Raw genomic sequence first — 57,671 nt, forward strand, 5'->3', positions numbered from 1 at the left:
TGAAAGAAGTTGTTATTGAGACTGGCACTGGAGCCAAACGATAAGCCTACTGAACTCGTTACTGGATAAAAAAGCAGCCAGTGAATTTTATGGCTGCTTTGGTTAGTACTAGGCAAGATGCACAACTGTATCTGTATCCTGCCACTTATTCAGGTATGACTCTTCTATTTCCTGACCTGTAATTAAATCATTAATCTGTTTAGGCTCCGCTATTTTGTGCAATGAAATGCCCCCGATTTTAGTATGATCGGCTACCACAATAATTTCCTTTGCTGCCCGTATCATACCACGCTTTGCGGGAACTAATTGTTCATCGAAATGTGTAAGACCTTTTCCATGGTGTAAGGCAGGGGTGGCAATAAATGCTTTATGAACATGGAGTGTGCTTAACACTTCATCCGTTATCATTCCATTTAACATAAAACTGTCCGGAAATAACTGTCCACCCGTTACAATAACTTTTATAGAATTCGCAGACTTTAATTTTGCTGCAATGTTGATATCGTTCGTAATGACAGTAAGGTTCTCCTTATCTATGATTGACTCTGCAACATGTAATGTTGTCGTACCTGAATCAAGTATGATATTGTCACCATTTTCCACCATTTCAGAAGCAGCGGCACCAATACGCTGTTTCTCTTGATATTGAGCGGTTTCCCGTTCATGAAAGGAGGGTTCAGATGAGACATCTTCGTTAAGTACGACACCACCATGTGTACGATGCACTAAGCCACCCCGCTCCAACGCTGATAAATCTCGTCTTATTGTCGCTTCATGAACATCGAATTTAGAAGCCAGTTCTGAGACAGTGGCGACATGTGTTTTTTTAACTATTTTTACGATTTGCTTTTGCCGATTTAATGCAAGCATTAATAAAACCCCATATTATAAATCGATAACCTTATAGTACTTATTTTTTGTTTATAATTCAAGATTGCCAGCCAATTTCAAGTTCATCACCCATCATAAAGATGAGGACATTTAAGGATCCCTATGCAATTTATGGTGGAATGCCTAAGCGTTCTGTCCAGTTTAATCCTCTATTTACACGCTCTTGTCTACCATTTAAGGTCTAAGACTGTTTTTTGCCAGCCCTTGTGCTCAGCTGTTCGATCCATTGCATCTTTTAAATCATGTACACTTTCAATTGTGTCACGTTCATCGGGTAATAATTTTGACAGAGTTTTTTGGTAATCGGCATCACGAAAAAATGACATTAATTGTTTGAAATCATCAGATGTGCTTCGTGAACTTCCTGAGATTTTTAAGCCTTTTTCCAGTACATCGCGGGTATTAATAGGGACATGTTCCTCTGATACCCCCATTAACACGAGTCTTCCTTGTGGTTCAATCAAATCAATAGCTTGATTGATTGCGCTTTCGCTAAATTTTCCGCCAGTACACTCAACAACAGTTGTTACTCCTCGGAGACTGCTGAAATCAAATGATTTCACATTAAATGTTGTTGCAAAATCAAAGTGAGCTAACTTTTCTTCTATGGCCCCAAAGACGATGAGATTGGACCGATCAATTTTATACACATGTGATAACATTGCTGCTGTCAAGTAACCGACTGGACCATCACCAAATACAGCCACTTTCCCATCATTTAACTGTTCGCTAACATGTTTAAGAGCTTGATAAGAAACGGAATTCAACTCTGTTAATACTGCAATATCATCAGAAATATCATCAGGAATGGGGATTGCATTTTCGCCAGGTAATACTAAATATTCTTGGCTGATTCCATCATGTCCGCTACCTAAGAAGACGCTATTTTCAGAATAGTTATCTGAAACTTTGCGTTCTTGTGTAATGTCTTTACCCGAATCTATTAATCTTCCTGGGATATTTGGCACAATTACAACGCGCTGTCCAGATTGAACATTATCATTTTTTGAAGTGACGACTTTACCGATTCCTTCATGAAAAAGGGCCATAGGTAATTTGCGTTGTAACGCCTCTTTTCGACGCTGTCCAGTATAATAACGCAAATCAGCATGACAAATACTTACCTTTGACGGCTTAACAACGACTTGCCTCTTCTTAACAATGTGTTTTAAAATAGTTTCTTTAAATTCCCATGGTTCCGTTAATTGATAGGCCTTAGATTTAATGGTGTCTTCTATGCTCACTTGAAAATCCTCCATGTCTACTAGTGATTATTTATGTTTCTTTATGTTCATTATTATACCTATATAGTTTAAATGTCAATATAAATAAACAATAATATGTTTGTTCGTGCTTGTAATTGCTCTTGATTGTTTATTTGTTTTTTATTATGATAGAGTAAAACCGCTTACATCGGAGGCCTTTATATGCCCTACTCAATTGGTATAGATTATGGAACAGAGTCAGGAAGAGTATTAATCATAAATAATAATAATGGCACCATTCAGGGATCCAGCGTTATTCCATATTCACACGGTGTCATAACAGAAGCATTACCAACAAAGGATAAGGTAATATTACAACCTGATTATGCTTTACAGCACCCTGGCGACTATCTGGAAGTTTTATATAAAGGAATTCCTCAAGCAATGGGGAAGGCTAATATATCGAAAAGTGAATTGTCTGGAATTGGCGTTGATTTTACATCATCAACGATGGTAACGACAAATGCTGAATTAGAACCGCTTTGTTTTCAGTCTGAGTATGTAAATCGACCACATGCCTGGGTTAAATTATGGAAACACCACGGTCCAACAAAAGAGGCAAAGGAATTATTAGATCGGGCTCTCCAGGAAAAACACGATTGGTTGAGAAGATACGGCTTTAATATATCTCCTGAATGGCTTATACCAAAATGCCTGGAAACGATATATGAGGATGAACGTTTGTACGACGAAGCCGATTTATTCCTTGAAGCCGGGGATTGGATTGTGAGCTGGCTAACAAATGAAATTGTCAGAAGTAATTGCTCTCTCGGGTTTAAAGCTTTTTGGAATGAAACAGATGGCTTTCCGGAGGACTTTTTAACCAATATTCATCCTAAGCTCGGAGAAATGCTTCATTCAAAACTAAGGGGACGCATTGGAAAAATAGGAGAGTGTGCCGGTGGTTTATCATTAAAAATAGCCGAGGAATTAGGGTTACCGCAGGGATTACCTGTTGGCGTTGCTATGATTGATGCTCACTCGGCAATTCTGGGGATTGGAGCTTCTCAATCAAACCAACTTTCGATGGTAATGGGAACATCGACTTGTCATATGATGCTTAATGATAAGGAAATGCAGGTTCCAGGTATATCGGGTGTCGTTAAAGATGGCATAATTCCTGGCTTGTACGCATATGAAGCTGGCCAAACCGCTGTCGGGGATCTTTTCGGCTGGTATACTCAACAAGTTCCTCAAACATTTATCGGCGAGGCCAAACAAATGCAAATGTCAGTGTTTGAGCTTTTAGAAAAACGAGCAAGCAAAAAATCACCAGGAGATTCGGGTTTAATTGCCCTTGATTGGCATAACGGAAACCGCTCTGTATTGTCAAATGCTGACTTGACAGGGCTGTTGGTTGGCCTGACCTTTCAGACAAAGCCTGAGGATATATACCGTGCTTACTTAGAAGCCACTGCTTTTGGCGCAAAAATCATTGTAGACAACTACCAAAAATGGGGACTTCCTATCGATGAGATATTTGCTTGCGGCGGACTTCCACAAAAAAATGAACTGCTGATGCAAATCTATGCTGATGTTTTGAATACTGATATCCATGTCTCATCGACTGATTATGCTCCGGCGGTCGGGGCTGCGATATTGGGTGCAGTTGCTGCAGGCCACAGTGGAGGAGGTTATGACCGTATTGTAGATGCTGTGTATAATATGAAACAACCTTTTCTAAAAACCTATCATTCTATTGAAGAAAATGTGCAAAAATACGAAAAGCTGTATAGCATGTATAAAGAGCTCCATGACCATTTCGGATATAAACACAATAACTTTATGAAAAACTTAAAAATTCCTTCCATGAGTTGAACAAATAGTAGGTAAAAAGTTTGCGGGGGATTTGAATCAGATGCTTCCTTAGGCTGACAAATAAAAATTGGTTTGTTTAAGGGGAAGCATTCTATTGTTTTTGGTAGCTCACGATTTGTTATGGTATACCAACTTAATTCGCTGACAATATTCACCTTGAGTCGTGTGGGTGTGGATGTGGATGGCACTTCCCGACGGTTGTCAGATTTTGTTAGTAAGCGATACTGATGAAAGGGAGGGAAACAAAAGTTTGTATGTTAGATTTTCAAGAAATAATTCTTTTTTTCCATATGTCAAATGCTGTTAAATTAGACCGATTGGTGTGGGCGCGCCATTCGGTCTTTTTTAGTATATGACCAATTATTATATCTTAATTTATTTTTATCAGACATTGTTAAGGATGAAATAGCCATTCGTTTTAAGTGTTAGTACCGTATTCAATTCCAATAAAGGTATTGATGTACTCTTAAGCAGGATCAACTATCCGGGGTAATGTGCTGATTTTGAATATGGGAAAATAAAGAAAACATTCTACATAAAATGCTTTTATGGGAAATAATAAAAAGAATCTATTTTTATTATTGCCATTTTTACTTTATAATTTTGATTAATAAAAATTTGAACATATCGACTGTTCAAATTTATTAGCAAATTATTGCAAACGCATACAAAAAAGGGGAGGATTATTATGAAAAAGTTATTAAAAAAGTCATATCTAATGACAGGAATTGTATTGATGCTCATTACAGCTATTGTGTTGACTGGCTGTTCCTCTAATAGTGCATCTGGATCAAGCAGTACTTTTTATGAAGGGAAGTCATTGGAGTTATTAGTACCATTTGGAACAGGTGGTGGAACGGATACATTTGCCCGATTTGTAGCCCCATATCTAAATGAAAATGTTAAAGGAAGTCCAACTATACAAACAGTAAACGTTCCTGGCGGTGGTAGTATTAATGGTTCAAATGAATTTGTGCTCTCCAGAAAACCCAACGGACAGAATGCTCTGGTAACAAGCGGTTCAACGCATATGCCTTACTTCCTGGGGGATCCGGCTGTTAAATATGAGCTGAAAGATATGAAACCGGTTATGGGTCTTCCAACTGGGGGCGTCGTATATGTGAATCCAGAAACAGGAATTAAAGGACCAAAGGATCTTACAAAATCCAATGAAAAGCTGACCTATGCAGGGATTAGCGCAACAGGCCTGGATTTGGTAACTTTATTAGCGTTCGAGGTACTGCAAATGGATGTTGAAACCATATTAGGTTATGACGGCCGAGGCCCTTCGCGTGTGGCATTTGAATCAGGTGAATCAAATATAGACTATCAAACAACAATGGCATATCTTTCAAATGTAAAACCACTGGTTAAAGAAGGACAAGCTAACCCGCTATTTTCTTTCGGACAGCTAAATGAAAAAGGGGAGGTTGTACGTGATCCGGCATTCCCGGATATGCCGACATTAAAGGAATTTTATGTTAAAGCTTACGGCGAAGAACCTTCAGGCACGGCATGGGAAGCTTATAAAGCATTTTTAGGATCTTCCTTCACAGTACAAAAAGTGATTTGGCTGCACAAGGACGCTCCAAAAGAAGCAGTAGAAGCCCTATCACAGGGTGCGAAGAAAGCTGTTGAAGATCCAGAGTTTACGAAAAAAGGTGAGGAAGTGTTGGGCGGTTACAAACCTTATGTTGGAGATCAGCTAGATAAAGTGGTTAAGAATATGCTGAATACGGACGAGGAAGTAACCAATTGGGTAAAAGAATTTCTTGAAAAAGAATACGACATTACAAGATACCAATAAAAAATTCATTGGAAGGGGACTAGCCTTATTCCCTTTCCAATTCAATACTAGGAGGCATAACGACTATGTTTGATGCAGCGCTTGAAGCACTATCAATTGTATTGGATCCAAACAGAATACCATTTATGTTCCTAGGGATTTCCGTGGGTCTTTTAATAGGTATTTTACCAGGTTTAAGTGGAACAGTGGGTATGGCGATATTACTGCCGTTTGTATATGGAATGGATCCTTATACAGGGATGGCAATGCTAATTGGTATGGCGGCAGTACTTCATACCGGTGATACTTTTCCGTCCATATTAATTGGTATGCCCGGATCATCAGGGTCACAGGCCACTATTATGGATGGATACCCATTAGCCAGGAAAGGGCAAGCAGGCAGAGCGTTAGGGGCAGCCTTCTTTTCCTCGATGATTGGAGGTGTTCTCGGGGGACTCGTTCTTCTCGTTTCCATACCAATTGCTAAACCATTGGTATTGTCGTTCGGGTCTCCAGAATTATTTATGTTGTCTGTATTAGGGTTAAGTATGGTCGGCATCTTATCAGGTAATACGCCTATTCGTGGTGTATTAGTGGGGATGATTGGGCTAATGCTGGGTGCTGTCGGGGCTGCTCCAGCAGTTGCCGAATATCGCTATACATTTGAATGGATATATTTGTTTAACGGACTTCCGTTAGCCGTAGTAGCTTTGGGACTCTTTGCATTTCCTGAAATGATTGAATTGCTGGCAAAGAAGCAAAGTATTTCCAAGAGTGAAAAGCTTGAGGGCGGCTGGCTGGAAGGGATCAAGGACACCATAAAGCATAAGTGGCTGGTACTCAAGGGAGCCACTATAGGATCTCTTATCGGATTTGTTCCTGGTCTCGGAGGCAGTGTTGTTGACTGGATTACTTACGGTATAACAAAACAGACCGCTAAAGCTAATAATAACTTTGGTAAAGGCGATATCAGAGGAGTCATTGGACCTGAAGGCGCCAACAATGCGAAAGAGGGTGGTGCACTTATACCGACTTTACTATTCAGTATACCTGGAAGTGGAACGACTGCTATTTTGCTTGGTGGTCTTTCACTACTGGGGTTACAAGCCGGTCCACGAATGGTTAACGAGGATGTATCTGTCACATTGTCAATTGTATGGACATTGGTATTGGCAAATATTTTTGGAGCAGCAGCGTGTATTTTTTTGAGTAAATATATTTCCAGGTTGAGTTTAATTCCTGCAACTATTTTAGTCCCTTTTTTGTTAGTTGTCTTGACAGTGGCTTCATATCAGAGCTCAAGGCAATTTGGTGACTTACTTTTATTTATTGGGATTGGACTTCTGGGGTTAGTCATGAAAAGACTTGATTGGCCAAGAGCTCCGTTACTGATTGGTTTTGTTTTATCTCAAGCATCTGAGAGGTATTTATGGATATCGATGGAGAGATATGGATTTACATGGTTATTACATCCAGGCGTCATTATTCTTGGGGTTATTATTGTAGCCTTGATAGCTGGTGGTTATGTTTTAAAACGCTCCACAGAAAAAAAGGATACCACAGAAACAGCGAATACGGCATGATTGAAGAGAATTGCTTTTACGAGGGGTGAATTTATGTCAAAAGAAGTAAAATCAATTTTATTTACATTCTTTTTATTTATCATTTTTTGTTATATGGGTTGGGAGGCAAACAGTTTCTCCGATAAAGCAAAGTTTTTCCCGTTTTTTGTAGCCATTGGTGCAGCAGTGTTATCGTTCGTTTCACTTGTACTGCAGTCTATCGATTTGTTTTTGAGAAAACAGAAGAATGAACACACAGAAGATATTGGTGAAATTAAGAGGGTTCTACAGTATGTATTGTGGGTTGTTGGCTATATTGCTTTGATTTATGTTGTTGGTTTAATTTTGGCTACTATTCTATTTCTACTGGTATTTCTATTGGTTGAGTCGAAATTCCGCTTCGTAACAACTGTTTTTTCAACTGTACTTGTAATCGGTGGACTTTTTTTAATCAGCAATATATTAAATTTGTATTGGCCATCTGGCTTATTAGGGATTACCATTTTTTAATCTAAAGGAGTTACGTATGACAATTACAGAAAAAATGGCAGAAAATCTGGTTGACTTGCAATTTGAAACGTTGCCCTATCCGGTAATTCACGAAGCAAAGCTATGTTTGCTGGATACATTAAGTTGTATCTTTGCAGGTGCTCAAACAAAGGAAATAAAGACATTATCGAAAGAGTTTTCATTATCTACAGGTGACCAAATAGCACCTTTGATAGGTATGGAAAACAGAAGTTCCCTTTTATATGCCGCCATTTTAAACGGCTCAATGGCTCATGCAGTCGAAATGGATGATGTACACAAAGAAGCGAAGTCACATGCAGGTGCGGTTGTTATTCCGGCTGCACTTACATACGGTGCAGTTGTGAATTGTTCGGGGAAGGACCTTCTTACTTCAATTGTCGTTGGGTATGAGGCAATGCTAAGAATCGGTAAAGGGATAAATGCAAGCAAGCACAGAAAGAAAGGGTGGCATGCTACGGGAACATGTGGAACCTTTGGTGCTGCAGCTGCTGTTGGATCACTTTCTAATTTTGATGTGCAACAAATGGTAAACGCCCTTGGGTTGGCAGGTACTCAATCATCCGGTTTGTGGGCCTTTACAGCAAATGGTGCAAATTCAAAAATGTTTCACGCAGGATCTGCATCTGCTAGTGGAATATTGTCTGCCATTATGGTTAATGGTGGATTGACCGGTTCTAATCAAATATTGGAGGCTGAAGACGGAGGACTGTACAAAGGCAGTTCCAGTGATTATTCGTATGATGTTGTCACAGAGAAATTAAATGGGCGTTTTTATATCGAAAACATCACAAGAAAGCCATACGCATGCTGCAGGAGTATGCATCCGTCAATAGAAGCTGCATTAAAAATAAAAGAATCAAAAATTAATCCGGATGAAATTGTATCAATTAAAGTTAAAACGTATGAAGTTGCAAAAATTCAATGCGGATATACCAATAACCCCCAGAATTCCACAGATGCCAAATTCAGTATTCCGTATGGTGTTGCAGTAGCTCTAATTGATGGGAAGGCATTAATTAATCAATTCACTGAAGAAAGAATTCAGGATATAAGAATTTTGAGACTTGCACAGAAAGTAGACGTTATTATTGATGAAAAGTTTGAAAGAAGCTATCCAAAAAACTGGGGATGTTCATTAGAAGTTAAAACAAATGATAAGACGTATATTAAGGAAATAATAAATGCTAAAGGTGATCCAACGAATCCTTTAACATTAAATGAACTTGAAGAAAAGTTCCTGTACCTTTCTAAGAATTTACTGGGAATACCACAGGCTTCAAGTATTGTTGCTGCAATACGCAATTTAGAAACTGTAGAAGACATAACAGAGCTTTTGGCTCTTTGTAAACCGTTAAGGAGTTCTCATTATACGAAGGGGAGGGGAGCAAATGACATTTACTAAAATTCCATGCGTATTAATGAGGGGAGGAACAAGCAAGGGTCTTATAATTAACAAACAACATCTCCCAACTGATCCTAGTAATCGAAATAAAGCAATACTCAGGATATATGGGAGTCCTGATAAAAGACAAATTGATGGGGTAGGAGGCGGTACTCCTCTTACTAGCAAAGTTGCCTTAATTAAAAAATCAGATGATGAAAATATTGATATTATTTATACATTTGGTCAGGTCAGCCTTTTTAATGAAGAAATAGATTATAAACCAACATGTGGCAACATGGCAGCTGCAGTCGGTCTGTATGCTGTGGAAGAAGGATTTTGTCAGCCGGCAGATGGTGTTACCACTGTCAGAATATATAATACAAATACTAAAAAAGTTATTGAAACAGATGTACCGACTACAAGGAATGGACCTGTCTTTAACGGCGATTATTCAATTGACGGTGTACCTGGAAAGGCCCCTCGGATTAATGTGAGTTTTATAGATTCGGGTGGCGCGATCACTGGGAATGTACTTCCAACCGGTCATGTCAGGGATATTGTTAAAGCGAAGTCAGGGTTAGAATATGAAGTTTCTGTAATTGACTCCGCAAATACGCTTGTATTTGTGACAGCAGATCAATTAAATATAGCGGGAACTGAAATAGGCAATGCATTTAATGAAAAATCTATACTTGCGACGTTAGAAGAAATCAGAATAAGCGTAGGTGTTCAGATTGGCCTGATTGAAAAGGATGAAATAGTTGAACCCACTTCACACGCTCTGCCAAAGATTGCCGTCATATCTGAACCGGCTAATTACAAAAGCAGTACTGGAATCGATATTAATCGTATGGATATTGATATAACTGGCAGATACATTTCCATGGGTACACTGCATCAAGCGTTTGCCGTAAGTGGAGGGATAGCAATTGCAACAGCGGGGTTAATCCCAGGAACAAATGTGGCAGATATATTGTCTGACGTTAACGGACCAGTTAATATTGGTCATCCTTCAGGTTTTATCGAAGTTGAAGCAGATGTTGATAATATGAATGGTCAATATGTTGTGAACCGTGCGACCATCGGGAGAACAGCAAGGTATTTAATGAAGGGATATTGCGGTGTCCCTTCCGAGTTATTCCAGGAAAAGTGTTACAACTAATTAAAAGATATGTGCATAAACAAAGCTGTGTAACTATAAGTTGTTACACAGCTTTTTTACGGCCTATACATCATAATGGTTTCTGATGAATCTCACAAAAGAATTGACAACGTTCAACTCTAAAAGTTCCTGCCGGTGGAGAAGCCAGGTTTTTCTAAGTATTTTTTTATTATCTTCCTCTAGGTCAACAGTATAAAAGTTGTCTTCTTCATTCAGTGAAATACTTGGGAAGATGCCAAATCCGAGTCCTTTTCTAACCAGCTCTTTGCAGGTTTCTATTCGGTCTACTTCCATGGAAACCTGCGGAGGCATCGTAAATTTGTTCTTCCACCAGTTTTCAATCGTATTTTTTAAATGAAAATCTGTGTGATACCGTATTAAATTGAGCTTTGGGAGGTTCTCTATATTTACTTTATCTGTGGAGGTTACACATAATGTCTCCTCATTTAATATGAGCTGCTCTCCGGTCCAATTATGTTCTCCCCGAAGTATGGCAACATGAACTTCTTCACTCTGCAATTTTGATAAAATTCTTGAACTCCACCCGGTTGTAAGACTTACTTCCACTTTAGGGTACTGTGAAAGAAATCCTTCAAGCAATAATGGAAGCTTGTAGAGAGCGAAATTACTGGAAACCCCCAGTCTAAGGGTACCTTGGACTTCACCTTCTATATTTTTGATTTCATCTATAGTTTTTCGCAATTCTTTTATCATTTTATTTGCGTAGTCTACCAGATACAACCCCTGGTTAGTGAATGTCACGCCTTTATTTCCACGGGATATGATTTTAGCCTGAAATGTTTTTTCCATCTGTTTAATACGATAGGTTAATGCAGGTTGAGATATATACAGTTTTTCTGCTGTATTTGTGATTGTCCCTTCTTCGTATAAAGTAATCAGCAACTCCCAGTCTTTTTCATTCATGAATAAAAACCCCTTTAATTTTATGGCTTTATTATACCTAATTCTAGTGTTTATATAAAATTTTTTTATGGTATGGAATAAATTATAAGTATTTTACTTATGAAAAACGATAAATTATATTGATACTAAATCGATTTTGATAAAAATTCAAAACTTTAACTGGAGTGATGGAATTGGTACATGAAAATCATTCATATGATGTTGTTGTTGTCGGAGCTGGTAATGCTGCTTTATGTGCTGCTATAGCATCAAAGGAAAAGCATGCCAGAGTGTTGGTGTTAGAAAAAGGGCCAAGACATAAACGTGGAGGAAATTCATTTTTTACTGACGGAGCTATTCGTTTTGCGTTTAGTGGATTAGATGAACTAAGGGAAGTTATTCCGAAAATTTCAGATGAGGAAGCATCAAAAATTAATATGCCACCATATACAGAAGAGCAATATTACCGTGATCTCATGAATGCTACCAATAATAGGTCGGAAGAAGAATTAGCAACACATCTCGTTTCAAAATCCTATGAAACAATCAAATGGATGCATGAAAATAAAATCGACTTTGATCTTATATATGATAATCAGTCTTTTGTTAAAGATGGAATTAATCATTTTTGGGGGGGACTACCAGTAAAGACAAGTAACAGAGGTGTGGGCTTGATTAATCAGCTTAATTCCAGGGCCGAAGAATTAGGGATAGATGTATGGTATGAGTCACCGGCTACTCAAATTAACAAGCATGATAACGAAATAGCTTCAATTGAAGTAAATAAAAATGGAGAAGAAGTCACAGTACAAACAAAAAGTGTTGTTTTAGCATGCGGAAGCTTCGAGGCCAACAAAAAACTCCGCTCAAAAAACCTTGGTGACATCTGGGATAATGCAATTATAAGGGGAACTGAATTTAATACAGGCGATGGCTTATCAATGGCTTTTGAAATTGGGGCCCAGCCTTTTGGAGAGTGGAATGGGTGCCATTCAATAGGAACAGATGCCAACGCACCCAAAACTGGTGATTTTACAAAGCCGGGCGACATATTTAAAAAACACTCTTATCCATTGGGGATCATGATTAATAAGGAAGGAAACCGTTTTGTTGATGAGGGAGCGGACTTCAGAAACTTTACCTATGCCAAATATGGACGAGAAATATTAAAACAGCCTGGCCATGTGGCATACCAAATTTACGATTCACAAGTTAGAGATATGCTGCGTGACGAGTATGGTAAAGCGGAGGCGACCTGTTATAAGGCAGACACTCTTGAGGAACTGGTTAATCAGCTTGATGTTGATAAAGACCAATTTTTGAAGACATTTCAAGCATATAATGCCGCTGTCCAGGACGGAGACTTTAATCCGGCTGAAAAAGACAACAAAGCGACAAAAGGTATCACGCCACCTAAATCAAACTGGGCTTTGAAAATGGAAAAAGGTCCTTTTTATGCTTTTCCGGTTACATGTGGCATTACGTTTTGCTTTGGCGGTTTAAAAGCAAATAATAAAGGAGAAGTTCTTGATCCCAACAACCAACCAATCCAAGGACTTTATGCTGCTGGAGAAATGATTGGTGGAATCTTTTATGGTAACTATCCTGGTGGCTCAGGTTTGATGTCGGGGGCAGTATTTGGAAAAACGGCAGGTACGTCAGCAGGGAGATATGCAGCGGCCCAAAAACAGGCTGAATTTTAATATTTCATCGTAAAGCCCGTGAAATAATAATGGAATAGGTAGCATGATGTATTTGTCCGTGAGCCCTTGTAGAAGTGGAGCGGCTTGAACCATTCTTCGATAAGGCATAAAAGCGGATAGATGACAGAAGCTTCAAGAATATTCATTTCAAGCATGGAAAAGGAAGTATGATGGGGGCATTTCCATCGTTTAAGTGTCACGCATTATGCCATAACGAAAGGGCGTGCCGTCTGCGTCTGTTTTCGCAATATCAAAAACGGTTTTGTCGGCTTTGAGGCAATTGCCGAGGTGACCCCAAAATGGTAGGTTTATTAGCAGTTAATTGGCAGGTATGAATACGGTAGTAAGCCGGATTCATACCTGCCATTTTTTTTTATCAGCCTTATTATAATCATAGTCGGTGTATTCTTCAACTCTCTTTTTTCAATTTCCTGCTTCATGAAGAACTGCTCTTGTTTATCATTATCGGTTTTGTTTTATCTCAAATACATTCTTTGAAAATAGGAATTTTAATTCCTTTTTAAATGAAAACGGTTTATTTATTCCTTGTTATTTGTTATACTTTAAAAAATGGAAATGGGGTGAAGATATGAAATCATCAGAAAATAAAAATGAAAAAGCTATGGAGGAGAAAATGGATGAGGTGCCGGCTCCTGCACTTAAAATGATTTTTGTTTTGCTGTTAGTTTCTGGGGTCGGGATTCTTTACCTTCTGTTTTGGGAATTAATTTTAACACTTTGATAGGAGGTGGATGAATGTTTGAGTTAATTTTTATAATCGTCTATTTTGGTATTATGATGGCCATCGGTCCTTTGGCTGGACGGCAAATGAAAAAAGGAACATCATCCGACTTTATTCTTGCTGGGAAAAAAGCCCCTACATTATTGGTTACCGGTGGAATTGTAGCAACGATGATTAATTCAGCCACTTTGCTTGGTTTCACAGGTTCGGGATTTTCGCTTGGCATTTCCGCTTATTTTTCTGCAGTAGGCTACATGATTATCATAACCTGGATGGGGTTTTGGTTTATTCCCCGGATAAGACGAGCCAATATTGCGACAATACCTGAACTTTTTGGAAGATATTTAGGCGTTCCCCATCGTTTAGTCAGCATGGTATTGGTTATGTTTCGTGACGTTGGTGTCACGGCAGGAGCTATCATCGGTATGGCAACAATTTTCCAATTATTGTTTGATATACCGTTGGACTTGGCATTGGTGATTACGTTGGGTGTGACACTTTTCTTTACTGTCACTGGTGGCATGTGGGCCGTTATGGTGACCGATTCAATACAAACGGCGTTGTTATTAATAGGAACCATACTGTTAATCCCGTTGGGTATTGCGTATATCGGCGGATGGGAGTCCTTTACTAGCTTAATCCCTTCGACGCACGTAAATATTTGGAACGCAGGGGGATCTCAGGCATTCGCTTGGGTATTAATGGGAGCGTTTACAGCGATAGGGTATCAGACGTTAGTTCAAAGAGGATTGTCAGCTAAAAGTGAGGAAGTAGCGAAAAAAGGATTTTTGTATGGGGGAATTATAACGCTTGTTTGGTATATAGTTCCGTTTCTGATAGGAACTATAGCTGTTGTGATTTTTCCTGATATTAGTCCTGACAGTGCGTATGTCAGTATGGCAGAGCTTTTTGGCGAGTTTGGCAGTATATTTTTTATCACCCTTGTTATTGCATCATGTATATCCACATTAAGTTCAACGATTTTGACTACCAGTTCGAATTTGTCAATTGATGTGTATAAGGAATTAATAAATCCCAATGCAACTGAGAAACAAGTTGTGTTTGTTACGAGAATATCAATTTTTATAGTTGCAATTGTAGGGACGTTAATCGCCCGCGCTCTGCCGTATATTCTGGAACTCTTACTGATTGGTGGACGTATTATGGGTGCCTCACTTTCCCCAGTATTAATTTCTCTGGTTTTCTGGAAAGCATCCCGCCGAGCGCCGAAATCAACAATCAGTGCGATGGTTGTAGGTGCAATGGTAACGATTGTCAGTTTGTTAATTGGTCAAAGTGTTTCTCCCGAGGAAGAGGGCGGAGTGGTCATGCTGTGGGCTATAGATCCTGTATTACTTGGATTGCCCGTAACTATAGGAATTTTAGTGATCGGCGTATTGTTCGAGACGCGAAACAAAAATATGAATATCCCTGTAGCTGATAATGTGAAATCCAACTAACTTGAGGAGGAATTTTATATGAAATATCGTTTGGGTGTAGATACAGGAGGCACTTTTACAGACATTGCTTTATTAAACGAAGAAACGGGGGAAATTTCCGTTTCAAAAGTTCCCTCAACGCCTGATAACCCTTCACAGGCTGTCCTGAAGGGATCTAATCAGCTGTTAAAATCGGAAGGCAAATCCGCAGAGGATATTTCTTTCTTTATCCATGGAACGACCGTTGCAACAAATACACTTCTTGAACGTAAAGGAGCAAAAACAGCGCTTATAACTACGGAAGGCTTTAAAGATGTGTTAGAAATTGGCAGGCAGGCCAGGCCTGATCTTTATGATTTTCGAGCCAGGAAATCTGAAGTATTGATCCCACGGAATCTCAGGTATGAGGTATCGGAAAGAATTTTGCATACAGGTGACGTAATTAGTGATTTGGATATAGAGGAAACAAGATCGGTTATTCAACAATTAAAGAAACTAGGTGTGCAATCAATTGCTGTTAGTCTGATCAATTCATATGTCAATAATGAACATGAAAAAAGAATAAAAGGTATCATTGAAGAAGAATATGATCAGGCCTATGTCACTATTTCCAGTGAGATCTTGTCGGAATATAAAGAATATGAAAGGACCAGTTCCGTCGTTGCCAACTCTTATGTACTGCCTAAAATGAATCGATATATTCATCATTTATCAGATAACCTGAAAGCTAACGACGTTAAATCAGATTTATATATTATGCAATCCAACGGCGGGGTTATTGATGCTGAAACAGCAAGGGATGTACCTGCTCGTACAGTTTTATCGGGACCGGCTGGAGGTACGTTGGCCGGCCAGCAAATCTCACAGACGACAGATTTCAGTAACTTAATCACAATTGACATGGGCGGGACAAGTTTAGATACGAGTCTCATTAAAAATGGAGAACCACAATTTACGACTTTAAGTGAAATTAACGGAAACCCCATAAAATTCCCAATGGTTGAAATGCATACAATTGGCTCAGGCGGCGGAAGTATTGCATGGATTGATTCCGGCGGTGCTTTGCGTGTCGGGCCGCATAGTGCAGGATCAGAACCCGGACCTGTCTGTTACGACAAAGGAGGTTATGAACCGACTGTTACCGATGCAGATGTAATTCTGGGAAAAATCAATCCAGACTATATTTTAGGCGGTGACATGCAGATAAATATAGCCAAAGCCAAAGCGGCAGTCGAAGAAAAAATTGCTAAACCATTGAATTTATCTATTGAAGAGGCTGCTGAGGGAATTTTAAGAGTTGTGAATGCCAATATGGTCAGAGGCATTCGCGTAGTATCACTGGAAAAAGGGCACGACCCCCGTGATTTTGCATTAGTTGCGTTTGGAGGAGCAGGACCGCTTCATGCTGTTGATCTTGCCAGGGAACTTCTATGTGAAACAGTTATCGTCCCATCTAACCCCGGAATCACAAGTGCTATTGGCATGTTAACAGCTGATGTTCGGCATGACTATGTTCAAACAGTGGCTCAGGAAGCACACACATTGAATATTGAAGACGTTCATGACACTTTATCTGAAATGCAGCGGGAGGCTTTGGAACAATTAAACAAAGAAGGATTTGCGGAGAAAGATAAAGCGTTAGTGGTTGAATTGGATTTGCGGTATGCTAAACAGGCACATGAAATTTCTGTGCCATTAGATGTCGATTATTTGGATGATAAGCAAATAGACAAGGCTATCAATAAATTTCATGATGCTCATAAGGAAGTTTATGGTTTCAGCAGAGAGGGCGAAATTATTGAACTAGTAAATATTCGACTAATCGCGTTTGGCAATTTATCGAGAACCCGATTAAATAAAGGATACTTTAACCACAATAAAGAGGTCACACCAATCGAACACCGTAACGTATTCTTTGATGGGAACTTTTATGAAACTCCTGTTTTCAATCGCACAGATTTAAGCAATGCATTTAAATTGACAGGCCCCGCGGTTGTCGAGCAGCTTGATTCAACAATTGTTATCGGACCAAACCAAGAAGCTCAAACGGACGTTTCAGGGAATCTTATCATTAATTTAAGTTATAGGAGGGAGTCTCATAATGAGTAAGCAAACCGTTGATGCTATAACAATCGAAGTCATGAAAAATGCTTTCCAGTCCATAGCAGAAGAAATGGGAGCAACATTGATTCGTACAGCCCTTTCACCAAATATTAAAGATAGAATGGATTGTTCTACAGCCATTTACACAAATGAAGGAAAATTAATTGCTCAGGCTGAACATATACCACTGCATTTAGGATTAATGCCATCTGTTGTTGAAGAGGTTTTGAAAATATATCCGCCTAAAGACTTGAAGCCCGGAGACGCCATTCTAATCAATGATCCATATATCAGCGGTTCGCATCTGCCTGATGTGTTTTTGGTCAGCCCTGTTTTTTATGCAAATGAGCTGGTAGCTATCACGGCAAACATTGCACATCATGTTGATGTGGGCGGAATGACCCCCGGCAGTATGTCAGTAAAAGCAACTGAGATATTTCAGGAAGGACTCAGATTGCCAGCGGTACGAATTTCCAAAGAGGGTTCCATAGATGATGAAGTGTTTCGTTTGATTAAAACGAATGTACGCACGGATGTAGAGGTTGAAGGTGACTTATATGCTCAAATGGCTGCAAATAATGTCGGGGCCAATCGTTTAAGCGATTTATTTGATCGTTATGGTGTGCCGTATTTGCAGATGTGCATGGAAGAGATTATGAATTATTCTGATAGAAGAATTCGTTCGGCTATATCTCAGGTTCCCGATGGTTCGTACACATTTGAAGACTATTTAGAAGGGGATGGGGTTAATGAAGCGTTTATTAAAATCAGTACACAAGTTGATGTGATAGAAGATTCGGTGGTCGTTGATTTCACAGGCAGTGCGCCCCAGGCTGAAGGGCCGGTCAATTCTACTATTGGTGTCACAAAAGCTTGTGTATACTATGCTATTAAGTCACTAGTCGATCCGGAAGTGCCGCCGAATGATGGAACGTATCGATCCATTGACGTTAAGGCACCTAAAGGAACAATCGTAAACCCTGGTTTTCCGGCATCAGTTTCAAACGCAAATTTAAATACATCTCAACGCATCACGGATACAATCTTAGGTGCGCTTGCTTCGGTTCTGCCTGAAAGGTCTGCGGCTGCTTCTTCGGGAACAATGAATGGATTGGCAATAGGCGGGTTAACTAAAAATGGAAATGGCGAAAATGCTTATTTTTCATATGTTGAAACATATGGCGGCGGGCAAGGTGCTACCGATGGACTTGATGGTATGGATGGGGTTCATACGAACATGACAAACACTCTAAACACACCTGTTGAGGTGATTGAAACATCATACCCGTTATTAGTGCGAGCATATGGACTAGTTGATGGCAGCGGCGGAAGCGGAGAGTACCGTGGAGGCATGGGACTTATGAGAGAGATAGAAATTAACTGCGAACGTGCCACACTTACATTAATGTCGGAACGTCAAAAAATCCGACCATGGGGATTATTTGGCGGTAAAGAAGGAGCTCCTTCCAGTTGCTTTATTACGTATCCGAATGGTGAATCGAAAGAAGTATCTTCAAAGGTCACATTAACACTGGAAAAAGGGACAGTGATTTCATTCCGTTCCGCAGGCGGTGGCGGCTATGGGTATGCATCAAAAAGGGATAAAGACATGATTAAGAAAGATGTAGAGATTGAGAAGATTACGGCTGAGGAAGCGCTGAATGATTATGGAATTGCTGTTGACATATGAATGTCTGTCACTTCCCGTTTTTTATCGAATTTCACCCCATTTGTGGAAGTTTACTTTATCCTATCAATTACCGGAAGAAAAGTGTCATGTACTTTTGCTGCATGACACTTTTTCCGTATGGAGGAAGGGGATAGCGACTGCGCAATTCGCGCAAATAGTTAGACCTACAGCCCCCGCCTTCCCACAATAGAATACTTTCAGTGTAAGCCATTGTTATTCAGAGAGCCGACCCTTAGTTAATTTCATAATGTTGTAATGTCATTCTCACGATGGATGTCGTCCAATCGTGATATCTTGTCCACTGAATCGGGCTGATTCTTTCCCAAATCTATGATCAGTGACTCTATCAAGGTGATAGTAGGAACAATGCTGTATCTGTTCTTGCTTTGGGCGGCTATCAGATGGGCGTTGCTGTCCTGTATAATTGGACATGTTTCAAGGTCAGTGATCACAACAATATTTATATCCAAATTTTTGCTGCAATACTTTACAAAATCAATCGCCTGTTTTGCATAGGGGGATAAAGCAATGACTACCAGAGCATCCCCTTCTTTGAATTTCAATGATTCATCATAAATGAAGTCAGAATTCAAACTTAACTGATTCATGTGATCAAGTATACCTCTCAGCATCATTTCAAAATAAAGCGCCAGTGATTTGGAGGTTCTCATTCCGAGGAAATGTACGTTATCTGCGTCGAGGAGTATTTTTAAAAACGTTTCATATTCTTTCATATCAGTTTCCCTCAACACAGTCTCTATATCGTCTATGCTGCTTTGTCCCACTTTGACAAGGGAATTTTCAGCATCATCCATTTCTTCCAATGACTTTTTCAAGTGCCACCATGTATTTTGCTTGTTGCTGAAGTTATATTTAATGATATCGTTTTTGAAGTTCGGGTATTTTTTATAACCTGCCTTCTCGATGAATCGCAATATAGTGGTCGTCCCAACGCCACTCTTTTCCGATAATTCTTTAATCGTCATGGTTGAAACCTCATCGATGTGGTTAATAATGAATTTACAGATTTTCCGTTGTTTCTTCGGAAGACCATCCTGTATTTCCACTAGTTTTTCTTTCAGGTTATTGTGCATATTAATTCCCCCTAACCTTTATTATATAAATATTTCATTAAATGTATATAGGAAAAATTATTCCTTATTATAATTTAACGGTTTATTTTTTCCTTTTATAATGGTATAGTGTTATTAAAATAATGAAAGGGGTTGCAGATATGGGATTCAACGTTTGGAATATCCTGACTGATGTCGGTCTGATATCTTTGCTGTTGTTGATAGGCATGTTGCTAAGAGCAAAAATTGGTTTGCTCCAGCGTTCTTTTATGCCGGCAAGTATCATTGCAGGAATTCTTGGGTTGGCTTTCGGCCCCAATGGGTTTGGTATTATCCCATTTTCAAATTTCATAAGCGATTATCCGGGAATTTTGATTGCTGTTGTATTTGCAGCTCTCCCTATGTCCACCCCGAAATTTAAGTGGTCAGAAGTAGTGGATAAAGTCGGAGCATTGTGGTCTTATTCCCAAATCATCATGCTTCTGATGTGGGGCGGGGGATTGCTCTTTGCACTTATATTGCTTGTTCCAATATTCGATGTGCATAATGGTTTCGGTTTGATATTGGCAGCAGGTTTTGTGGGCGGACATGGAACGGCCGCAGCCATAGGGGATGCTTTCGCCCAGCAGGGGTGGGAAGCAGCGACATCCCTTGCCATGACCTCTGCAACGATTGGTGCAATACTGGCAATTATTGTCGGTATGGTATTGATAAAATCCAGTGCAAACAAAGGTTATTCAAACTATATCAGTAGTTTTCATCAGTTGCCTGAAGAACTGAAAACGGGTCTTCTTCCTAAAAGTAAAAGAAGCTCTATGGGAACTGAAACAGTCTCCAGTATTTCAATCGATCCTTTGGTGTTCCACTTGGCACTAGTTGTGCTTGCTACAACCGTTGGATATTATTTAAGTCAATTTGGTGAGTCACTTTATGCTAATCTGGCTATTCCTGCTTTCTCACTTTCATTCCTTGTGGGACTCATTATGAGGCAGCTGATGCAGAAGGCGGGCGCAGATGATTACATTGACAAAAGTGTGATGTCCAAAATAAGCGGAAGTGCGACCGATATTCTTGTTGCTTTTGGTATTGCATCTATTAATCTGACAATTGTTGCTGATAATCTTGTGCCATTTACAATCCTGATTATCTTTGGAATAATAGCTTCCTACTTTTTCTATAAAGTAGTATCAAAGTATTACTTCCAGGAAAACTGGTTTGAAAAAGGTATCTTTACTTTCGGTTGGATCACAGGAGCTGTCGCAATGGGGATTGCACTATTAAGAATTGTAGATCCAAAATTGAAAAGCAACACCCTGGATGAATTCGGCCTTGCATATATACCAATTGCGCCAGTGGAAATTTTAATCATTACGTTTGCACCTTTATTCATTTTAAATAGTCAGCATTGGCTGTTTACAATTATAACCATTGGAGCGAGTGCTGTTATTTTTATCTTTTCTTACTCTAAAAAATGGATTAAATTCAAGTATAAGGAGAATGCTTAATGTCTGAAAAACTGGAATTACTCTATCTTAAGGAAGAGGAAGTTATTGAAGCTGGCGTTTTGAACATGGACAATTGTATCAGCACGATTGAAGAGATGTTCAGACTGATTGGTAAAGGGGACTATATCATGGGCGGGCCGAACAGGAATGATCATGGCCTGATGCTGTGGTTCAACGAAGAAGAGCCATTCGAAAATATGCCTAAAGCAGGACCGGACAGGAGGTTTATGTCTTTGATTGCCTACCTGGGCGGAGAATTTGACGTCGTGGGTAACAAATGGTATGGGTCCAATATTGAAAACCTTAACAAAGGATTGCCCCGCTCAATTCACACTTTTACGCTGAATGATAAGGACACAGGCGCGCCGCTTGCCATCATGGCTGGAAATCTGGTCAGTTCAGCCAGAACTGGCGCAGTTCCCGGCGTGTTTTCAAAACACCTTGCGAAAAAGAATTCGAAAGTTTTGGGAGCAATAGGCGGGGGCGCGATCAACCAGTCCTGCATCGATGCTATCACGACGACTGTTAATAGTCTTGATAAAGTAGTACTATTTGATATTAATGTTGAAAAAGGAAAACAGATCGCCCAAAAGCTTGAGGAACAGATTAAGCTGCCGGTTGAAGTTGTGGATGATATGGATGAATGCATGAGTCAATCTGATATTGTGACAGTTGCGACATCCGGCAAAACGAAACCGGAGTTCAAAGAGGAAAGCATTAAGCCGGGTGCTCTTATTATTCTGACGGGAGCAGCAGGATTTTCGGATGCATCGTACCAGAATCATAGAGTTGTCGCAGATATGTGGTCGATGCACGAGAAGTGGCTGGAAGATGGTGTGAGCCATCCTGATGGCATCTCAAGCATCACGAGCTGGACAATGTCAGGGCAGCTATTGGAAAAAGTTCATAACGGCGAATATGACAGCAGCAAAATCGATGATATTGGAGACATCATCGCGGGGGAAAAAGAAGGCAGAAAATCCGATGATGAAGTGATAATTTGCATGACTGGAGGCCTCCCGACAGAAGACGTCGCATGGGGATATAAGGTTTACCAGAATGCATTGGAAAATAACATTGGTACAAAGCTTCCACTGTGGGATAGCTCGTATTTGATGAAGTAGGCTATATACAGTGTTGTCTTGAGTAACCAGAAATATTAGTAAGCTCAAAAACCCGCCTTTCATATAGAGAGGCGGGTTTGTTTGAGTTTTTGGGGGTATTTCTATGATTTCTATGAGAAATGAAAAGGAGCCTTCCTAGTTTTTAGCGTTTGTTGGCTCCTAATTATTGTCGGAGCTTTCTTTTTATATAAACGGTTAGTTAGGCAACATGCTATACAGGTAGTCGCAATACTACTCTGTCGATAATCTAGTATTTTTGTGAACGCTGTCATATAGAGAATCCAAATGTAGGATCAACCAATTACCCGGTACAACCGCTCAACCGCCTCTGCGATTTGATCTTGTTTAATACTGGCAAAACCAATAACAAGCTGGATATTTGCCGATTTTTTAGCCTCACTTTCCAGTAAAAACCGCCTGATTGTATAGATTTCCAGTTTTTCTCCTTGGGCTTTGTCCATGATTTCGTTGTAGCTTTTATCTGTATGGAATGTTGCCAAAAAGTGGAGACCGGCTGGTATATCGTTTATGTGGATCATATCCTGAAATTTCAAGCGTAGTGCTTCAACTAATTGTTTTCGTTTCATTTTATAATGCTGATTCATTCGTTTAATGTGCTTTGCATATTCACCGCTTTGTATAAAATCGTGCAAAGTGTACAAATGGAGCGAATTGCTTCCTTGTATCCAATCTGAATAATGATGGCGATACATTTCGAGTAACTTGGGCGGCAATATCATGTAACTGATGCGAAAACTCGGTAGAAGTGTCTTGGAAAAGGTACCGACATAAATCACACGGTGGTTTTGATCAAGGCTCTGTAAGGAAGGAATATGATAGGTCCCGTATTTGAATTCACTATCATAGTCGTCCTCTATAATGTATCGATCCTCGCGCATAGCAGCCCAATTCAATAGCTCAACCCTTCTGGAAATTGGCATGATCGTTCCAGTCGGAAACTGATGTGATGGTGTAACGAACAAAAAATGAGGATTCGAAGCTTTTACTTCCCTAATATCCATTCCCTCTTTATCTAACGTAATTGGCAACACTTCAAGCTTTAAGCTCTTTAATAATTGAAAAATACGTGAATAGCCCGGATTTTCGACGGCTACTTTTGTATTTGTGGGCTGCATAGTCATCAACTGATTAATTAATGGTTGTGTTCCGGAACCGATAACGATTTGCTCGGGCTCACACGTTACGCCTCGTGTTAAGCCAATCATATCAGAAATGGTCTTTCGTACTGTAAAAGGGCCTTGTGGGTGTGTGATTTTGGAAAGTTCCGAGCTATACTGATTAATCGCTTTTTGCTGGCTTTTCATCCATTCATGAAACGGAAATTTTGTGCTGTCCATTTTGATGTGCGATAAGGAAAGCCAGTCTTCTTTATGGTCGGATGTTTCCTTTAAATGATCCGGTAATTTATCTGCCTTTCGAGCATAACCACTAATGAAATGGTCGATATCTTCAACGAAATAACCCTTTCGTTCAATTGTATAAATGTAACCTTCCGCAAGTAATTGTTCATAAGCAGTGGCAACCGAATTGATGCTTATTCCCAATTCATTCGCCAATTGTCTTTTCGATGGCAACTTATCATCAGCGGAAATTTTATGTTCTAGAATGAATCTCTTAAGTTTTTCGTAAACTTGCTGATAAATATAATTAGCGTTTTCACTTTGATCGATATGGAATTTAATCATTCTCATCACCTGGTACCTAAATTTTATTAATTCTGGTACTTTTCACTATACCAATAAACTATCATAATCGTTTATAAATTCATAGTATATCGTCAATAAAGGAGGTTCCATTTTATGGAAACGGTTACGACTGATACAAAAGCACTGCAGGAGAAAAGAGAAAACTATATACCAAAAGGGGTTAGCAATGGTAATTCAAATATAGTAAAAGATGCAATCGGTGCCACCGTTACGGATATTGATAACAATGAATGGATTGACTTTGCAGGGGCTATTGGGACATTAAATGTCGGTCATACGCATCCGAAAGTAACGACCGCCGTTAAAGAACAAGCCGATAAATTTTTACATCCTGGCTTTAATGTCATGATGTATGAAGGTTATATCAATTTAGCAGAAAAGCTATGTCAAATTACACCAGGTCATTTCAATAAACAAGCCCTTCTTCTGAATTCAGGGGCGGAAGCGATTGAAAATGCGATAAAAGTGTCCAGAAAATATACCGGCAAGCAAGCCGTTGTTTCGTTTGAACGTGGATTCCATGGAAGAACAAATTTAACTATGGGCATGACAAGTAAGGTTAAACCGTACAAATTTGGCTTTGGTCCATTTGCACCGGATATTTATCAGGCGCCATATCCGTATTTGTACCATAAGCCCAGTCAGTTGACCGATGACGAATATGTCGATCAGGTTATCAGAGACTTTGAAGATTTTTTTGTCTCATCCGTTGCCCCGGAAAACGTTGCATGTGTTGTGATGGAGCCGGTTCAAGGTGAAGGTGGTTTTATTATTCCGCCGAAGCGATTTGTCCAGTATGTCAAAGAATTCTGTGAGAAACATGGTATTGTGTTTGTAGCAGATGAAATTCAAACCGGATTCGGCCGTACCGGAAAGTTATTTGCGGTTGATCATTTTGATGTTGAACCTGATCTCATGACGGTTTCAAAATCGATGGCTGCCGGATTGCCATTAAGCGGTGTAGTGGGCAAGAAGGAAATTTTGAACGCTGCCAACCCAGGTGAGCTGGGTGGAACGTATGCTGGAAATCCGGTAGCTTGTTCAGCAGCTCTAGCTGTTATCGATGTGATGGAAGAGGAGAACTTACCTGAAAAAGCAGATGTCATTGGGCGAAAAATTGAAGGGAAGCTGCAGGAGTTACAGAAAAAATATGAATTTGTTGGCGAGATTCGTAGACTTGGCGCAATGGTTGCCGTTGAAATTGTGGAAGACCGTGAGTCGAAACGGCCAGATAAACAAAAAACGAGCGACATTACTGCGAACGCCAATCAAAACGGATTATTACTTCTTTCCGCAGGGATAAATTCGAATATCGTTCGGTTCCTTGCACCACTCGTAATAACTGATGAAGAATTGGAAAAAGGATTGGATATATTGGAGCAGACTTTTGTATAAATGGGATTTTATAGTGGAAATTGTGGCTGGTTTTGTCGCTTTTCCTCTTCAGGACTAATAGCTGGAAGGGAGTCTATGCCATGACAGAGATACTGCAGGTGAAAAATCCTGCAACAGGAGAACGTGTGCAGGATGTGAAAATAAATACCGAGGAAGAAATACTGGAGGCCTTAAAAAAAGGTCACGCAGCTTTTAAGCAATGGTCCAACGTAAATGCACATGAACGGTCAAGATTGTTAAAGAAATGGTCGGATCGGATTCAGGACAATAAAGAAGATATTGCGAACGTCATGACGTTGGAAAGTGGGAAGCCCATCAAGGAATCCCTGGGGGAAGTGGATTATGCAACCAGTTACATAGACTGGTATGCGGAAGAGGCAAAACGTATTTATGGGCGTACGATCCCAGCCAATACAGAATCCAAACGTATCATTGTTACGCGTCAGCCAGTTGGACTTGTTGCAGCCATTACACCATGGAATTTCCCGGCGGCCATGATGACGAGAAAGGCTGCACCGGCCCTCGCTGCAGGGTGTACGTTCGTGGTGAAACCAGCAGAGGAAACCCCTCTGACAACAATTAAACTTATTGAGTTGGCACATGAGGCTGGAATACCTGAAGATGCAGTTCAATGTGTAAACGGGTATGGCAATGAAGTCGGGAAACTGTTCACCGATAGTGAATACGTGCGCAAAATTACATTTACAGGGTCAACCCCAGTCGGAAAACATCTCATTAAAAACAGTACAGATACATTGAAACATGTCTCGATGGAATTAGGCGGGCATGCCCCGCTGATTATCGCAGAAGATGCGGATCTTGATTTTGCAGTCGCTCAAACGATTGCTTCCAAGTTCAGAAATGCCGGCCAAACGTGTATATGTGCGAACCGTGTGCTTGTACATGAAAATATAGCCGAGGAATTCTCGGCCAAATTAACCAAAGAAGTTAGTAAACTAACAGTAGGGAATGGAATGGAAGAACAGACACAAGTTGGACCTGTGATTAATGAAAAAGGCTATGATAAGGTGATTTCACAGCTTGAGGACGCCACTGAAAAGGGAGCAGAGGTGTTATGTGGAAATCAATCTGATGCCAACAGAAAAGCAGGTTATTTTTATATCTATCCAACTGTACTCAAAAATGTAAACGAAAGTATGAAAATGATGCAGGAGGAAACATTTGGTCCGGTTGTGCCGATTACAACCTTTAACGAAACTGCAGAGGCGGTCAAAATTGCTAACGGCACACCATTTGGGTTGGCTGCCTATTTCTTTACCAACGATTACCGCACGGGAACATATTTACATGAAAACTTGAACTTTGGCATTGTTGGTTGGAACGATGGGGCCCCATCCGCCGCACATGTACCATTTGGTGGTATGAAAGAGAGCGGTTTGGGCCGTGAAGGTGGCATAGAGGGAATAGAGCCTTATTTGGAAACGAAGTATTTGTCGGTGGGTGGAATAGTATAAAATCGTCTTATGATTTAAAAAGCAGTTAGATTAATATCAGAAATTTAAGAGGTCTTGCTGTATCTAGTAATTGATACTAGAATATTAATAACCAATCAAAATTTTGAATAATCTGTACCAACAAAAACTTACTTGGTGGTGACTACAACTATGAATATTGAAGTGTTAATTTTATTTATTAATGCAACGTTGGTAACTGTATTATCTTCCGTTGTTGTAATTGCTATACTCCGAAAGCAATACCTTCCTGCCATCAGAAAAGCTGAACAGGAGGAGCAGAATAAAGAACGTTATAACAGCAATGACGATCAAGAAAATTTAAATTAAGTGAGAGATACAGGCGGAGGGGTAAAAATGGCTGTTACAATATTTGTGATTGTTTTGTTACTTTATGTTGTTATAGGGGGTATTCTAACCCGCTTTGTAAAAAACAGTGATGATTTTTATGTAATGGGAGGAAAAGGTTCCACCCTTCTTATCGTTGGCACGTTAGCGGCAACTTATCTTAGTGCAACGACATTATTAGGAATTGCAGGACAATCTTATGCTGAAGGACCGTTAGTGATCGCAGCACTAGGCTCATTTGGGGCTTGGTTAGGAACACTGCTTGCAGTGATTTATGTCGGTAGAAAAATGAAGGCATTGGGTTGTAAAACGATGCCGGATTATTTTGAAAAGCGATTTAATAATAAGTGGGTCAGTGTTGTAGCTACATTGATTATGATTGTGGGATTAATTGGATATGGGGTCACTCAATTTATCGGTGCAGGTCTGGTTTTGAGTGAAATGACCAATATTAATTTTGAATTATTAGTTGTGTTATTTACAATCGCGCTAATCGTGTTCACCGCGTTTGGCGGGATGTATGGGGTGGTTGTTACTGACACAATTATGTTTTTTACGATGCTGGCAATTTCAGTTGTAATTGCTCCGATGATCATCGGACAAGCTGGTTTTGACCAAATGAAAAGTCTGTCAGAAACGATACCAGGTTATTGGACGATTGCGGGAGCAGAAAATCGGCCTCTAGGTTGGTCAATTTCGCAGTTTCTTGTATGGATTTTATTTTTTACTTGTATCCCAGCACTTGTCTCACGCGTTTTTCCTGCAAAAAATGATTTTGTTATCCTGAAGACGGCAATAATTGGTGTGTTTTTCGCTCCCTTTATGCAATTAATCGTTTTTATTGCAGCAGGTGGCATGCAAGTACTTGATCCAAATATTACACCAACAGATAATGCAATGGTTGTTGGATTTATGGAATATACGCCGCCAGCAGTAGCTGGAATAGGACTTGCAGCTTTGATGGCCTCGATTATGTCGACGGCTTCAACGTTGTTTGTATTAGTCGGATTCGCACTTTCCCGTGATGTTTATGAAAAGATATTTGAAAAAGATCTGGATGAAAAACAACGTCTCAGTACAGCGAGGATAGGACAAGTAGTTGTCGCTGTTATTATCTGTATTATTTCCATTTTTCAACCATCAGCTATTTATTGGATTTCAATTTATGCAGGGTCTATATTTGCGGTAGGCTGGCTACCAACTATTGTAGCTTCGTTTGAATGGAAACGTATGAACTCGAAAGCAGCTCTTGTCAGTATGATAATGGGCGTTGCAACGTTTATCCTTTTTGGTGAACTTATAAGGGTTGGCGTGATAACGGTGCCTGAAGGGGTAGATGAGCTCATGATCGCCATCTGTTTTTCCGTTGGATCACTCATAGTTGCTGCTCTGCTTACAAAGCCGAACTCTTATGAACTGCAATATTATAGTAAAATGAAACAAACAAGTATGGCGAAACAAACCATTAACGAGTTCCTAAAGAAACCAAATGGTCTGGCTGAAATCAAAAAACAGTATAAGCAAATTATTGTTACAGCAGTGGTCGTTACACTAATTTCTGTAGGGATTTGGGGATACTTCTTTATCCAACTTGGTTTGGGATAATTGATTAGGAGTGTTCAAGTTGAATTTTTTAAAGAAGAAAGTCAATTTTAAACGACTTAAATACACAATTGATAAAAGTTCAGAAATCGGAAAAATCCCGGGGAATGGCCTGAGAAGGCTTGCTCTTTCTGACGAGGATAAAGAGATGCGGGATTTATTTAAATATTGGATGAAAGATTCAGGTTTAGCTGTTCGAGTAGATGATTTTGGCAATATGTACGGAAGAAGAGAGGGGGATACAAATCAATCTCCCATTGTAGTAGGCTCTCATTTGGATACGCAGCCTAGTGGTGGTCGATTTGATGGCATTTTAGGTGTACTAATAGCCTTGGAAGCTGTTAGAACCCTTAATGATTATGGTATAGAAACAACCAGGCCAATTGAAATCGTTAATTTTACAAATGAAGAAGGTGCCCGGTTTGAACCGCCTATGATGGCATCAGGGGGCCTGGCTGGTACATTTAGCCGTGATTTTATATATACGAGAACAGATCGTGAAGGAAAAAGTTATGGCGATGAATTGACACGGATTGGTTACGATGGAAAACAAGAAAATAGGCTCAAAGATTTTTTCGCATTTATAGAGCTGCACATTGAACAAGGGCCTGTATTAGAAAAAGAAAATATTTCAATCGGTGCTGTAGAGGGAATTCAAGGAACGAATTGGCTTGAAGTGACAGTTACAGGTGAATCAGACCATGCGGGTCCTACACCAATGGATATGAGAAAGGATGCACTGACAGCAGCATCAAAAATGGTAAGTATGATTGAGAATAAAGCAAAGAAGTATGGTGTTTCAGCAACAGTAGGACGTTTTTCTGTAAGTCCAGATGTCGTTAATTGCGTTCCAGGTGAAGTCGTGTTTTCGCTGGATCTCCGGCATCTCGACAATGATATAAGAATAACAGCTTTAAATGAAATGAAAAAAGAAATAGAAGTCATTGCAGCTAATCGTGATGTTTCGGTAAATATCAAAAATTTATGGGATAGTGAGACAGCTGTATTTAATAACGTAATTGTAAACATGATTTCAGAAACCTCAAACCAATATGGTTACTCAGTTAAAAGAATACCTAGTGGTGCTGGTCATGATGCGAAATACATGAATGACATGGGACCAACGGCAATGGTTTTTCTGCCAAGTGTAAACGGAAAAAGTCATGATGTTTCAGAATTAACCTTGGATAAAGACATAGAACAAGGAGCAGATGTTGTGTTTGGCGTCATTCAGAAACTTGCAAATTATGATAAAGAACTTGGTTAAAATAATATTTTGAAAGCATAATCTCCCTTTCGAATAAAGTTGACTTCGTAATTGGATGAATCAATCGTTCGAATAGTCTATTAAATTTAATGGAGGCGATAACATGTCGGTAAAAACAGGATTCATTTGTGATGAAAGTTATTTTTGGCATCAAACTGGGAATGGTGCTTTGAATATTCAATCTGGGGGATGGGTTCAGGCGGATACACATGCGGAAAATCCGGAGTCAAAGCGTCGTGTCAAAAATTTGTTGGAACGATCCAGATTTATGGATGAATTGCAACAGATATCACCCAGGGAGGCAACCCGTCAAGAAATCTTGATAAATCATAGTAAGGAATATATTAATAAGATAAAAGAATTAAGTGATGCTGGCGGTGGCGATGCTGGTGTGCATGCAATTGTCGGTCCTGATTCCTATGAGATTGCCTTGAAGTCGGCAGGTGGTGTAATGACATCCGTCGATGCAGTAATGGAAGAGGAAGTTCAGAATGCGTATGCACTCGTCCGACCGCCTGGTCATCATGCTGAGCCTGCTGAAGGGATGGGCTTTTGCCTGTTTAACAATGTGGCGATTGCGGCAAAATACGCACGTGAAAAATACGGCCTGAAACGTATCGCAATATTGGATTGGGATGTTCACCATGGTAATGGAACAGAAACAGCATTTGAAAATGACTCAGATGTATTATTCATTTCCGTTCACCAGGAAAACATTTTCCCGAAAGACCGTGGTGCCATAACGTATACTGGAAAAGGAGACGGTGAGGGTTATACGGTCAATATTGAGCTACCGGCCGGAACCGGGGATGAAGGCTATTTTTATGCTTTTGATCAATTGATTGCGCCAGTCTTTGACCAATATGCCCCGGAACTGATCTTCATTTCTGCTGGTCAGGATGCAAGCCGGTTTGATCCGATTGGGCGGATGTCCGTGACGGCTGAAGGGTATTTTCAAATGAGTAAACGTATTAAAAAACTGGCTGAAAAACATAGCAGCAACCGAATAATTGCCTGTCATGAGGGAGGATACAGCACCGCTTATGTTCCATTTTGTACATTGCGTGTGATCGAAGCGTTAAAAGGGAAGCGAAGTCAAGTGGACGACCCGTTTGATCAAGGATTCCATGAAGGCCCAATCTATCCGCATCAAAAGGAGGCTGTTCAACGGGCGATTGAGGTACAAAGAGCGTACTGGGATCTTAAGTAGCATATGATGGCTGGGGCAAAAGCGGCAGAGAAAGAAGCACAACAGAAGGCAGAAGAATTAGAACAAACCGCAAAAGAAGTGGAAAAAAATACAGCAGAGGCAATTGCCCGTAAGCTATTGCAAAATGGGGTGGACATTGGATTTGTTGCAGATTTCTGATTTGACTAAAGCTGAAGTTATGGAAATTCAGCGTGAATTACAGTAAAGGGATACCGGCAGCTTCCCGAAAAAAGTACGAGATGCGTTGAAAGATGCGATGGCACGGAAGTTTCTGTGTCATCTTTTTACGTTACTGGATGGTTGTCGTGTTTAGGACTTTAGTGACTGTAACAATCCGCTTCGGGTTCATAGGTTGTGACAAAGGAGATTCAATTGTAGTATTGTGTGTAGAGTGATGGCTTCAGAGTTTAAATACAAAGAGCAGGCGGGGTGACTTCGATGAATCTATCACGTTTTCATAAACGATTAATTGTGGCAATAACACTATCCGCATCGTTTTTATCTGTACTGACGCAATTTCTACTGATTACGGCTTTTCCGAAAATCATGCAGGAGTTTAGCGTTGACTCGACTGATGTTCAATGGCTTACAACTGTTTATATGCTAACGATTGCCGTTCTTATTCCGATAACGGCTTATTTTATTGACAGGTTTAAAACGCGCCATTTAATGATGAGCGCCATGTTTTTGTTTTTGGCAGGTACGTTGATCTGTTTAGTGGCACCTTCTTTTCCCGTTTTGCTGGTAGGGCGCGTATTTCAGGGTATGGGCTCCGGCATTATGATTCCGCTAATGCAGACGATTTTGTTTCTTATGTATCCGAGGGAAAAAAGAGGATTTGCAATGGGCCTGGCCGGGCTTGTGATTAACGTTGCGCCTGCGGTTGGCCCACCTATATCCGGTGTGTTGGTCAACTATTTTGACTGGCGTGCTTTATTCCTGGTGACACTACCGATTGCAGCGCTTATTTTGCTTATGGCTTATCTGTTTATGCGCAATGTTACAGAACAGCGGGACACGGATATTGATCCTTTATCGATTTTATTGTCAACAGCTGGTTTTGGCGGCATGCTGTATGCCTTTAATAAAATGGAGGAAAGCGGGATAGGCGATCCGGCAGCGCTTGGTGTTATGATTGCAGGCGCTGTGGCACTGGCTTTATTTGTGTACCGGCAGCTGCGGCTTTCGGCACCGATTTTGGAGGTTCGTGTGCTTAAAGTACCTCTTTTTGCACTTGTAACATTTATTTCGATCCTGTCGTTCAGCTTACTCATATCAACTGAGACGATATTGCCGATGTATGTTCAGAACGCGCAGCAATATTCAGCATTCTACGGCGGCCTGATCGTGATGCCCGGAGCTTTGACACTTGCCATCATGTCTCTGTTTGCCGGAAACTTATTTGACAAATACGGTGGTAAAATCATTGCGATTACCGGTTTCGTTCTGCTCACTTTAAGTACAATCGGTTTTCATTTTATTCTTGGACTCGAAACGCCATTCGCTGTAACGATGGTTTTATTCATGCTTGCCATGGGCGGCGTGGGTATGATCAATATGCCGATTATGACCGCCGGTATCAATGCGTTGCCTGATGATTTGATTCCGCATGGGACGGCGGTCATCAATACAGCCCGTCAATTTGGAGGATCACTTGGCTTAACGTTTATCATCTCCTTTATCAGCGGTGCTGAAAGCGGGACTGGAAACATAAACCCCGCTGATTACCTGGTCGGTGTGAAAACCGCCTTTTTCATCGCATTTCTGTTTGCCGTGACGGGATTGCTTCTTTCTCTGTTTATAGAGAGGAAAAAGGGATAACCGCTATATTGAGGGAAAGGTCATATACACTAAGCGTGTTTGAAAATCGATCGAGCGATGAGGGCATTGCCTAGGGAGTTACCATCTCATTAAGAAAAAGCTAATGAAGACTTTTTCCGTAACTACCACGCACTAATTGTTGAAATTTATCAATAATAACAAGATAATAAGAATAAGGCGTTTCATCCAATAGGTAAGCAGGGAGGAAGAAAGATGTCAAACGTTACAAATATGAAAATTCCGGAGCTTAAAAAGAACTTGAAAGAACTTAATCACAAAGAACTCATAGCGGTCATTACTGATTTATATAAACTAGATAGTGAGGTCAAGGATTATTTAACGTTGAAATTTACGGGTGAGGAAAAGAAACAGGAGCTATTCGACCGTGCGGAGAAGGAGATCAGGGATGAATTTTTTCCTGATCAAGGGTTTGGCAAGTTGCGCCTTGCCAAGGCAAAAAAAGCATTCACTGATTTTAAAAAACTCACAAATGATCAGATAGGAACACTTGATTTAATGCTTTGTTATGTCGAATTCGGGACTGAGTTTACTCAGACATATGGTGACATAGATGAGAGGTTCTATGTCAGTATGGAATCCGTGTATGCCCAAGTTATTTCTGCTTGTGATAAAGACAGAACATTATTTGAACAATTAAATGACCGTTTATATGGCGTCGTTATTGATTCAGGTGGAATCGGCTGGGGTTATCATGATAATTTGACAGATATGTATCACTCGCTGAAATGGCTGGATGAGGATGAAGATTGATAGGGAAAAATGTTGAGTTGTTTTGCTTCAATAATCGTATCTGATGACATATTCCTCTAAAATATTACCCGGGCAATAAAAATGCGAAATGATGTCGAGGTTTGCTCAACAAATAGACATGAATTTACCTTGGTTAACAGCTGTTTGTTTGAGTGTGAACAATCCGGTGAGAAGTTTTAAATTAAGATACAGGATCAATCATGTTCATTCGCAGTACCAAAAGAAGGTTGGCTACCGATGTAAACACAACACAGAAGTCTCTTACTCTATTAATAATAACAGAAAAAGTGCCATGTATTGTTTTATCATGACACTTTTTCTGTTTGGGTGAGATCACCGTAGTTCCGCCGTGGTATTCAAATACTCTTCTTCCCAATAACGGTCTTTATATAATCAACAAAATATCCTAAACCTTATTAATTAAAGGCGGGTAGTCAACAGTTGTGAAATCCTGGATGGTTTCGATAAATTTCGCCATCGTATTGGTTAAGTATGAGTCTTTGTGCCATATAAAAACAGTTGATATGTTGCTGTATTCATCAGGAATATCATGGCAGTGAATAGCACCATCCAGTTCTAATTGACGAACTGTGGATTGTGGTACAAGACTTATTCCAAGTCCCGACCTGACACTGCCTAAGATCGTTTCCAATGTGCCAAATTCCATTACGTTTGCATTTATAACGCCTTCATCATAAAGCCACTTTTCCAAATTAGCCCGATAACTGCACCCTTCACTGAAAACGAGCAGTGGTTCTTGTTTAAGATCTTCAAAGGAAAGTTTTTCGTTGCTTGATATTAATACCAGCTTTTCCTGGAATACTTCAACTTGTTCGATTTCCGGGTGAGAGCCGAAACCCGTGACAAATGCACCATCAAGTTTCCGGTTCAAAATTTGATTGATTAATTCTTTTGTGACGTCAGTTATTAGTGATAAATCAACTTTGGGGTAGTTTCTATGGTAGGATGATAAAATGGCTGGCAGTTTAATAACCGTTTCCACTGTGCCAATTTCCAGTGTTCCTAAGGGACTGTCGGAATCGTGAAATGCTTTTTCCATTTCATCCAGCAAGAGCAGAATTTTGTCTGAGTAGTTTAGAAGTTTCTTTCCTTCAGAATTGAGCGTAGTTCCTCGGCTGTGGCGGTGAAATAATTCTGTTTGTAAATTTGATTCCAGGGATTTTATTCTGGATGTCACATGTGACTGTACATAACATAGCTCATCAGCGGCTTTACTGATGCTTCCATGGTGCGCAACACTTTGAAAAATAAGCAAATCTTTTATTTCCATTAGCATCCCTCCAACAAACAATTCGGCATTAACCATTCAGTTATAGAGATATAAGCCATCTATTTTAATCATTATACAGGATAGCAGTTTAATTTTATAATAATTTTAAATATTTAACAAGGTTGTAACTGCATAAATAGTGAAAACTAGCTATAGTAGCTCTTTACGGCTATAGATTAGACAGTAAAATTGTTCGATATCAGTCTCAATGATGAAAACCATCAGTTCAAATCATTATACATGAAAACGCTTACGTTATACAATACAATAAACTAATAATTAACTAAAATTTGAAATTTATATATAGGGGGGTCACATATCCAGGAACCATGACAATGTAATTTTAGGTGAATGGCAGCTTATTGCAAAAATCTCAGTAGGGCGAAAAGCAAAGATGGTTTTGTATCACTGGTTCTACCTTAAATGAGAGGAGACTAAGAATGGTTCGAGTTGGAGTGGATGTTGGCGGTACATTTACTGATCTGGTATTAGTTGATGAAATAACGAATAAAATTAATGTACACAAGGTTCCGAGTACAACGCACGACCAATCTGTTGGTGTTATTAAAGGAGTAAAAGAACTCTGTGCAATAAGCGATGTGGACGTTGAGGATATTGATTATGTTCTGCACGGTACAACCGTTGCAACGAATATTACCATTGAAGGAAATGGTGCGAAGGTAGGTATGCTGACAACGCGAAATTATCGGGATATTCTTCATATTGCCCGTCATAAAAAGGTGGAGAATTTCTCGATTCAGCAAAGCCTTCCCTGGCAGGATAACCCTCTGGTGAAGCGACGGCACCGTCTCCCTATTACGGAAAAACTTCAAGCACCTGATGGGCGTATCCGCACCCCGATGGAGGAAGAGGAAGTGCGGGATGCTGTTAAAAAATTGAAAGCAGAAGATGTGGATGTCATTATTGTTGGCTTTCTTTTTTCGTTTCTTAATGATGTCCATGAAAAACGGGCAAAAGAAATTGTTAAGGACATCTGGCCGGAAATAACTTGTTTTACATCCAGTGAAGTTGCGCCCCGTATACGTGAGTATGAACGTTTCAGTACGACCGCCATGAACGCTTTTGTTGCGCCTAAAGTAAATCAGTATATTGATAACCTGGTTTCATCACTTGAAGAAGCTAACGTAAAAGGAAAGCTGCAGATCATGCAGTCTTCCGGCGGGATGGCGTCGTCCCAGAAGGCCACCATGACGCCGATGAATCTATTGAAATCAGGACCTGCCGGGGGAGTACTGGCATCTTCATGGTGGGGAGAATTAAATGGAATAGAAAATGTTATCAGTGTTGATATCGGAGGCACCTCTGCTGATATTTCAATCATTCCGGACAAAACGCCTAGAGTGGTAAATCCAAGAGATGCCGAGATTAATAGTTATCCAGTGGTTACGCCGATGCTGGAGGTAGATACGATTGGTGCTGGAGGCGGTTCGATTGCCTATGTCGATGCCGGTGGCGCATTTCGAGTTGGACCAAGGAGTGCTGGATCGACACCGGGACCTGCGTGTTACGGACAGGGGGGAGAAGATCCTTGTGTAACGGACGCTAATGTTGTTTTGGGAAAATTGGACCCGGAGCAGTTTTTGGGCGGGGATATTCCGCTTCATCCGGAAAAAAGTACTGAAGCTATACAAAAAATAGCTGACGAATTAAACATGACTGTTGAAGAAGCAGCGTTTGGCGTTTTAAGAATTATTAATAACAATATGGCGCTATCAATTCGGGAAAATTCAGTCCGCAAAGGAATCGACCCGAGAGATTTTGCATTATTGGCTGCAGGTGGAGCGGGACCGCTTCATTCCATTGATTTGGCAGAAACGATTGGTTCTGAGACTGTCATGGTTCCGAACTACCCCGGGATCACCGCTTCGGCTGGTTTATTAATCAGCGACCTGAAATACCATTTTAATGCTTCCTATATTGAGAGATTGGAAACGATTTCGGGTGACCTTGTCGCTAATTTGGGGCAGCAGTTGCAGGAATTAGAGGATCAAGCAGGGGACCAGCTAATTCGGGATGGCATCAGTCAAGGTGACATTGCGTATGAACGGGTTGCTGAATGCCGCTATATGGGACAGGGCTTTGAGCTGCGAGTGCCTATTCCGGAGGGTCCTTTAACGAAACAAAGCATAGAAGCGGTTGTTTCAGGTTTCCATCAGGCGCACGAGCAGGAATATGGTCATCATTTCCCTGAAAATACGGTGGAACTCATTTCGCTGGATATTGTTGCGACCGGGAAAACCCCATCTTTTAACCTGCCTCAATTAGAAGAAGGAGCGAGAACCAACCCGAAAGAAGCGCTTATGTATGAACGGCAAACCTATTTTGAAGTTGACGGGGAAATTAAAAGTTTATCCACTCCTCGTTACCAGCGGGAAAAATTATTGGCAAATGATCGTATTACAGGTCCGGCCTGATGTTAGCCTAATAATTGGACACAGAAAACAGAGATTTTTATACTGAAACTATTAATTCTTAGGAGTGTCCAAGATGAGCGGGAAACGATACGATAAAGAGTTTAAAATGTATGCTGTAAAGATGGTGACGGAAGATGGCAGAAAGGTGGCAGAAGTAGCACGAGAACTGGATATAGTCCATCAAACATTGCATAAATGGGTGGCTAAATATGAAGAAGAACAAGAAGATGCCTTTGTAGGGAGCGGGAACCTTCCTGCCAAAGATAAAGTAGAGTATGAAAAGGATAAGCGTATTCGTGACTTGGAAGAGGAGAATGCCATACTAAAAAAGGCTATGGGCATCTTCGCAAAAAGCCGGAAGTAATTTATGACTTCATCGAAAAACACCGACACGAATTCCGTGTGGCGAAGATGTGCGAGGTATTAGGTGTTTGGAAAAGTGGCTATTACGATTGGAGGGTTCGATCCAAGAGTAACCAGGAAAAGCGAAAAGAAAAGCTCACAGCACAGGTGAAGCGAGTATATATAGAGTCCTATAGAAGATACGGCAGCCCAAAAATCACAGAAATATTAAAACAGGAAGGCTGGGACGTATCACAAAAGACTGTGACCCGTATTATGAAGGAGAATGGCTTACGTTCGAAAACAGTGAAGAAATATAAAGCAACGACAAATTCAAAGCATTCTTATCCTGTTTATCCTAATTTATTGAATCAGAATTTCCACGTAGACCACCCAGGAGAAGTTTGGGTTAGTGATATCACTTATGTATGGACCAATGAAGGGTGGTTGTATTTAGCCACTGTCATGGATTTATTTTCAAGAAGAATCATCGGTTGGGAAATGAGCAGGCGAATGACAAAGGCTTTAACGATGACAGCTTTACAAAGAGCGATTCGTCAACAGGAACCACAGGAGGGACTGATTCATCATTCTGACCGTGGCAGTCAATATGCAGCCCATGACTACCAGGCCATTCTACGAAACTATAAGATCACGACAAGTATGAGCAGAAAAGGCAACTGTTATGACAATGCTTCTATCGAATCTTTTCATAGTGTCATGAAGAAAGAGCTTATATTTCATCAAAGATATCAGACACGTGCACAAGCAAAGCAAAGTATATTTGCCTACATCATGACTTTCTATAATTATAAACGTGTTCATTCGTCTATAGGATATTTGTCACCGATAGCTTATGAGAAAAAGTATGCGCAACGAATGGCTGGAACGAACGGAGTGGAATTTCTGTTACCTAAAAAGTAATGATGGGGAGAATTTGTTTCTCTGCAGCGAAGGCTACAGGAGCAGCCTGATAAATACTTAACAAGAATTCCAAATTTTAAGTGTCCAATTTCTTGACATAGGTCCACCTCTATCATTCAGCGTGACTCAACAACGATTGTTCCACCACACTGGGAGGTGGCCGTTTCATCGCACGGTATCTTAGTTGCGGGACTAAATGAAAGAAGGACCAGCACATCTCAAACCTGTGGATAAATATGTAACAGAGGCGGTGACGAGTGATGAGTAAAAAAATTGATCCTGTAACCATGCAAGTGATTGGAGGCGCACTGGATACGATTGCTAAAGAAATGTCCCACGTTATGCAGCGAATGGCCTACTCCTCTTTAATCCGGGAATCTGAGGATTTGGGTGCCGGGGTATTCAGCAAATTTGGTGAAACACTTGCAGAGTCAGATTCAACCCCTATGCAACTGGGATGTCTCCCCGGCTATATTGAGGGTTTTCAGGAAATAATCGGGGACAATCAACATCCGGAAGATATTATTTGGAACAATGATCCATATGCCGGCGCCTCACATTCGCCTGATATATCCCTTAGTCAGCCTATTTTCTACGAAGGGGAATTAATTGGTTATGCCGGAACGACAGCACATCACCTGGACATTGGCGGCGCACAGCCAGGTTTAATCGTGGATGCCCCTGATGTCTATGCGGAAGGGCTTGTATTAAATGGTGTCAAGTTGTATGACAAAGGGCAGCCGAATGAAACGCTGTTCGAGATCATTCGGCAGAAAGTACGGACTTCATCCCAGGTAATTGGTGACCTGAAAGCACAAGTAGCTGCCTGCAGACTGGGTGCAAAAAGGTATGTTGAACTTCTTGATAAGTATGGAAAAGATACGGTGCTTGCAGCTGGCGAAGAATTGATGAATTACTCTGAGCGCATGATGCGCCGGGAAATTGCCAAGATTCCTGATGGTGAATATGAGGCAGAATCGTGGCTTGATGATGATGGTATCAACCTGGATGAAAAATTGAGGGTTCATGTGAATGTCATTAAAAAAGGCAGTGAACTGGAGATAGACCTCTCCAAATCTGCTGACCAGGTAGCTTCGGCTTTTAATGCCGCCTATTCGGGCGCTCTATGTGTAGGTGTGTATAGTGTGGTGCGTTCCATTTTTCTTGACACTTATACACATGAAGAATTTGTTCCGGCCAATCATGGGGTGTTCCGCCCTGTTAAAGTCACAGCAAGGAAGGGAAGCATCTTTAATCCGATTCGTCCTGCAGCTACCTTTAGCCGGGCAAATCAAGTAAATACTGCCGCTGATTTGATTATCAAGGCATTAACTCCGGTCATCCCCGAAAGGACCTGTGCAGGGAGTGCCGCCAATATCCAGTTCGCATCGTATTCCGGTCTAGATGAGGGTCATAATTACTGGGTATACATTGAAGTCAATGAAGGTTCATATGGCGGTCGACCGGAAAAGGATGGCATGGATGCGATGGACTTCAGTTCATGGAATACACGAAACAACCCGATTGAAGATCTTGATATGCACACCCCGATGATTTGCGAGCAGTATGAACTAAGAGAAGATACCGGTGGTGCAGGTAAAACGCGGGGCGGCCTTGGAGTTATTCGCCGGAACCGTTTCCTGACAGATGGCTTAATGTCCATGGAAGGGGATAAACATACAGTGAAGCCTTGGGGATACCATGGCGGTCTGTCTGGTACGGAAGCAGCGTTAATTAAAAATTCGGATACAAACCCGGAAGAGCTCTCTTCAAAATTAAACGGCGAACGTTTTAACGCCGGGGAATCAGTGAAAATTATGGTCCCGTCATCCGGTGGCTATGGTGATCCATTGGAACGCCAGGCAAGTCAAGTTTATGAGGATGTACTGGATGAAATCATTTCTGTGGAAACAGCGCTGAATGACTATGGGGTTGTTATTGAAAATGGGAAATTAAATATGGAACAAACAGAAGAAAGACGAAAAGAAATTCGCCAGCGACGGGGAAAGCTGTCGTTATTTACCCAGTGAAGAAGATGGAAGGCTTTAACGATATGTGCAAGTGTATCACAAATATAAAATTATATCTTTGAAAGGGTGGAGGAAATGTCAGAGGAAATTTTTGATCTGGAATTATTGCAAAAAATGTTTAAGAGAGCAAGGGAAATTCATACAGAGCGTGGGTTTCAAAAAAGAGTCGGCTATGGGAAAAAACCAGGTATCATAACCGTCGATCTTGCAAATGCGTGGACCAGACCAGGGCATGCTTTCACCTGTGAAAACATGGAAGAGGTCATCCCGAATGTACGTCGTGTGCTGGATGCAGCGCGGGAAAAGAATGTACCGATTTTCCACAGTACAACCGGGTATAATCCGAATGGCTATCAGGATATTGGACGATGGGCAGATAAAATTCCATTGGACGAATTAAAGCTTGGAGAAGATTGGTTAGACATTGATGAAAGGTTGAATCCTCAGAAGGAAGAAATAGTATTCGTCAAAAAGACGGCCAGCTGCTTTAACGGGACGCCACTGCAGTACTGGCTCACAACCCATGGTGTAGACACACTCATTGTAGTCGGTGCTACAGCATGTGCCTGCGTACGCCACACATGCATGGACTCAACTGAACTTGGATTCCGTACCATTGTCCCTGAAGGAACGATCGCTGACCGCGTTCCTGGTGCAGTCGAATGGAACCTGTTTGATATAGATGCAAAATTTGGGGACGTCGATCCGTTGGACAAAGTCATTAAGTATCTAAATGGCATCGAAACCATCCACTCAGGAAATGAGGATGTGAAAGAAGGGTCAGTGCGATAATCATTTCGTCGTTTTAATGAGTCAGCTGTTGATAATTTATTAAAATGGAATGGCAAATGTCCTAAATAAAAGGCATTTGCCATTTTACTTCAGTAATGGACTATACCGGCGGACGTTTGACAGTTACGGCGCTTTTTTTGGTCGCCGTCGTCAACGGTGGGATAGGAATTTGAGAGTTTGAGGAGATTGAGCAATTCGCGCGAGGACCTGCAGATTTCGCGCGACGCTCACGGGATATCGCGCGGCATCCTCGGTATTTCGCGCGAAGATGGCATGAAATCGCGCAACGTCCGCAAGAAATCGCGCGATACTTCTCGGATTTCGCGCGATGTGCACCCGTTTATAATGTTGATTTTCGGCAGTTGCCGAAAATCGTCATATTGAAAATATTCTTCGGTCTTTGATTATGTTATATTGCATACGCAAGAATTAATTTTTTATAAAAATCAATGGAACGCAAGTAAGCATCCACATCAACGTATTCATTTGGCTGATGTGCCAGTTTCTCATTTCCGGGACCGTATATAAGTGTGGGGACGGCACTATCGGGATTTAAAACTGCACCGTCTGTATAATAGGGAACCCCGCACACTGAATCTGTGTCATCCTCTTTAACACTCAAAGCCTTCGTAATAATCGGACTTGATTGGTCTGTCAGAATCGACGGACGGTTCAATAATTCATTCATCTCGAACGTTGGGGCGTCTTCTCTGGAAAACAAATCATTTAATTTCTCTTTCAGTTCAGCAAATAATTGCTCGTGGGACTGGGGAGCCACGGTTCTGATATCAATATTCAGCGTACAACGGTCAGGGATCACATTTGTTTGAACGCCGCCTTCCATTCTATTGGCCGAAATGCTGCTTTCACCCAGGGGCGACTTGGAAATCTTCCAGTCTAGTTTTAACGATTCAACAATTTGAATAACTCGGCCCATCCATTCAATCGCATTGATTCCTTGGTCCGGCATTGATCCGTGGGCTGTTTTTCCAATGGTTACAACTTCAACCCATAAAGCACCTTTATGTCCTACACCGACTTTTTCATTTGTCGGCTCACCAATCACTAAAGCCTCGACATCAGACAAGTCGTCATCTTGTAAATACCGCCTTGCACCACAGCTGTCCACTTCTTCACCGGCAGTTGCTAGGAAAACAATATCCTTTGATAATTCTCTTTTTTCCTGAAAAAGCGATTCAATTGCTAGAAACATAGCCGCGAGACCGCTTTTCATATCTGAAGCACCGCGCCCGTACAGCTTTTTCCCAACCAGTTCGCCGGAAAACGGTGAATAATCCCATGGCTGCTCTCCGGCTAAAACGGTATCCATATGACCGCAGAAAATTAATTTGCCTTTTCCTTCACCTTTTAAGGAAATTTCAAAATTGCTCCTGTTTGCGTCAATATCTGTAATTTTATAGGGTAAACTTGTTTCTTCGCATCTTTCGGCAAGCTTTTTTGTCACATTGTTTTCGTTTCCCGGCGGGTTGGTACTGTCAATTCGAATCAGGTCTTGCAGGAATTGAACTGCTTCGTGTTCCATCAGGCTAACCTCCTGTTAAAACATTCAGACAGGAAAAGGTCTTGTTGCCTCCTTCTGTCCGTTTACATTCCAGTAAGTTATTTAGTTTTGCACCGTTTTTGATGCTTGTGGCTGTATGCTCGGACGTGTTGCTGAAAAGAGGGAAATGTCATGATTTGTTGTGCTGCTGGTCGCTAATTGGCTTAATATTTCTCCGACAGCACTTGAGTATTTATAGCCGTGACCGGAAAATCCGGCAGCAATCGCAACATTGGCATGTTCCGGATGCACGTCAATAATGAAGTTTTCATCTGGTGTATTGGTAAACATACACGTTTTGCCTACATTTAATTTACCTGCCGCCTGTGGCATAAACGTTTCCAGGAATTTACGAATATCACCTTCGTCTTTCGGAAAAATGCCAAATTCGCGATTCATATATTCGGGGTCTATTTCCTCACCGGCATCGTAACGTCCAATCTTTAATCCTGTTCCATCAATGCTTGGAAACCCGTAATATACGCCTGTTGGCAAGTCTACGAAAAAGCCGGGAAATTCATCAGACTGATATAGGGATTCCTCTGCATCAAACCAGCCGATTGTTTGCCGGCTTGGCTGCAACGCCAAATTAAGGTTGAGCTCGGATAACAGTTTTTTGTTCCAGGCTCCGGCACTGACAATTAGTTTATCGGCGGTAAATGTTCCTTCTTTCGTCTGGACAGTAACGTCATTTTCAGCGACTGCAAGGTCGTCAACAGGGGTGTTCGTCAGTAGTTCAGCGCCATATTGCAATGCCAATTTACGGAATGTACGGATACAATTCCCGCTGAATAGAACACCTGCCTCTGGTTCATAGCATCCGAAGTGTTCATCAGGAGCATTTATTCCAGGCCAGCGTTTATTGATTTCCTCACCATTATCAAGTGTATCAATAGGCAATGAATATTCCTTTCCGCCTGCGATTGCTTGGTTGACAAAATCTGAATTTCTTGGACCAAATGTTACCACACCTGTGTTTCGGAATATAGACTCAGTTGTTTCTTGCTGTAGTTCATCCCATAGTTCCTGAGCCCTTATGGCAAGCGGGACGTACTCGTATCCTTCACCGCATGCATGGCGAATGAGCCGTGTGTCACCGCTGTGACTTCCGTTTGAATGCGGCGGATCAAATGCATCGATGAGCAATGGTTTTGTTCCTTCCTTGGCCAGGTAATATCCGGCGGCCATCCCCATTGAACCAGCTCCAACAATAATCACGTCATAGTGTGAATTCATGAGATTCTTCTCCTTTACGGATTATTTAGATGATGAATTAACACATTTAATTAAAGCGTATTCATGGATTTCGGGTTTAAAGCCTGATTTCTGTTCCCGTGTGTTCTACTTCTTAATAAATATGATAGCGTTAATCGGGTATCAGGTAAAATGACTAATAATGATGAATTCCATCTCAATAAATGATATTTGGTCACCGCAGACTTCGGTAACAGTGATGGATGACATCATTTCTAATCATTATACGTGAAGGCATTTAGGTCTTATAATGAATTCAAATTAGGGCAATTCAGTATAGGGGAAGACTGAAAAAAAGAATTTTACATTTAGAGAGGGGAGTGTAGGATGTGGTTTTGTCACAAAAGGAAATAAAAGAGGAAATAACAATACCACCATATGAGAGAAGAAGCGTATTGCTAAAACCTGGTGAAGAACTGGTTATTATTGATGTTGAAGGTAAGCAAGTCGGTGATTTGGTATGCTTCAACAGAAATAACCCAAATGAGTTTGTATCACCTGTCCATATGAGAGCTTCTCTCGGAAGCATTCGATTAAAAGTCGGTGATCCACTCTATAGCAACAAACGCCGTCCGCTGATGACACTCGTTGAAGACACAGTAGGTAAGCATGATTTCTTTTTTCCAGCATGTGACTATTATCGCTATAAAGTAGACTATGGATCAGAGGACCACCCGAACTGTCAGGATAATTTGAAAAATGCCTTGAAGGCGTATGGATTGGAAGATCAACCAATTCCTGATCCGATAAACTTATTTATGAACAATGTTTTGGACCAAGCAGGCGATTACGAGATTCATGAGCCATTATCCAAGCCCGGCGATTATGTCCGTCTAAAAGCATTGGAAGAAGTGATTGTTGCATGCACAACCTGTTCCCAGGATATGGCGCCTGTTAACGGATGGAAAGTGACGTCTTTAAAAATGCAGATTGGTGTTAGTGGCTGTTAAGAATAAAAAGACTCGGGCTTGCTGGAATATCGATCGGAAGCAGTCTGGAATCGATCGAGTGGGGCTATAAATCGATCAGAAAAGCATGAGTTCGATCCAGTTGAGTAGAAAACCGATCGAGCTCGAAGGAAAATCGATCGACCAGGTACCACTAAGACATTTGGAAATTCGCACTACGATTCTGTATAATGATACTTTAGTAGTCTACCATAGTAATGTAATAAAAGGGAAATCTATCAAAAAATCAGACCATACGAACAAAGCGAGGAGACATAATAATGACAGCAACTGAAAAAGACGACCACTGCAGACTGCTCGTCCAATGCCCTGATGGTCCTGGGATCGTATCGGCAATTTCAACCTTTTTGCTGGAGCATGGTGCGAATATCATCGAGTCGAGTCAATACACAAGCGACCCTGACCATGGGACATTTTTTATGCGGATTGAGTTCCATTGCAAAAATCTTATGGAAGAACGTACAAAGCTGGAGGCTGACTTTGCTGCATTAGCTGATAAATTTTCCATGGATTATCGTTTTTCCTGTCATAGTGATACCAAACGAACAGCGATTTTCGTTTCAAAAGATCCGCATTGTCTGATGGAGTTGCTCTGGGAATGGCAGAGCGGTGATTTGGAAACTGATATCGCCTGTGTGATCAGCAACCATGATGATGTGCGCGGAATCGTTGAGTCCCAGGGGATTCCATTTCATTACATCCCGGCGAACAAGGATATAAGGGAGCAGGCAGAAGCTGAGCAAATCCGGCTGATGGAAGAATATGATGTTGATCTGCTTATTCTTGCACGCTACATGCAAATTTTGACACCGTCGTTTGTTGAGCGTTTTCAGGACCAGATTATTAATATTCATCATTCGTTCCTGCCGGCATTTGTCGGGGCAAAGCCGTATGAGCGGGCATACGACCGCGGTGTTAAACTGATCGGTGCGACTTCCCATTACGTCACAAATGAACTGGATGAAGGCCCGATTATCGAACAGGATATCGAAAGGGTCGATCACAGAGATCATGTTGAAGATTTGAAGAAAATCGGCCGTAAAGTGGAAAGGCGCGTACTTGCCCGTGCGGTGAAATGGCATCTGGAGGACAGGGTTATTGTAGAGGATAATAAGACGATTGTTTTTCGGTAAAATGTGAAATAATGCCAAAGCAAGGGGATGGTTCTCTTGCTTCCTTAAGAAAGAAGGGACAGGTATGTCAACATATGCTGCTGTTTTCGATATTGGAACGACTGCTGTCAAAGGAGCTTTGGTCAGGAACGATGCATCGTTTTACAGCGAACGCACTGTAGAGCTGGAAACACATTATGCCCCTGACGGAATAGTGGAACAGAATCCAAATGACTGGTGGGATGGTGTGAAATTCATTGCACATCAGTGGTGGAAGGAAGCAGGAGTAGATCCTGGCCAAGTCGCAATCATCTCCTTCACAGGACAAATGGAAGATGTCATTCCCATAACACAGCATCAAACAGTCAATCGCGCGATACTCTATTCCGATACGAGAGCAGTTTCGGAAGCGGAATGGCTGCACCAGCAATTTCCAGAAATGGTTCAGATGACAGGAAATCCAATCAGTGCGACTACTCCATTGGCAAAACTGTTACAAATGAAGAACCGCAATCAGAAGATATATGATGATACAAGATGTTTTCTTTTTGGCTCAAAGGATTTTATGATTTACAGGCTGACAGGAGCTATAGCAACGGACCCGACGACCGCAGCGACGACAGGCATGATGGATGTCAGGACAAGACGATGGGAGACGGATATATTTTCATTAACGGGTATAGATACTGAAAAATTGCCGAGGATTCTCGACGCCGCAGACCCTGTCGGATATGTCCATAAAGAAGCAGCCCTGGAAACTGGCTTTCGTCCTGAGACACCTGTTTTATGCGGATGCGGTGATGCGGCCGCTTCCGCTATTGGGGCTGGTGCAGTAAAATCTGGCGACAGCTATTGCTATATCGGAACCACGGGATGGATTGCCGGGATACAAGAAGATGTAAATCCGGAAGCTGCATCCCATGGACTCTTTCATTTAGCGCATTTACCAGAGAAATCTATCATTTCTGTTGCCCCGCTGCTGAATGCGGGTAATGTCTATCAATGGGGTGCCGATACGTTTGCGGAAGGACAGGTAAATGACAGGTTCCATGCATTTGAGGCACTGATCAGGCAATCCGCGCCGGGCAGCAATGGCGTCTTATTTTTGCCATATCTACAAGGAGAACGAAATCCTGTGAACGACCAACAGGCGAAGGGAGCTTTTTGGGGAATCGGCCCGCAGACGAAAAAATGTGATTTGGCCAGAGCCATAATTGAAGGAATCTGTTTTTCGTTAAAGCAGGTGATGGAAGTATTAAACTTGGAATCAAATGACGTATTAACGACTGTCGGCGGGGGAACGAAAAGTTCAACCTGGTGTCAGACATTAGCTGATATTCTGGAAAGGCCGGTCCGGATAGCTCCCGAAAATTCGTATATGTCAGCACTGGGTGCAGTCTCACCTGCATTTCTTCAGCTTGGCTGGACAAACGATTACGAGGATTTTACGGATCGATTTATAAATATGCCTGTATCAGAAATCTTTGAGCCAAGTCAAAACACTTTCGCTGTATATAGAGATCAGTATAAACAGTTTCTGAAAATGTATCCCGGCTTGAAGGGAATATACGATTAAGTTGTAAAGAAATCCCCATAAACGTAAAAAGGCCCCTGTATCCAAGGAGCCTTTTAGGGCTTCTATCATGCCTTCGTCCGGTAACCCAAATTATGCGCTTTAAGTGTTTCATCTTTGCCAAACAAAAAATGTTTCTCCATATCGGGGGAGTACTTCGAGTTAATCGTTTCCACACCTGCTGCTTCAGCAACGGCGCGTAGCATGGCTGGTGAGGCTCCGCAGCATAACCCAATATAATTAATACCAATATCTTTTGCTTCTCTTGCCCATTCAGCCAACTCATAGCGGTTATGATACAATGGATCGAGCGCAGTCGGAAAGGTTGTTTCTAACGGCAAATGGCAGCTGCATCCACCATCAGGCAGATTAAAAAATGTCGGGTTCTCGTTTGTTGTGCGATAAGGAATTGGCAAACCACCTACGTACCCATCCATATTTTTTCGTATTTCGGCAAGATATGGCTGCATTGTATCGGGACCGCGGAAACAGTTCATACCTACCACCAATGCGCCTTTTTCAGAGAGTATTTCACATGACGCTTCAACTGTATAGCCATCCCGCAAAATGTTTTCTCCCATCAATCCCAGCGTAATGACCGCCGGCAGCCCTTGTTTACGGATTTCTTCCAAGGCAATCTGTGCTTCTTCATGGTAATAGAATGTCTCCCCATTTATGAAGTCAACGCCTTCTTCCTTGCACCATTTCACCATTTCGGCAAAGATATTTCTCACTTGTTCTTTTGATTCGGCATCTTCCGGGTCAAAAAGATTTGTATTGGAAATATTTCCTGCTACTAATGCTTCTTCTGCTGGATGCTCCTGTGCAACTTCCTTTGCCAGGCGAATCGCATTTCGGTTCAAAGGTTCCAGCAATTCTTCTTTACCGATTATGCGCATTTTTTCCCGATGTGCGTTATAAGTAAAAGCTAATACGACATCTGATCCTGCATTCATGTAATCCCTGTATGCCTGTTTGAGTGCCTCCGGGTTCTCCAGTGCCACTTCCGGAACAAATGACCCGGCCTGCAAATAGCCTCGGCGTTCCAGCTCAAATAAATAACCTTCTCCTGCAATAACAGTCCCTTCCTGCAACCGTTGTTCCAAACTCCGCTTCATTATGTTTTCCTCCTTCTATTTATAAATGCTTGCTTCTAAATGTCTCCTGAATGACCTGTGTTATTTGGACATGAAAAACCCCCTTCTTAAAATAAGAAGAGGGTTCGCTGCCGATACTGTTCACTCTTCTTATCTTCAAGCATGACGCTACTGGAATTAGCACAGTACAAATGTCTGTTGCTGAGGTATCAGCGGGCCAGTCCCTCCACCTCTCTGGATAAGAAAATTAATATCTATTATTTTATTGCTATTTACAATACAGCTATTTTAGCGGCGTGTCAAGATGATCATCCAAAAAATTTTGGGGTACGAGCCCCTGATTCCATCGTGTAAACGTGATGTTAAAATTTCAGCTACAATAGGACCATTTTTCCAAAAGCTAATTAAATTCATAACGGCAATATGCTATTGTGATACCAACAAACCATATTTCCGGGAGGGTTGGTTAACATGACACAGGAGAATTTTGGTAAATCGACGGGAGCCAGTGGCAACGGGGAGCGTGATGATATCCAAGGCAATGAATTAATGGATGCGATGATGGCGTCGGTTGAACTAAGACAGAAATATGAACAGATAAGTCCATACATGATTCCTGAAGATGGCTGGTTTGTAATTGATGAAAAAGGTGCGGCGAATGAATTAACAGATGGTGAGATTGACGTGATTAATCAGGCATTTCATCATTATAAAACAAATAGTTTGAACCATGATGGCATGTCGATCCAGTCCATTCCGAAAGCGATTGCTGCCTTTTTAGGGACGTTGGCGGTTTATGTTGGCTGGGAACTGGCAACGGAAGTCACCAAAAGTTTTTATCACTGGGGGATGTCAGAAGCCTGCCAGGCATGGGGTCATATCGGAATCATCGGCCGTTTTTGCCGCTCGAATGAGTACATTTGAAAAGACAGGTTTCTCATTCATTTATGTTAAAATAAACCGATATATCAATTATTTTGGTAAAATGTACGTAACCAATCACACAAAGCAACATAGAAAGAAGCATTAATCATGAAAAAGAACACACACAAATCAAACAAATCGCCTTCGCTTATCAGACAAGCGTTAAAAGTGAACCGAAATCCATTCCCATGGTTTAAGGCTTTCCGGGCAGGACTTGCAGCTGGCTTGCCGGTCCTGATCGGCTTATTGCTTGGAAATCTGCAGTATGGATTAACAGCTGCATTGGGGGGATTTACATATCTCTATGTTTTTAATGTCCCATATGCGCAGCGGGCTAAGAAAATATTTTTTGTTGTAGTTGCTATGACACTGATTGCTGCATTAGGTACCCTTGCTGCCCCTTATCCGCTGATGGTCGCCATATTGATGGGAATTATTGGGGCCACTGCTGTATTTATTTTTGGGGCATTAAAGATATCCGGGCCATCTGCTATTTTCTTCGTTCTAGTTTTTGCCATGATAACAGGGATGCTGGTCGATCAGGATGCGTTTCTTATTAGGGCAGGTCTTGTCTTCTCAGGCGGGGCCCTTTCCTGGGTGATTGCCATGATCGACTGGTTCTTTAATCCTCATGGCCCCGAGACAGGGGTTGTCAAAAGGGCATATCTGGGACTGGCATCACTGCTGGATGCAGTCGGAACAGAGGATTTCAATGAAGAAAAACATCGCGTCATGTCTGTCCTGAAGGAAGCGGAAGAAACACTTGCTGCTGGATATATCCCGTGGCGGACAACAGACTTATTTAACCGATTATACATCCTGAATGATCATGCGAGCGTGATTTTCACGTATATCATTGAAAATTTTGCGGATAGGGAAACGCCATTGCCAAAGGAATTAGCGGAATCTTTCCGGGTGCTGGCCAATTCAATAGATATGAAAAACAAGAATGAGCGTATCTCCCGGATAATTAGCCATCAAGCTGTGGACGATGAAGCTGTTGCCAAGCTTTATACTAAAATTTACGATCAGATGCCATCTTTAATGAGCCGGCTGCCAAAATCAATCAGGTCATCCGCATTTCCAAACCGTCAATCAGGACGATTTTTGTTGGCGCTTTGGACAAGAATTCAATCGTCTTTTTGTCATCCTTAAGATTTGGCGCCCTTACCATCTTTGCTGCGATGATAGCATTTGAGTTTGATTTGGCGCGGTCTTATTGGGTACCGCTCTCCTGTGTGGCAGTTATGTCAGGATCCACCATTGTCGCGACGTATCATCGTGCCATTCAGCGCTCGATTGGCACCATTGTGGGCATCCTGATTGCGGGTGTCATACTTGCCATGCAGCCGTCCGGATTCATGATTGCATTATTTATCATGCTTTTGACATCCATAACCGAACTGTTTATCGTGAAAAATTATGGGCTGGCCGCACTGTTCTTTACGCCGAATGCTCTTCTGATGGCCGAGAGCACAACTCAGCAGGCATTCAGTTTTTCATATTTTGCATCAGCCAGATTAATCGACATTCTGATTGGCAGTGCCATTGGTCTGATTGGCGTATGGATGGTAGGAAGGAAGTCTGCCTCAACCCGTCTTCCACATTTAATAGCTAAAACTATCAGGAGTCAGGCACAATTTTTAATCGTTCTTTTTTCTGATCAGGGTGAAGGTTTCGATGCCAGCAGAAGCAGAGAAAAGCTGAAGATGCGAACAAATATGGTCAATTTAAAAACCGTATATAATACAGCGTCAGGCGAGATACCGGTTGACCAGAAAGCACTGGATTATTACTGGCCGGTTGTCTTTACGGTTGAACAATTAGGGTATTTGCTTGAGAGCTGTTCAAAGGAGCATGAACGGACTGCTCTTTCAGATGAAAAACTGTCCCAGCTGCTCTTTGCTTTCGAAAAAATGGCAAATGCCATCAATCGAAAGCGGTCAGCAGAACCCAGAAGAATCCCTGAAATAGAAGGGTATCCAGGTATACAGAATGAAATCAAATTTTTGCAGAAACAGCTTGACCGCTAGGGTAGTGCCTTTCCACTTGATAGAGTTCCTCCTTATTGAGTTACTGCTACAAATCGTTAAAACATTTGAATGTTAATCTAAATATGACTGAGAAGACGAAAAGTAACTTCTATCTACTAATATGGTGGAGTGGTTACTTTTTGACAAAATGGTCGAAAAATAAAATTATTTGGAAAAATATTCTATGGAAAGCCTTTACAATTCGGGACTTTAGTTCTAATATAAGGTTAACTATTAGTGTTTCATGGCTTCCCAGAAGGTGGTTTGTGCCGCTAAATCAGATTCCGGCACGATAGTTGCATAAAGACGGCCTGTACGGTCGAGAGGAGATACGAGAATGAAAGAAAATCGAATATCGTTTGACGAGCTTTTCAGACAGAATGAGCGCAGGTTTCAATACTATCAGCGTAATCTGAGTATTGACCCGCTTCCTAGTGAAGGGCTCGTGGTCATTTGGTGGCCATACCGGCAATACCATCCGGATCTGGGATTGCTGGCTACATACTTTATCTATTTTATCCGTAAACGTCTGATTTGAAATGACAGGTTGTAATGGTGCGGTGGTGTATGTGCGGATTGCTCATGGTGCTGTGCGAGCCGTTTGGTGCTGCATCGCGCGATTTTGAGCACATGTCGCGCGAACAAGGGCCAGTCTCGCGCGAAAATGAGGTTTGCCGCGCGAATGATGGTCGGAGTCGCGCGATTTTTTACTCGTGTCGCGCGAAATCCATTGTTTGCCGCACGGTCGCTCAGGTTGAAAAGTATTTCCGGCGAACTATTGCTGTGACTGCTCGGCTTAACTTATTGGGAAGGTCTTTATTTAAAATCTTCCCTCTCCCCCTATAATCGAAATGAATTCGGGAAAAGTGGCATCCCCTGCAGGAAAAATTTAAAAAATATTCTTCGCTTCCATGCCCCCAAACTCGGATTTATTTCGATTATAGTTATGAATAGGCAGTCTCATATGATAAATCAGGGGGGAGAGATGATAAATGGATAAAGGTACAGCTGCATTCGATGAGATCTTTAGGCAGAACGAGCGACGGATTCATTACCACATTCATCGGCTGAACATTCAGGATCCACATCAGGAGTATTTTCAGGAAGGGCTGGTGGCGATGTGGAATGCCTATGAAAAATATGAGCCGGACAAAGGCCCGATGGCAACGTATTTTAATTTTATTATACAGAAACGCATGATGGATCTGAGGCGAATACAATATAGAGAAGCGAAAAGGGAAGAAACACCGTTTAATGAAGAACATGATTATCAATCTGAGGAGAACGCTTATAGCAGATTACCGCAAGATGCTTCCGAGAGCAGTTTTCGGGAGGCATTTTGGGAGGAAGTGCGTGAAATGCTCACAGAAAATCAGTGGAAATGGGTGCGGTTTTCCGTTATTGCTAACATGCCGGTAAAAGAGATTGCCGAGCAGGAAGGTGTAACCGCTGAGGCAGTGAAGAGCTGGGGGAAGGCTGCCAGGAGAAAGTTGCGGAAGGTGATGAGTAAGGGCGGATCGGCGGTAGACTTGTGAATGTGTTTCGGCTGAGATGCAGATTGGGGCTGAAATCGATTGCGAGGGATCCTCGCGCGATCTCATGCCACCCTCGCGCGAAATTCAGGGAGTGTCGCGCGAATTCATCCCACTCTCGCGCGAAATTCAGAGTGTCTGGCGCGATTGAACGATACAAAACTTCATCGGGAGAGAAGCAAATCACCAAAAAATGTGATACGGTGCTGTAGCACTCATGATGGACAAAAAACCGGGCTAAACTTGTCCGGTTTTTGTATTGGATAATTCCTCCACCCATGTTATTTCATATTTAAAAACATATTGACATTTCGAACATCACAAGATAGGATATAAATTAATAAACTAATCCTATGAGTTTACTCATGATTAAAATTCCTTATCGCGAGAGGTGGAGGGAAGTGCCCTATGAAGCCTCGGCAACAGGCTGAAAGAAGTACTGTGCCAATTCCTGCAGGTGATAACCGAGAGATAAGAAGAGCAAGGTGCCGTTTGAAATCAGTATCCCCTCTTCTTATATGACAGGAAGAGGGCTTTTTAGCAGTTGTTTAAAGAGATTGTTCAAAAAGTCCAGTAACAATGACCATCGAATTTAGTCGTTGGCTTGTTTCTTCGATGCTCATGTGTATTTTTGGACATACGTTTCGTTTTGGATATAAAAAATGACTTTTCCGTGGAGGGATAAAGTATGACGGATTATACAGTCAGTTACAGTAATTTCCCCGGTGACCCATTCATAGATCTAGATCCTGCAGATGATACCAGGGGAGCTTTAGAAGTTCTGGAATGGGCTTATAAATCGTACGGAGATTCTGTTGTGTATGCTTGCAGTTTTGGGGCGGAAGGGATTGTATTAATTGATTTAATTTCCAGGGTGAAAAAAGATGCAAAAATCGTGTTTTTGGATACAGAGATTCATTTTCAGGAAACGTATGATCTGATTGATGACATTAAGGAAAAATATCCGGATCTTCAGATTGAGATGAAAAAACCCGATTTAACACTGGATGAGCAAGCGGATGAATATGGCTCTGCTCTTTGGAAACGACAGCCTAACCAATGCTGCTTTATTCGCAAAGTAAAGCCGCTTGAAGAAGCATTGAGTGGTGCCCCTGCCTGGATATCCGGGCTTAGGCGGGACCAGTCGCCGTTAAGGAGCAATACGGATTTTGTTAATAAGGATGAGCGTTTTAAATCGATTAAAGTTTGCCCATTGATTCACTGGACGTGGGATGATGTATGGGATCATATTAAAGGAAATAATTTACCGTATCATGAATTACATGACCAGGGGTATCCAAGTATCGGCTGTATACCATGCACTTCCCCGGCATCTGGTGATTCCCGTTCCGGCAGATGGGAAGGTATGAATAAAACGGAATGCGGGATTCATACTGCCAGCCAGTAGCAGCGTACGTATTTATTAGGATAATTTTGGTTCAATCCTGACTAATCAACTGGTAATACTAGTATTTGAAACGGGTAATGCGAACGGCTCCGGTGTGGTTCACTTCATACCGGAAGGGCTTCTGAATAAGATTAAAAAAATTATATGGTTATGAGGTGGAATCGTTGCAGTTACAAGTAGAGAACAGTCCTTTTAATCAGGAACAGACGGATCATTTAAATCATTTGCTGCCTACACTGACAGAAGCGCAGAGGATTTGGCTGAGCGGGTTTCTCGCAGTACCGGCCACCATGGAAGCGCTGGGAGCGGCAAGTTCTGCTGATGCACCGGATATATCAGCGGCTGTTCAAAGCACCCAGCAGCCGGCAGCCCGTGAAGTGACCATCCTTTTTGGGTCCGAGACTGGTAATGGTCAACAAATAGCAGAAGATATGCTTCAGAAATTGGAAGCGCAGGATATGAGCGCCACAATCTCGGCATTAGATGATTTCAAACCCAAAAATCTGAAAAAGGTTGAGGATTTGCTGATTATAACGGCGACCCATGGGGAAGGTGACCCGCCGGATAATGCGATATCTTTCTATGAAACCCTTTTTAGCAGGAAGGCGCCGAAACTGGAGGATGTGCGATTTTCTGTGCTTTCTTTAGGGGATGAATCCTATGAATTTTTCTGTCAGACCGGTAAGGACTTTGATAAGCGTCTGGAAGAACTTGGAGGCGAGCGTCTATATCCAAGGGTGGATTGCGATGTTGACTTTGACGAGGATGCCTCGGAATGGATTGAGGGTGTATTTGGTGTACTGCGTGAATCCCAGGAGGCACAGCCTGTCATGCCAGAAGGCCAGCTTGAGACAAATTCTTTAACGGCCGATCAGCCTGTCTTTTCACGATCAAATCCATTCAGGGCTGAAGTGTTGGAAAATCTGAACTTGAATGATCAAGGTTCGAATAAGGAAACAAGGCACCTTGAGTTATCGCTTGAAGGTTCCAACTTTGACTTTGAGCCTGGAGATAGCCTGGGTATTTTTCCTGAAAACGATCCAAATTTAGTGGATCAGCTCATCGTCCAGATGGATTGGGATCCGAATGAGACTGTTCCGATAAATAAACAGGGAGAAGTGCGTTCACTAAGGAATGCGCTGCTTACCAATTTTGAGGTTACCAAACTGACAAAACCGTTGTTGGAAAAGGCGGCACAGCTGTTTGAGAGTGAACGTTTAAGCAAGCTTTTGCAGCCGGAACAGGAAGAAGAACGAAAAGCTTATCTCGAAGGACGGGATTTGCTTGATCTGGTAAACGATTTTGAACTGGGAGGGGTAAGTCCAGTCGAATTTGTCCAAATACTCCGTAAGATGCCAGCGCGTCTGTACTCAATAGCAAACAGTTATCAAGCTAATCCGGATGAAGTGCATCTTACCATTGGAACAGTCGCTTACCATGCACATGGAAGGGACAGAACGGGTGTCTGCTCCGGTCAGTGTGCATTGCGTGTGGAACCTGGCGAGCAATTACCTGTCTATATTCATCGGAATCCTAATTTTAAATTTCCTTCCGATGCGGAGACACCGGTTATCATGGTTGGACCGGGAACGGGTGTTGCACCTTTTAGATCGTTTTTGGAAGAACGGGAGGAAACGGAGATTAACGGCAAGACCTGGCTGTTCTATGGGGATCAGCACTTCTCCTCAGACTTTCTTTATCAGGTGGATTGGCAGCAATGGCTCAAGGAAGGTGTTCTGAGCAAGATGGATGTTGCATTTTCCCGTGATACAGCTGAAAAGGTGTATGTACAGCACCGGATGCATGAGAACAGCAAGGAGCTCTATCAATGGATAACTGAGGGGGCCAACATCTATGTGTGCGGGGATGAAAAGCGTATGGCCAAAGATGTAGAAGACATATTGCTGAAAATCCTTGAACAAGAAGGACGTATGAGCGCTGAGGAAGCAGGAGAATACCTGAAGGATTTGCGGCAGCAGAAACGTTATCAGCGTGATGTCTATTAATGGATTGATGGGTAGGGCAGTATTTTCAAAGGATTTCAGAAGAATGTTGAAAGGAGCTTAACCATGGCAGACAATAATTTCCCCTATGATAATGG

Annotated in this window: 45 protein-coding genes, 1 pseudogene and 2 riboswitches (1 of these 48 only partly in view); of the genes and pseudogenes, 37 read left to right on the top strand and 9 right to left on the bottom strand. The window is 41.5% G+C overall.

Annotated elements, in window-relative coordinates; all coding sequences use genetic code 11:
* Positions 1-108 precede the first annotated feature (108 nt).
* On the bottom strand, positions 109-870 hold the full coding sequence (locus ON01_RS14740; RefSeq protein WP_010531843.1) for a DeoR/GlpR family DNA-binding transcription regulator: 762 nt from the start codon (positions 868-870) through the stop codon (positions 109-111).
* A gap of 188 nt (positions 871-1,058) precedes the next feature.
* Positions 1,059-2,135 (bottom strand): alcohol dehydrogenase catalytic domain-containing protein, encoded by a 1,077-nt coding sequence (locus ON01_RS14745; RefSeq protein ID WP_010531844.1) that lies wholly within the window; start codon positions 2,133-2,135, stop codon positions 1,059-1,061.
* Positions 2,136-2,318: 183 nt separating this feature from the next.
* On the opposite strand from ON01_RS14745, the gene ON01_RS14750 reads away from it, so the two are divergent.
* The 6 genes from ON01_RS14750 to ON01_RS14775 all read left to right on the top strand — a co-directional run bounded on the left by ON01_RS14750 (position 2,319) and on the right by ON01_RS14775 (position 10,399).
* The gene (locus ON01_RS14750) at positions 2,319-3,974 is read left to right on the top strand and encodes a ribulokinase (RefSeq protein ID WP_010531845.1); all 1,656 of its coding nucleotides are present in this window, start codon (positions 2,319-2,321) and stop codon (positions 3,972-3,974) included.
* A gap of 688 nt (positions 3,975-4,662) precedes the next feature.
* Complete coding sequence (locus tag ON01_RS14755) at positions 4,663-5,781, top strand: Bug family tripartite tricarboxylate transporter substrate binding protein (RefSeq protein WP_010531846.1); 1,119 nt, start codon at positions 4,663-4,665, stop codon at positions 5,779-5,781.
* Between the two features lie 65 nt (positions 5,782-5,846).
* Positions 5,847-7,343 carry a tripartite tricarboxylate transporter permease gene (locus ON01_RS14760; RefSeq protein WP_010531847.1) on the top strand — a complete coding sequence of 499 codons (1,497 nt, stop codon included), beginning with the start codon at positions 5,847-5,849 and terminating at the stop codon, positions 7,341-7,343.
* Positions 7,344-7,376: 33 nt separating this feature from the next.
* A complete protein-coding gene (locus tag ON01_RS14765; RefSeq protein WP_010531848.1) occupies positions 7,377-7,832 on the top strand; it encodes a tripartite tricarboxylate transporter TctB family protein in 456 nt (151 codons plus the stop codon).
* Positions 7,833-7,848: 16 nt separating this feature from the next.
* Positions 7,849-9,255 (top strand): MmgE/PrpD family protein, encoded by a 1,407-nt coding sequence (locus tag ON01_RS14770; protein WP_010531849.1) that lies wholly within the window; start codon positions 7,849-7,851, stop codon positions 9,253-9,255.
* The gene (locus ON01_RS14775; RefSeq protein ID WP_010531850.1) at positions 9,242-10,399 is read left to right on the top strand and encodes a 2-methylaconitate cis-trans isomerase PrpF family protein; all 1,158 of its coding nucleotides are present in this window, start codon (positions 9,242-9,244) and stop codon (positions 10,397-10,399) included. Before ON01_RS14770 ends, ON01_RS14775 begins: the two co-directional genes overlap by 14 nt.
* Positions 10,400-10,462: 63 nt before the next feature.
* On the opposite strand, the gene ON01_RS14780 is transcribed toward ON01_RS14775, so the two are convergent.
* Entirely contained in the window at positions 10,463-11,323 is an 861-nt protein-coding gene (locus ON01_RS14780; protein WP_010531851.1) for a LysR family transcriptional regulator, read from the bottom strand.
* A gap of 167 nt (positions 11,324-11,490) precedes the next feature.
* Here ON01_RS14780 and tcuA point away from each other — a divergent pair, with 167 nt between their 5' ends.
* The 5 genes from tcuA to ON01_RS14800 all read left to right on the top strand — a co-directional run bounded on the left by tcuA (position 11,491) and on the right by ON01_RS14800 (position 18,979).
* Positions 11,491-13,005, top strand: a complete 1,515-nt coding sequence (gene tcuA, locus ON01_RS14785; protein ID WP_010531852.1) for an FAD-dependent tricarballylate dehydrogenase TcuA — start codon at positions 11,491-11,493, stop codon at positions 13,003-13,005.
* A 589-nt stretch (positions 13,006-13,594) separates the two neighbouring features.
* Entirely contained in the window at positions 13,595-13,747 is a 153-nt protein-coding gene (locus ON01_RS19610; protein ID WP_175284964.1) for a hypothetical protein, read from the top strand.
* Between the two features lie 14 nt (positions 13,748-13,761).
* On the top strand, positions 13,762-15,207 hold the full coding sequence (locus ON01_RS14790) for a sodium:solute symporter family protein (RefSeq protein WP_010531853.1): 1,446 nt from the start codon (positions 13,762-13,764) through the stop codon (positions 15,205-15,207).
* A gap of 18 nt (positions 15,208-15,225) precedes the next feature.
* Positions 15,226-17,295 carry a hydantoinase/oxoprolinase family protein gene (locus ON01_RS14795; RefSeq protein ID WP_010531854.1) on the top strand — a complete coding sequence of 690 codons (2,070 nt, stop codon included), beginning with the start codon at positions 15,226-15,228 and terminating at the stop codon, positions 17,293-17,295.
* Positions 17,288-18,979, top strand: coding sequence for a hydantoinase B/oxoprolinase family protein (locus ON01_RS14800; protein WP_010531855.1), 1,692 nt, complete (start codon positions 17,288-17,290; stop codon positions 18,977-18,979). The genes ON01_RS14795 and ON01_RS14800 overlap by 8 nt, the downstream gene beginning before the upstream one ends.
* A 242-nt stretch (positions 18,980-19,221) precedes the next feature.
* On the opposite strand, the gene ON01_RS14805 is transcribed toward ON01_RS14800, so the two are convergent.
* Complete coding sequence (locus ON01_RS14805; RefSeq protein ID WP_010531856.1) at positions 19,222-20,073, bottom strand: MurR/RpiR family transcriptional regulator; 852 nt, start codon at positions 20,071-20,073, stop codon at positions 19,222-19,224.
* A gap of 140 nt (positions 20,074-20,213) precedes the next feature.
* Here ON01_RS14805 and ON01_RS14810 point away from each other — a divergent pair, with 140 nt between their 5' ends.
* Complete coding sequence (locus ON01_RS14810; protein WP_010531857.1) at positions 20,214-21,557, top strand: sodium/glutamate symporter; 1,344 nt, start codon at positions 20,214-20,216, stop codon at positions 21,555-21,557.
* Complete coding sequence (locus ON01_RS14815) at positions 21,557-22,681, top strand: tyramine oxidase subunit B (protein WP_010531858.1); 1,125 nt, start codon at positions 21,557-21,559, stop codon at positions 22,679-22,681. Before ON01_RS14810 ends, ON01_RS14815 begins: the two co-directional genes overlap by 1 nt.
* Positions 22,682-22,974: 293 nt before the next feature.
* On the opposite strand, the gene gabR is transcribed toward ON01_RS14815, so the two are convergent.
* Positions 22,975-24,387 carry a MocR-like transcriptional regulator GabR gene (gabR, locus tag ON01_RS14820; protein WP_010531859.1) on the bottom strand — a complete coding sequence of 471 codons (1,413 nt, stop codon included), beginning with the start codon at positions 24,385-24,387 and terminating at the stop codon, positions 22,975-22,977.
* Positions 24,388-24,501: 114 nt separating this feature from the next.
* Between gabR and gabT the strand changes: the two genes are divergently transcribed.
* The 9 genes from gabT (at position 24,502) to ON01_RS19960 (ending at position 34,294) form a co-directional block, all read left to right on the top strand.
* The gene (gene gabT / locus ON01_RS14825) at positions 24,502-25,803 is read left to right on the top strand and encodes a 4-aminobutyrate--2-oxoglutarate transaminase (protein ID WP_010531860.1); all 1,302 of its coding nucleotides are present in this window, start codon (positions 24,502-24,504) and stop codon (positions 25,801-25,803) included.
* An 80-nt stretch (positions 25,804-25,883) separates the two neighbouring features.
* Complete coding sequence (locus ON01_RS14830) at positions 25,884-27,278, top strand: NAD-dependent succinate-semialdehyde dehydrogenase (protein WP_010531861.1); 1,395 nt, start codon at positions 25,884-25,886, stop codon at positions 27,276-27,278.
* Positions 27,279-27,428: 150 nt separating this feature from the next.
* The gene (locus ON01_RS19615; RefSeq protein ID WP_175284965.1) at positions 27,429-27,605 is read left to right on the top strand and encodes a hypothetical protein; all 177 of its coding nucleotides are present in this window, start codon (positions 27,429-27,431) and stop codon (positions 27,603-27,605) included.
* Positions 27,606-27,632: 27 nt separating this feature from the next.
* A complete protein-coding gene (locus ON01_RS14835) occupies positions 27,633-29,228 on the top strand; it encodes a sodium:solute symporter family protein (protein ID WP_010531862.1) in 1,596 nt (531 codons plus the stop codon).
* Between the two features lie 10 nt (positions 29,229-29,238).
* Complete coding sequence (locus ON01_RS14840; protein ID WP_425357513.1) at positions 29,239-30,492, top strand: M20 family metallo-hydrolase; 1,254 nt, start codon at positions 29,239-29,241, stop codon at positions 30,490-30,492.
* Between the two features lie 103 nt (positions 30,493-30,595).
* On the top strand, positions 30,596-31,702 hold the full coding sequence (locus ON01_RS14845; protein ID WP_010531864.1) for a class II histone deacetylase: 1,107 nt from the start codon (positions 30,596-30,598) through the stop codon (positions 31,700-31,702).
* Positions 31,703-31,705: 3 nt separating this feature from the next.
* Complete coding sequence (locus ON01_RS19620; protein WP_175284966.1) at positions 31,706-31,861, top strand: hypothetical protein; 156 nt, start codon at positions 31,706-31,708, stop codon at positions 31,859-31,861.
* Between the two features lie 279 nt (positions 31,862-32,140).
* Complete coding sequence (locus ON01_RS14850; protein WP_010531865.1) at positions 32,141-33,523, top strand: MDR family MFS transporter; 1,383 nt, start codon at positions 32,141-32,143, stop codon at positions 33,521-33,523.
* Between the two features lie 213 nt (positions 33,524-33,736).
* Positions 33,737-34,294: a DUF6155 family protein gene (locus ON01_RS19960; RefSeq protein ID WP_010531866.1), complete on the top strand. Its 558-nt coding sequence runs from the start codon at positions 33,737-33,739 to the stop codon at positions 34,292-34,294.
* Between the two features lie 406 nt (positions 34,295-34,700).
* Here ON01_RS19960 and ON01_RS14860 read toward each other — a convergent pair whose 3' ends face one another.
* Positions 34,701-35,585 (bottom strand): LysR family transcriptional regulator, encoded by an 885-nt coding sequence (locus tag ON01_RS14860; RefSeq protein WP_010531867.1) that lies wholly within the window; start codon positions 35,583-35,585, stop codon positions 34,701-34,703.
* Between the two features lie 440 nt (positions 35,586-36,025).
* On the opposite strand from ON01_RS14860, the gene ON01_RS14865 reads away from it, so the two are divergent.
* From ON01_RS14865 to ON01_RS14885, 4 genes and pseudogenes are all read left to right on the top strand, one after another.
* Complete coding sequence (locus tag ON01_RS14865; protein WP_010531868.1) at positions 36,026-38,020, top strand: hydantoinase/oxoprolinase family protein; 1,995 nt, start codon at positions 36,026-36,028, stop codon at positions 38,018-38,020.
* Between the two features lie 73 nt (positions 38,021-38,093).
* Positions 38,094-39,286 (top strand): annotated as a pseudogene (locus ON01_RS19270) (IS3 family transposase).
* A 260-nt stretch (positions 39,287-39,546) separates the two neighbouring features.
* The gene (locus ON01_RS14880; RefSeq protein WP_010531869.1) at positions 39,547-41,316 is read left to right on the top strand and encodes a hydantoinase B/oxoprolinase family protein; all 1,770 of its coding nucleotides are present in this window, start codon (positions 39,547-39,549) and stop codon (positions 41,314-41,316) included.
* 75 nt (positions 41,317-41,391) lie between these two features.
* Complete coding sequence (locus tag ON01_RS14885) at positions 41,392-42,108, top strand: isochorismatase family protein (protein WP_010531870.1); 717 nt, start codon at positions 41,392-41,394, stop codon at positions 42,106-42,108.
* Between the two features lie 409 nt (positions 42,109-42,517).
* Here the strand turns inward: ON01_RS14885 and ON01_RS14890 are convergent, their stop codons facing one another.
* Both ON01_RS14890 and solA read right to left on the bottom strand, forming a co-directional pair.
* Positions 42,518-43,651: a M20 family metallopeptidase gene (locus ON01_RS14890; RefSeq protein ID WP_010531871.1), complete on the bottom strand. Its 1,134-nt coding sequence runs from the start codon at positions 43,649-43,651 to the stop codon at positions 42,518-42,520.
* Positions 43,652-43,732: 81 nt separating this feature from the next.
* Positions 43,733-44,905, bottom strand: coding sequence for an N-methyl-L-tryptophan oxidase (gene solA / locus ON01_RS14895; protein WP_010531872.1), 1,173 nt, complete (start codon positions 44,903-44,905; stop codon positions 43,733-43,735).
* Positions 44,906-45,252: 347 nt separating this feature from the next.
* On the opposite strand from solA, the gene ON01_RS14900 reads away from it, so the two are divergent.
* From ON01_RS14900 to ON01_RS14910, 3 genes are all read left to right on the top strand, one after another.
* Entirely contained in the window at positions 45,253-45,873 is a 621-nt protein-coding gene (locus ON01_RS14900) for a DUF1989 domain-containing protein (protein ID WP_010531873.1), read from the top strand.
* Positions 45,874-46,151: 278 nt separating this feature from the next.
* Entirely contained in the window at positions 46,152-47,024 is an 873-nt protein-coding gene (gene purU, locus ON01_RS14905) for a formyltetrahydrofolate deformylase (RefSeq protein ID WP_010531874.1), read from the top strand.
* 64 nt (positions 47,025-47,088) lie between these two features.
* Entirely contained in the window at positions 47,089-48,579 is a 1,491-nt protein-coding gene (locus ON01_RS14910; RefSeq protein WP_010531875.1) for a xylulokinase, read from the top strand.
* Positions 48,580-48,644: 65 nt separating this feature from the next.
* Here ON01_RS14910 and ON01_RS14915 read toward each other — a convergent pair whose 3' ends face one another.
* Positions 48,645-49,694, bottom strand: a complete 1,050-nt coding sequence (locus tag ON01_RS14915) for a homocysteine S-methyltransferase family protein (RefSeq protein ID WP_010531876.1) — start codon at positions 49,692-49,694, stop codon at positions 48,645-48,647.
* Positions 49,695-49,820: 126 nt separating this feature from the next.
* A riboswitch (SAM riboswitch) is annotated at positions 49,821-49,918 on the bottom strand.
* Positions 49,919-50,144: 226 nt separating this feature from the next.
* Between ON01_RS14915 and ON01_RS14920 the strand changes: the two genes are divergently transcribed.
* The 8 genes from ON01_RS14920 to cysI form a co-directional block, all read left to right on the top strand.
* Complete coding sequence (locus tag ON01_RS14920) at positions 50,145-50,597, top strand: hypothetical protein (RefSeq protein ID WP_010531877.1); 453 nt, start codon at positions 50,145-50,147, stop codon at positions 50,595-50,597.
* 108 nt (positions 50,598-50,705) lie between these two features.
* Positions 50,706-51,752, top strand: a complete 1,047-nt coding sequence (locus tag ON01_RS19275; protein ID WP_050901130.1) for an aromatic acid exporter family protein — start codon at positions 50,706-50,708, stop codon at positions 51,750-51,752.
* Positions 51,740-52,630 (top strand): FUSC family protein, encoded by an 891-nt coding sequence (locus tag ON01_RS19280; RefSeq protein WP_138919807.1) that lies wholly within the window; start codon positions 51,740-51,742, stop codon positions 52,628-52,630. The genes ON01_RS19275 and ON01_RS19280 overlap by 13 nt, the downstream gene beginning before the upstream one ends.
* A gap of 337 nt (positions 52,631-52,967) precedes the next feature.
* Positions 52,968-53,168: a hypothetical protein gene (locus tag ON01_RS14930; RefSeq protein ID WP_010531878.1), complete on the top strand. Its 201-nt coding sequence runs from the start codon at positions 52,968-52,970 to the stop codon at positions 53,166-53,168.
* A 454-nt stretch (positions 53,169-53,622) separates the two neighbouring features.
* Entirely contained in the window at positions 53,623-54,165 is a 543-nt protein-coding gene (locus tag ON01_RS14935) for a sigma-70 family RNA polymerase sigma factor (protein ID WP_010531879.1), read from the top strand.
* Positions 54,166-54,538: 373 nt separating this feature from the next.
* Positions 54,539-54,640: riboswitch (SAM riboswitch) on the top strand.
* A gap of 210 nt (positions 54,641-54,850) precedes the next feature.
* The gene (locus tag ON01_RS14940; protein ID WP_010531880.1) at positions 54,851-55,570 is read left to right on the top strand and encodes a phosphoadenylyl-sulfate reductase; all 720 of its coding nucleotides are present in this window, start codon (positions 54,851-54,853) and stop codon (positions 55,568-55,570) included.
* Positions 55,571-55,734: 164 nt separating this feature from the next.
* Positions 55,735-57,576, top strand: coding sequence for an assimilatory sulfite reductase (NADPH) flavoprotein subunit (locus ON01_RS14945; RefSeq protein WP_010531881.1), 1,842 nt, complete (start codon positions 55,735-55,737; stop codon positions 57,574-57,576).
* A gap of 63 nt (positions 57,577-57,639) precedes the next feature.
* On the top strand, positions 57,640-57,671 hold the 5' end (the start) of the coding sequence (gene cysI / locus ON01_RS14950; protein ID WP_010531882.1) for an assimilatory sulfite reductase (NADPH) hemoprotein subunit. The gene runs 1,696 nt beyond the window's last position; only the first 32 of its 1,728 coding nucleotides appear in the window; its start codon is at positions 57,640-57,642; the stop codon falls past the right edge of the window.

Origin of the sequence: Lentibacillus jeotgali, from assembly GCF_000224785.1 — a bacterium.
Classification (GTDB): domain Bacteria; phylum Bacillota; class Bacilli; order Bacillales; family Amphibacillaceae; genus Lentibacillus; species Lentibacillus jeotgali.

Coding starts and splice junctions, on each gene's coding strand:
- ON01_RS14740 (WP_010531843.1), bottom strand. CDS start 870: ATGCTTGCATTAAATCGGCAAAAGCAAATCGTAAAAATAGTTAAAAAA.
- ON01_RS14750 (WP_010531845.1), top strand. CDS start 2,319: ATGCCCTACTCAATTGGTATAGATTATGGAACAGAGTCAGGAAGAGTA.
- ON01_RS14755 (WP_010531846.1), top strand. CDS start 4,663: ATGAAAAAGTTATTAAAAAAGTCATATCTAATGACAGGAATTGTATTG.
- ON01_RS14760 (WP_010531847.1), top strand. CDS start 5,847: ATGTTTGATGCAGCGCTTGAAGCACTATCAATTGTATTGGATCCAAAC.
- ON01_RS14765 (WP_010531848.1), top strand. CDS start 7,377: ATGTCAAAAGAAGTAAAATCAATTTTATTTACATTCTTTTTATTTATC.
- ON01_RS14770 (WP_010531849.1), top strand. CDS start 7,849: ATGACAATTACAGAAAAAATGGCAGAAAATCTGGTTGACTTGCAATTT.
- ON01_RS14775 (WP_010531850.1), top strand. CDS start 9,242: ATGACATTTACTAAAATTCCATGCGTATTAATGAGGGGAGGAACAAGC.
- ON01_RS14780 (WP_010531851.1), bottom strand. CDS start 11,323: ATGAATGAAAAAGACTGGGAGTTGCTGATTACTTTATACGAAGAAGGG.
- tcuA (WP_010531852.1), top strand. CDS start 11,491: ATGGAATTGGTACATGAAAATCATTCATATGATGTTGTTGTTGTCGGA.
- ON01_RS19610 (WP_175284964.1), top strand. CDS start 13,595: ATGAAATCATCAGAAAATAAAAATGAAAAAGCTATGGAGGAGAAAATG.
- ON01_RS14790 (WP_010531853.1), top strand. CDS start 13,762: ATGTTTGAGTTAATTTTTATAATCGTCTATTTTGGTATTATGATGGCC.
- ON01_RS14795 (WP_010531854.1), top strand. CDS start 15,226: ATGAAATATCGTTTGGGTGTAGATACAGGAGGCACTTTTACAGACATT.
- ON01_RS14800 (WP_010531855.1), top strand. CDS start 17,288: ATGAGTAAGCAAACCGTTGATGCTATAACAATCGAAGTCATGAAAAAT.
- ON01_RS14805 (WP_010531856.1), bottom strand. CDS start 20,073: ATGCACAATAACCTGAAAGAAAAACTAGTGGAAATACAGGATGGTCTT.
- ON01_RS14810 (WP_010531857.1), top strand. CDS start 20,214: ATGGGATTCAACGTTTGGAATATCCTGACTGATGTCGGTCTGATATCT.
- ON01_RS14815 (WP_010531858.1), top strand. CDS start 21,557: ATGTCTGAAAAACTGGAATTACTCTATCTTAAGGAAGAGGAAGTTATT.
- gabR (WP_010531859.1), bottom strand. CDS start 24,387: ATGATTAAATTCCATATCGATCAAAGTGAAAACGCTAATTATATTTAT.
- gabT (WP_010531860.1), top strand. CDS start 24,502: ATGGAAACGGTTACGACTGATACAAAAGCACTGCAGGAGAAAAGAGAA.
- ON01_RS14830 (WP_010531861.1), top strand. CDS start 25,884: ATGACAGAGATACTGCAGGTGAAAAATCCTGCAACAGGAGAACGTGTG.
- ON01_RS19615 (WP_175284965.1), top strand. CDS start 27,429: ATGAATATTGAAGTGTTAATTTTATTTATTAATGCAACGTTGGTAACT.
- ON01_RS14835 (WP_010531862.1), top strand. CDS start 27,633: ATGGCTGTTACAATATTTGTGATTGTTTTGTTACTTTATGTTGTTATA.
- ON01_RS14845 (WP_010531864.1), top strand. CDS start 30,596: ATGTCGGTAAAAACAGGATTCATTTGTGATGAAAGTTATTTTTGGCAT.
- ON01_RS19620 (WP_175284966.1), top strand. CDS start 31,706: ATGATGGCTGGGGCAAAAGCGGCAGAGAAAGAAGCACAACAGAAGGCA.
- ON01_RS14850 (WP_010531865.1), top strand. CDS start 32,141: ATGAATCTATCACGTTTTCATAAACGATTAATTGTGGCAATAACACTA.
- ON01_RS19960 (WP_010531866.1), top strand. CDS start 33,737: ATGTCAAACGTTACAAATATGAAAATTCCGGAGCTTAAAAAGAACTTG.
- ON01_RS14860 (WP_010531867.1), bottom strand. CDS start 35,585: ATGGAAATAAAAGATTTGCTTATTTTTCAAAGTGTTGCGCACCATGGA.
- ON01_RS14865 (WP_010531868.1), top strand. CDS start 36,026: ATGGTTCGAGTTGGAGTGGATGTTGGCGGTACATTTACTGATCTGGTA.
- ON01_RS14880 (WP_010531869.1), top strand. CDS start 39,547: ATGAGTAAAAAAATTGATCCTGTAACCATGCAAGTGATTGGAGGCGCA.
- ON01_RS14885 (WP_010531870.1), top strand. CDS start 41,392: ATGTCAGAGGAAATTTTTGATCTGGAATTATTGCAAAAAATGTTTAAG.
- ON01_RS14890 (WP_010531871.1), bottom strand. CDS start 43,651: ATGGAACACGAAGCAGTTCAATTCCTGCAAGACCTGATTCGAATTGAC.
- solA (WP_010531872.1), bottom strand. CDS start 44,905: ATGAATTCACACTATGACGTGATTATTGTTGGAGCTGGTTCAATGGGG.
- purU (WP_010531874.1), top strand. CDS start 46,152: ATGACAGCAACTGAAAAAGACGACCACTGCAGACTGCTCGTCCAATGC.
- ON01_RS14910 (WP_010531875.1), top strand. CDS start 47,089: ATGTCAACATATGCTGCTGTTTTCGATATTGGAACGACTGCTGTCAAA.
- ON01_RS14915 (WP_010531876.1), bottom strand. CDS start 49,694: ATGAAGCGGAGTTTGGAACAACGGTTGCAGGAAGGGACTGTTATTGCA.
- ON01_RS14920 (WP_010531877.1), top strand. CDS start 50,145: ATGACACAGGAGAATTTTGGTAAATCGACGGGAGCCAGTGGCAACGGG.
- ON01_RS19275 (WP_050901130.1), top strand. CDS start 50,706: ATGAAAAAGAACACACACAAATCAAACAAATCGCCTTCGCTTATCAGA.
- ON01_RS14930 (WP_010531878.1), top strand. CDS start 52,968: ATGAAAGAAAATCGAATATCGTTTGACGAGCTTTTCAGACAGAATGAG.
- ON01_RS14935 (WP_010531879.1), top strand. CDS start 53,623: ATGGATAAAGGTACAGCTGCATTCGATGAGATCTTTAGGCAGAACGAG.
- ON01_RS14940 (WP_010531880.1), top strand. CDS start 54,851: ATGACGGATTATACAGTCAGTTACAGTAATTTCCCCGGTGACCCATTC.